Raw genomic sequence first — 57,671 nt, 5'->3', positions numbered from 1 at the left:
AATCGGTTTTAGATTTTATTAAAGAAAATGACGTTAAGTTCATTGATTTACGCTTTACTGACACCAAAGGTAAAGAGCAACATGTTTCTATTCCTCATCACCAAGTTGATGAAGACTTTTTTGAAGATGGAAAAATGTTCGACGGTTCTTCAATTGCTGGCTGGAAAGGCATTAATGAGTCTGACATGGTGTTATTACCTGATGCAGATTCAATTAAACTTGACCCTTTCACAGAAGAAACCACATTAATTGTTCGTTGTGACGTAGTTGAACCTTCTACGCTGCAAGGTTATGAACGCGATCCTCGCTCGGTTGCTAAACGCGCCGAAGAGTACATGCGCTCTACTGGCATTGCTGACACGGTTTTATTTGGCCCAGAGCCAGAATTTTTCGTCTTTGACGATGTTAAATACAAATCTGACATGTCAGGCTCTATGTATAAAATTGACTCTAAGCAAGCTGCCTGGAACTCAGATAAAGACTATGCCGATGGCAACACAGGTCACCGTCCAGGTGTTAAGGGCGGATACTTCCCAGTTGCACCCGTTGATGACTTTCAAGATTGGCGCTCAGCTACTTGTCTAGTGTTAGAGGAAATGGGTCAAGTAGTAGAAGCACACCACCATGAAGTAGCCACGGCCGGGCAAAATGAAATTGCAACGCGTTTTAATACTATGGTATTAAAAGCGGATGAAATCCAAGAAATGAAATATGTTATCCATAACATGGCTCACTTATATGGTAAAACAGCCACGTTTATGCCTAAGCCAGTTGTTGGTGATAACGGTTCGGGTATGCACTGTCACCAGTCTTTAGCGAAAGACGGTGTTAACTTATTCGCGGGCGATAAATACGGTGGTCTTTCTGAAGATGCGCTTTACTACATTGGCGGTATTATTAAGCACGCTAAAGCAATTAACGCATTTGCTAACGCATCTACTAACTCATACAAACGCCTTGTACCTGGTTTTGAAGCGCCGGTAATGCTTGCATACTCTGCTCGTAACCGTTCAGCGTCAATCCGTATTCCAGTGGTTCCATCAGCGAAAGGTCGTCGTATCGAAGTACGTTTCCCGGATCCAACAGCAAATCCGTATTTAGCATTCTCTGCTATGTTAATGGCAGGCCTTGATGGGATTAAAAATAAAATCCACCCGGGCGACGCTATGGATAAAGATTTATACGATTTACCAGCTGAAGAAGCAGCAGAAATCCCAACAGTAGCAGCGTCACTCGACGAAGCACTAGCTGCACTGGATTCAGATCGTGAGTTCTTAAATCAAGGGGGTGTATTTACCGACGACCTAATTGATGCCTATATCGCGCTTAAATCTAAAGAAGTTGAAAAACTTAACATGACAACTCACCCAGTTGAGTTTGAAATGTACTACAGCTGTTAATTTATAATCTATAAATAATGTGTGTTTTAAGCCCGCTTTGCGGGCTTTTTTTATGGTAATAATATTCGTTGTACACTAAAGTGAAATTAATTTGAAAAATGCAGGGTAGCAGTATGGTTAGTAGGGCTTTGTTACTATTAATAACCTTAATATTAAGTATTAATGGTTATGCTAGTGATAAAAAAATTTACACATGGAAAGACAAAAATGGGGTCTTAGTTTTTTCAGACACCCCAAAACCAGGCGCTACAGAAGTAAAACTCACTAGCCAATACTTAAATATGCCAGCTACAAATACCGATATTCTTGATACCTCTGCGACTAAAAAAGCAGTCAAGTTTAGTATTAATATTACTTCGCCTGAACCAAACCAAACAATTAGAGAAAATACAGGTTCTGTTTATGTTTCTACTCGTATTGCACCTCGCTTTGAAGCTGGGTTTACTATTGGCTTGTTTTTAAATGGCGTTGCTGTTGATAAACCCAGTGATGCCACTACACAGGCTTTAAGAAATGTAGAGCGCGGCCAACACACACTGCAAGTTAAACTTTATAATAAACAAAATCAGGTAATTGCAACTAGCCCTGACAGTGTGTTTTTTATGCACCGTAAAGGCCTTAACGTAGGTCAATAGCAACAATAAAGCACACCTATTTAATTTGAACCTTGCCTACTTCCCCAGGCGCACTAAAATGGTGCAACAATGATTAATAAAACACATTTTAGCCCAGAGCTACTGAATATAATTTGGCAAAACCAAACCACCGCCCTGATGTTACTTGATGAAAGCTTCAAGCTTATTTACGCTAACACCAGTGCCAGTGAATTACTTGGTTTGAGCGAGAGACGCTTACTAGGGCAAGCATTCGACGATTTATTTAACTATCACTCCATCGATTTAAAACGCATTGCACACTATTCATTAATTGATGGCGTAGACTGCCACCAGCACAGAGCCGACGTGGTGTTTATCGATTCTCGCCATGCAAAGTTAGCGGTAAGCACTCGGCGAATAAAGCATAACAACACCTATTATATTTTATTTGAATGTCGGCAAACGGATGATGAAATCAAACACGATCAAGTCTCAAATCAAATGCACCAATATCAGGCTGCACGCAATTTAATTCGTGGTTTAGCTCATGAAATTAAAAACCCGCTAGGTGGAATTCGCGGAGCGGCGCAATTATTGCAGTATGAAGGTGATCAACAAGAAAGAGATCAATGTGCAGAACTTATTATTGAGCAAGCCGATCGGTTGCGTGAATTAGTTGACCGGCTGCTTGGGCCTAATCAACTACCGCAAAAATCGTATGGCAATATACATCAAACATTGGAGTCGGTTGTTAAACTCAGCACCTTAGATAACAGCCGTGATATTCGATTAGTTAAAGACTACGACCCGAGTATTCCAGATGTTTATATTGATCAGAGCAAAGTTCAGCAAGTGGTGCTTAATATTGTGCGAAACGCACAACAAGCACTGGTAGATGGTGGCGAAATAAAAATAAAAACGCGGATTAACTACCAACATCGTCGCCCCGGAAAAGCCCCTAAAAAGGCATTACTTATTCAAATAATGGATAACGGCCCGGGTATTGATGCTAATTTACGTGATACTTTATTTTACCCTATGACCACGAATAAAGAAGGTGGCTCAGGGCTTGGATTATCCATAGCGCAAACCTTGATTGATCAACATGATGGCTATATCGAATGTGATAGTTGGCCTGGACATACTGAATTTAATATTTATCTACCGTTTGTAGATTAATACTTTGGAGTTTGCATGAAAACAGCTTGGCTTGTAGATGATGATGCCTCAATTCGCTTTGTATTAGATAAAGCGCTGACCCGCGCAGGGTTTGAAGTAGAAAGCTTTGCAGATGCACAAAGCGTACTTAATGCACTAAAATTTAGTCAACCCAGTGTATTAATTTCAGATGTGAGAATGCCGGGTATGGACGGTATGGCGTTACTTGAGCTAATCGCTGAGCAAACCCCGGGGCTACCGGTTATTATTATGACCGCACACTCTGATTTAGATTCAGCAGTGAATGCATTTCAAAAGGGGGCGTTTGAGTATTTAGCTAAACCATTTGATTTAAATGAAGCCGTTGCACTGGTTGAAAGCGCCTACCGTGCTAATTCAACCAAAAAAACCAAACGTAAAATTGCCCCACCAAAAAGCGCCCATATTATTGGCGAAGCGCCTGCGATGCAGGAAGTGTTTCGTGCCATAGGCAAACTGTCGGCATCCAGTATGAGCGTACTTATTAATGGTGAATCAGGTACCGGTAAAGAACTGGTTGCCAGCGCCTTGCATAACCACAGCCCGCGTAAAGACAACCAGTTTATAGCCCTTAATATGGCTGCTATCCCTAAAGAATTGGTTGAGTCTGAATTATTTGGTCATGAAAAAGGCGCTTTTACCGGTGCCGATAGCGTGCGTAAAGGGCGCTTTGAACAAGCTAATGGCGGCACCTTATTTTTAGATGAAATCGGTGATATGCCATTAGATGTACAAACCCGCTTATTACGGGTACTCGCCGATGGCGAATTTTATCGCGTTGGCGGTCATCAAAGTATAAAAGTGGATGTGCGCATTATTGCCGCCACTCACCAAAACTTAGAAGAGCTGGTAAAACAAGGTAAGTTTAGAGATGATTTATTTCATCGTTTAAATGTGGTTCGCTTGCGCTTACCAGCACTTCGCGAGCGACCAGAAGACATAGAACGCTTAGCGCTGCACTTTTTGCACAAAAGCGCCAAAGACCTGCAAGTAGAGAGTAAAGTCCTTAGCCCCAAAGCCATTAAACAGCTGTGTTTATTTAATTGGCCAGGGAACGTTCGCCAGCTTGAAAATACCTGTCGCTGGTTAACGGTAATGGCCCCCGGAGAGCTAATTGGCGAGCAAGACCTACCGCCAGAAATTATTGATAATACAGCCGCAACCCAAGAAGGTGATTGGCTAGATTCATTTCAACAGTGGCTTAACCAAGAATTTAAACAAGGTAAAGAAAATATTTGGCCAGATATTCAAGCCCAACTAGAAACTCGCTTAATAAAAACGGCTCTTGCGAATTGTTCAGGCCATAAGCAAGAAGCTGCGGTGAAAATTGGTTGGGGTCGCAATACATTGACCCGTAAATTAAAAGAGCGCAATATTAACTTATAACGCGCACTCAAATTTTGGTTATTGATGAAGTTAATTGAACACATTCCTTTGTTTAAACAAATGGAAATTATAAATCGCTTAGATTTTTTTAAAGAGTTTACACTCCATGAGCGTCAGATTTTGCTAGAGTCGTTTGGTTCACTCTATTTAATTAATAAAAATCAGTTTTTATTTAAAGAGTTTGATAACGACAAACGACTATTTATTGTCCTCAGTGGCTCCTTAATGGTGTTTAAGCATAATCACCTACTGGAGCTAGGTAGTATAGAGCCTGGTGAATTTATTGGTGAAGGTGCATTTATTAATAACCGAGAGCGCAGCATTAATGCATGCGCCAAAGAAAATGCCATCGTACTGGCTATTACTGCCGATGCCCTTACCCGCCTACCTAATGTCATACGCGAAAAAATTAAAGACCGTATTATTGAAGGCATGAGCCTGCGCATAGCTAAACTAAGCGAGCATATAGAAATCCACGGTTAATCAAGTCCCTTACCTGAGGTATTTACCCTTAGTAACAAAATTATTAATCACATTTGATTGTTTAACCATGCATCAACACTTTGTCGCTTATAAAGCACTTCGTTAAATAACCGATGACGTTCAAATACCAGCTCGCTTTGTTTGGTTTTAAGCCCACTGATTAACTGACTGTGAGTATCATTAAACTTGGAGATAACTGAAAAACCACGTTCAGTGTCTTCTTGTACCTGCTGAGCCAAATGCTCCCTAACATCATCAGCAGTTAACAGATCTGAATGTTCTAAGCCCATTAGCTGTTTTTTCATTGCTAACCTTATGCCCATGTTTTACTCCATTGTTTATATTCAATCTTTCATACGGCCGACATTGGCAATTAGCGCGCCAATGTGTAATTTTTTTCACATGAAGCTTAACCCTAAATTGCTTCAGTTTTTTTAAAGACTATAAAAAGAAGTGAAAATTTCATAAAACGCTTCATAAAGAGCTTCATAAAAAACGCCCCCCATTCATCGACTAAACTCACCGTGGTGCAAAATAGCCATTAAGCCTTTATACTACAGTTAATACCCCCACAGAGAAACATGATGAACGAAGAATATATAGAAATTGAATTAGAAGAAGAACCGATTGAACTGTGTAAATTATTAAAAGTATTAGATCTAGTTGAAGGTGGTGGCCAAGCAAAAAATCTAATTAGCGGTGGTTATGTGGGTGTTAACCATGAAATTTGTACAATCAAGCGGAAAAAATTATACAGCGGTGATGTGCTTTCATTTGATGGTGAGCTATTTCAATTAACGCTTAGTGAAGATGCAACCCCTGTAGAGCGCCCTGTAATTGATGAAGCAGCCAACGTGGAAAAAGCAGCACCTGTGGCAGCAACCGAGCCTGCTAAAAATAAACGTAAACGTACAAAAAAACCTAAAGTGGATGAAAAAACCGGTCGTCGCCCTATTTCATTTGGCTAACTCGCCTTTGCTTGGTTTTTGTTATTCACAGCCAGTTTGCATCACTGGCTTTTTTAGCTTTTAATGGAACATAAATAACAAAAAAATTGATGCTTACATGTCAGAAAACGCTGCAAACAACTGGGTAAAACCCGTACTGATTACTGCTCTGTTATGGAATACATTAAGTATTTTTGCATTTATCATGCAGCTGCTTTTATCTCCAGAGATGATAAGCAAACTACCACAAGAACAACAACTTGTTTATAAAAACCAACCGTTATGGGCTACTTTAGCGTTTGCTATTGCTGTATTTGGCGGCGCATTGGGGTGCCTACTGCTATTATTCAAAAAATCACTAGCCACATTAACGCTAACAATCTCTTTGGCAGCGGTGTTAATTCAGCAATACTATAATTTTGTGGTTGTTAATAGCATTTCCTTATTTGGTATTAGCGCTATTTTTATGCCCATTGCAGTGACTATTATTGCGATTGCGTTGGTGTATTTAAGTATTTATTTAAAACAACAAAGCTATTTTAAATAAATCACTTTGAAATTTAGCTTGTGGCCAAATATTGCTCAAGCTTATCCTTGAATTTAAACTTTTAACCTTCACTTCTATACTACATAGATGCTACAAAAAATTACATCGTGTGGTATTTATATCATGGTACACGCTTTGCACTTTACTAAAGAGGTCACTTTTTCAAGCATATTAATCCAATTAAAGGGGCAAATAATGAAAAATAGTTTCGACACCCAACAACAGCTCACTATCAATGGCGAGCAATATCATATTAACTCGCTTATGGGGCTTGGCGATAAAGCCAAACGCCTGCCTTTCTCGTTAAAAATATTATTAGAGAACTTACTGCGTAACGAAGATGGTGTGAATATTAAAGAGCAAGATATTCAGGCACTATTAGATTGGGATCCAAAAGCTAAGCCTTCAGCCGAAGTGGCTTTTACTCCAGCCCGTGTAGTGATGCAAGATTTTACCGGTGTCCCTGCTATTGTTGATTTAGCTGCCATGCGTGATGCAATGGAAAAGTTCGGTGGTGATCCTGCAAAAATAAACCCCCTATCTCCTGCAGAGCTGGTAATCGATCACTCGGTGCAAGTGGATGGTTACGGTAAAGATGGTTCATTCGACTTAAATTCAAAATTAGAATATGAACGCAACAAAGAGCGTTACGAATTTTTACGTTGGGGGCAAACCGCGTTTGATAATTTAAAAGTGGTGCCACCCGCCACCGGTATAGTACACCAAGTTAATTTAGAATATTTGGCCCGCGTGGTCTTTAACGATACTAAAAACGGCAAATCATTAGCCTACCCAGATACACTGGTTGGTACTGACTCTCATACAACTATGATTAATGGCTTAGGCGTACTAGGTTGGGGTGTAGGCGGAATTGAAGCCGAAGCTGCCATGCTTGGCCAACCAATTAGCTTGCTAATCCCCCAGGTCGTGGGTGTTAAATTAAATGGCCGCCTTCCAGAGGGCACTACCGCAACGGATTTGGTTTTAACAGTAACTGAAATGCTGCGTAATCATGGTGTGGTAGGCAAGTTTGTAGAGTTTTATGGTGACGGCCTGGCCGACCTACCACTTGCCGATAGAGCAACGATTGCTAATATGGCACCGGAATACGGTGCAACCTGTGGTATTTTTCCTATTGATGATGAAACCATCAATTACTTGCGCTTAACTAATCGCGATGAGAAGCAGCTTAAACTGATTGAAGATTACGCTAAACACCAAGGCTTATGGCGTAACGACGGCGATGAAGCTAATTACACCGATAAGCTCGAACTAACCTTAGACGATGTTGTACCAAGCCTTGCCGGTCCTAAACGCCCGCAAGACAGAATTACACTGGATAAAGCCGGTGATGTGATTGCTCAGCACTTAAAAGACTTTCAAGATGAGCGTATGGCTAAACGTGATAAAAGCGATGAAGATCAAGCGCGTATTGAAAGCGAAGGCCCGACGACTAACCCTGACGAACCAACCAACGAAGCACAGTTTATGGGCGCAGCAAAAGTTAATTTTAATGGCCAAGAGTTTGAATTAAACGATGGGGCTTGTGTTATTGCCGCAATCACCAGCTGTACGAACACCTCTAATCCAAGTGTTATTTTAGCCGCCGGTTTAGTGGCTCAAAAAGCACGCCAGTTAGGTATCAATGTAAAACCGTGGGTTAAAACGTCACTCGCACCGGGTTCGCAGGTGGTGACCGATTACCTTGAAAAAGCAGGGCTGATGGATGACCTTGATGCACTTGGCTTTAATTTAGTGGGTTATGGCTGTACTACCTGTATTGGTAACTCAGGCCCGCTTGCTGATGAAATTAGTGAGGCAATTCAAAAGCATAAACTAATTGTAAGTTCAATTTTATCGGGTAACCGTAACTTTGAAGGGCGTATTCATCAAGACGTTAAAATGAACTTCCTCGCGTCGCCACCGCTTGTTGTAGCTTATGCTATAGCGGGTAGAACCGATATTGATGTGTATAACGAACCACTGGCGCAAGATAAACACGGTAACGATATTTACCTTAAAAATATTTGGCCGAGCGTTAAAGAAGTCAGTGAGCTTGTAAAAAATACGGTAACTAAAGAGATGTTCGAAAAAAGCTACGCCAATGTCTATGATGGCGACAGTCGCTGGCAAAAAAGTCAAATACCTGATGGTAAGCTTTACGATTGGGATGCTGCCTCGACTTATATCAAAAAAGCGCCATTCTTTGATGGTATGAGTGTTGAACCACCGGGGATCCCAAAAATAGAAAGTGCGCGCTGTCTAGCTAAACTAGGCGATTCAGTGACTACCGATCATATTTCACCAGCAGGTGCGATAAAAGCGGAGGCACCCGCAGGACTTTATCTGCAAGAAAATGGGGTAGAAAAAGCACAGTTTAATTCTTATGGTTCTCGCCGTGGTAATCACGAAGTAATGATGCGTGGTACGTTTGCTAATGTGCGCCTTAAAAACTTACTCGCCCCTGGTACTGAGGGCGGTGTAACCCGCACTCAACCCGACGACAAGCTAGAAAGTATTTATGATGCGGCTATGGCATATCAAAAAAATGAAACGCCGTTAATTGTACTTGCAGGTAAAGAATACGGTACTGGCTCATCGCGCGATTGGGCTGCGAAAGGCTCTTTATTACTTGGTATTAAAGCTGTGATAGCACAAAGCTATGAGCGCATTCACCGCTCCAACTTAATTGGTATGGGCGTATTGCCGTTGCAATTTAAAGAGGGTGAAAGTCATGAGTCACTGGGCTTAACGGGCCAAGAGCAATTTGACATTCAAGGGTTATACGACAAAACCGACGAAGTCAGTGTTATTGCTACTAACAGTGAAGGTAAACAAATTAGTTTTAGTACCGATGTGCGTATTGATACTCCTAAAGAGTGGGATTACTACAAACATGGCGGGATTTTGCAGTACGTACTACGCAATATGCTCGACTAATCAGCTATAAAACAAGGTAACTTAAAAGCCTAGCCCTGCAATGAGCTGGGCTTTTTACGTATAGTATATAGTTATATTGATAAGCCTAGCCCTTGCGCTAAATCAATGTAGCTCTTCACAGATACCATACACTAAGGAGACACACTGCGCAGAGGCCGCTATGTCTTCAATTGTAATTATAAGACTACTTAAAATATCTATTGTGCTTGGGCTGTGCTTAATTGTGACAGGCCATGGTTTAATTATATCAAGCTATTACACCACTGAACACGGTATAAAAGGTATTATTATTGCCGCCGCCTGCATTGCCATTGGCGTAATTTTATCACTACCGACAAAAATATATTTAACCATATTACTAATGGAGTCAGAAAAGCAATCCCCAATATCGCAGAAAAACAGGCAGCCTGAAGCTAAAAGCCACTAAAACTTTCAACCTCTTTATTGCGTTGCTCTAATCTCTGTTTGGCTTTTTCAGCATCTTCAAATAATTTTTTAATGCTCTGGCTATTATATATTTCAGGCGCTCGCTGAGGAAAAGGGTCTACTGCTGATTTAGCACTACCACTCAATATAGCGGTATCTTCAGCAACCACCACATTACTATCTGCAAGGTTAAGCGTTACCGCTACGCTCTTGCCATTTTTATTTGGTACATCGGAGAAATGCCATTGCCCTTGTTCATCTTGCCACTTATAAATTTTAACTTGGGTGTCAGATGATAAAGGTGACGAAGTGAGCTGATCACCCGCTTTTTTTACTTCAAGCGTAAATTGTTCGAGTGTATTGGATGAAAGCGCTACCACTTTATCTTTAATAGAAAAAGACTCATTTTTAATCAATGTGCTGCTAAGCCAAGGCTGACCGTTAGGCTTTTTTATATAAAACAATGAGATGAGCGCAATAACCATGACTGATATTGCTAAGTAGGTAAAGTATTTCATAGCGTTCCTGCTGTATAATTAATCCTTTATTATCACTAATATAATCAAAAAATAGCAGTCAAGCAATTATTTTCACAAAATAAAAACGCAGCGTTGGCTGCGTTTATAAATTTATAGCTTTGAATAATAAGATAATTAAATTCCATCGCCATCTATATGTAAACCACACTCACGGTTCAATCCAAAAAAACGAGTGTCTTCTTCGCTCATGCCGGGTTCTAATTTGCGGGTAGTGTGTACATCCCCCATAGATACATAACCCTGCTCCCATAACGGGTGATATGGCAAATTATGTTTTGTTAGGTACTGATACACATCACGATTACTCCATTCAATAATAGGATACACTTTTACTGTACCTCGGCTTATTTCTAAAACTTGTTTTTGTGCACGGCTTGAGGATTGATCGCGGCGTAAACCACTAAACCAAGTGCCTGCATTAAGCTCTTTTAAAGCTCGCGTCATTGGCTCTACTTTATTAAGCTGATTATATTGCTTAATACCCGCTTCACCTAGCTCCCATAACTTACCAAATTTAGCCTCTTGCCATGCTGGCGTTAACTTTGCACTGTATACCTTTAAATTAAGCGATAAACGCTCACTCATTTGCTCGATAAACTGATAGGTTTCTGGAAATAAATAGCCCGTATCAGTCAGTACTACAGGGATATCTGAGCGTTGTGATGTCATTAAATGCAGCATAACCGCGGCCTGAATACCAAAACTCGATGATAAAAACGCGGTGTCAGGCAAATGTTCAAGTGCCCATGCAACGCGCTGCTCTGCACTCATGTTAGCCAGTAAACCGTTTGCATCAGCTAACATAGCCTGCTGGCTTTGCTTATCTAGCTGTAATATGTTTTTAAATTCACTCATGGTCAACTTTAAACCTCAGCAGCGCGGTGCGCTGCTTTTAAATTATGCGTAAAAATCGGTAACAGATACTTTGACTTCTGCAACAATACCTTTGCGAATGACAAAATCACCAAAACATTCGCCTTCATGGCGCTCACTAACCCATTGCCCAATCAGCTTATCAAATGCCTCTAGGTACACTTCTTCGCCCACATTTTCAAGATAAAGCTTAGGGATACGCGTACCCTGCGTATTGCCCCCTAAGTAAACGTTGTACTTACCTGGGCCTTTACCTACTAACCCAGCCTCGGCTAACATGGCACGACCACAGCCATTTGGGCAACCTACCACACGCATAATGATGCTGTCATTAGGTACTCCATGCTTGGCCAATAAGCCTTCAATTTTTTCAATTAAACTCGGTAAGTAACGCTCGGCTTCGGCCATCGCTAAAGGGCAAGTCGGCAGTGACACACACGCCATTGAGTTTTTACGTTGCTCAGAATCTTTGTCGTCAATCAAACCGTGTTCACGCGCTATGTTTTCAATGATTGCTTTTTGATCCGCAGGCACACCGGCAATAATTAAGTTTTGATTGGCGGTCATGCGAAAGTCACCTTGGTGAATTTCTGCAATTTTACGACAACCCGTTTTTAGTGGTTTGTCGGGGTAATCTAAAATACGACCACTTTGAATAAACAAAGTTAAATGATGCTTACCGTCAATACCTTCAACCCAGCCGATACGATCGCCACGATGGGTAAACTCATAAGGGCGGCTTGGTGCAAAGCTCACGCCTCCACGTTTTTCGACCTCGGCTTTAAATACATCAGACCCAACACGGTCAAGTGTGTATTTAGTTTTTGCGTTTTTACGGTTTGAACGATTCCCCCAGTCACGCTGCACAGACACCACATGTTCGGCAATTTTTAAAGTATCTTCGAGGGGAATAAAACCAAAGTCATCGGCTTTTCGTGGATACGTTGCAGTGTCACCATGGGTCATGGCAAGGCCACCCCCTACTAGCACGTTAAAACCAACGAGTTTGCCATCTTCAGCAATTGCCACAAAGTTTAAATCGTTCGCATGAACGTCCACTTCGTTGTTTGGTGGAATGGTTACGGTAGTTTTAAACTTACGTGGTAAATAGGTTGAACCTAAAATTGGCTCTTCTGTGGTTTCACTCTTTTCACCATTTAGCCAAATTTCTGCGTACGCTTTGGTTTTAGGTAATAAATGCTCAGAGATTTTTGCCGCCCATTCATAGGCCTCTTGGTGTAACTCAGACTCAACAGGGTTAGTAGTACAAAGTACATTACGGTTCACGTCACCGGCGGTGGCAATAGAGTCTATACCTACGCTATTAAGTAATTGGTGCATGCCTTTAATTTCAGGCTTTAAAACACCATGAAACTGAAATGTTTGGCGCGTAGTTAAACGAATACTGCCATAGCTGGTTTTCTCCCCAGCAAACTTATCAATTGCTAACCATTGCTCGGGTTTAATAATACCGCCAGGCATACGGGCGCGAAGCATCACATTATGCAGAGGCTCTAGCTTTTGTTTGGCGCGTTCAGGGCGAATATCGCGATCATCTTGCTGGTACATGCCATGAAAACGAATTAACTGGAAATTATCGGCAGTAAAACCACCGGTAATTTCATCTTTTAAATCTTGCGCTATCGTGCCGCGTAAAAAGTTACTTTCTCTTTTTAAACGTTCGTTATCAGAAAGCTTTACGGTTTTATCTTGTTTGCTCATTTTAAATCCTAAATTTGTTACAGTGACGGCTGTTAGCTTTTAATAAAATAAACAACGTGCACTTAGTACACGTCTTTCTGATAGCGATTTGCGCTACGTAAATCTTTTAAGTATTGATCGGCCTCTTCATTAGTTTTGCCGGTATTTTCGCTAATGATATCAATTAAGGCATTGTGTACATCTTTGGCCATGCGGTTTGCATCGCCACACACATAAAAATGAGCACCCGCTTCTAACCAGTCAAATACTTCTTTTGAGTTTTTACGTAACTTGTCTTGCACGTAGACTTTTTCTGCTTGATCACGGCTAAACGCCACATCCACTTTACTCAGTAAGCCTGATTTTAAGTAACCTTGAATTTCTACTTGGTATAAAAAGTCTTGGGTAAAGTGTGGGTTACCAAAGAATAACCAGTTTTTACCTGTTGCCTCTCGGGCATCACGTTCTTGTAAAAAGGCACGAAACGGCGCAATACCGGTACCTGGCCCTACCATGATAATGGGTGTCTCATCGTTGACTGGTAAACGGAAGTTATCGTTATGTTCGCTATATACCTTTACCTTGCAGCCTTCTTCTGCACGGCGTGCTAAATAGCCTGAACAGCCACCTAAATGCTCTGTGCCAAACGCTTCAAACTCAACCAGTGCTATAGTTAAGTGCACCTCATCTTCAACCTCGCTTTGGCTAGAAGCAATTGAATATAAACGCGCTTGCAATTTACGTAGGCAATCAACCAGTGTTTGTGCCGCTAATTTTGCTGGATTTTGTGCAACTACATCAAAAATTTGGCGAGGCTCAATGTATTCGCGCATTGCGGCTTTATCTTCCACAAGCTTAAGCAGTTCAGGCGTGCCTGTAGCCGTGGCATATTTTTCGACAAAACCAGGGTACGATTGTGTAAGCTCTAGTTTTTCAATTAAGGCGTCACGCACGCTGAGTTCTTCATCACCAAGTTTAACGCGGCTAGTTGGATCAATTTGCGTTTGCGCAAGCAGCTCATCTACACGGGCTTCATCATTTAAAAAGTAAATGCCTAATGAGTCACCCGGCGTATAGCTAATGTCAGAGCCTTCCAGTGAAATTTCAACATGGCGTGCATCTTTGGTTGAGTCACGACCGGTAATTTTTTGTACTAAGCTTAGCTCTGCCGAAAATGGGTTTTGTTTTGTGTATTGGCTGGCCGCTGTTGTGGGGGTGCCAAATGGCATTGATACAACTTGGCCGCCGGCTGTATCTTGCTGCGCTTTTAAATCTGGCTCAAATGCATTAAGCGCGCCCTCAATCCAGCGGGCTGCTTCATCATCGTAATCAACGTCTAGGTCGGCACGCTGATAAATAACCTCTGCACCGAGTTTAGTTAAACGCTGCTCAAAATCTTTTGCAGTTTGGCAGAAAAATTCATAGCTAGAATCACCTAAACCTAATACCGCCACTTTAACGCCATCAAGTTTTGGCGCTTTTTTGGTAATTAAAAATTCATACAGTGTTTCAGCATCTTCTGGTGGCTCGCCCTCGCCATACGTCGATATTACAACGGTTAAAAACTTTTCTTTTTTCAAGGCAGTTGGCTTGTAATCGGCCATGCTAACCAGCTTTGCTGCTAATCCACGCGACTCAGCTTGCTCTTTAAGCTTAGTGGCAACACCTTTTGAGTTGCCCGTTTGCGAGCCATACAAAATAGTTAGAGCTGCTGCCTCAGAGGTTGCGGATGTACCTGCAGTTGGCGCACCTAGTACGGCTGAATTAGCATTAGCAGCCAAATAGCCGCTAACCCACGCTTGCTGAATGGGATTAAGCTCAGCCACTAAACCTTGTAGCTTTTGTACTTGCTCTTGCGAAAGCGGACTTGTAAGCGCACTAAGTTGACCTAACAACATGAATTTTTCCTCATAACCCTAAACGTTAAACACAATGCTTGTTCACATTGTTTAAAATGAGTGCCACCTCATTCAGAAGGTTCTGTTGAGGTTAATTGAGTATGGAGGATAGCCGTCTCAGCATAGATAAAAAAAGAATAGAATCTGCTTTGATATTCCATTTAGTTATTAATCTAGTGAAAAACCTACGAAGTAGACCTAAAAAAGCTTTATTGTCTTTTATAAAATTCTCACTTAACAACTTTGTAACATTTATAATCTAAGGTATATTACGCAAAACTATAAAATAGGAACACCTATGTTATACGGAATATATAAAAATAAGTTACTTCTAAGCACGTTATTATTGAGCTCATTGCCTGCGATGGCTAATGTCGTCAATGGTAATTTTGAACAGTGGACAGACAACACTCCACAAGCATGGACGGTGATTGATAACGGCATTGATGTATCTGCTATTAGCACGGTTGTTAGCAAAGGTTCACAAGCAGCTGCGATTAGCGTTAATACAGGCACACAAAGTAACACTGATTTTTTACAGCAAGTCGCAGTTAAAATGGGTAAAACTTATGAGTTCTCAGTGGATGTTTATCATACCGAAGGTCATCTTAAGGCGCGTTTGTTTATAGATGGTTATCAAGGCTACTCAAATCCTGCCCTAACAAACCAGTGGCAAACCATAACTTACAGCTACACCGCTGATAGTAGTAAAACGATTGATGTCGGCTTACGCTTTTATGATACAACGGGATTTGATGGTAGCGAGTTAGTTTATGTTGATAACTTCCTACCTAATAATGACAGCAGTGGCTCTTCGAGCTGCGCAGATAACAGCCTTACTTTTAACCTAACCACAGATAACTATGGTGAAGAAACTAGCTGGCAAATAACGCACAACCAAGCTGGTATGGTTGCAAGCGGCAGTGGTTATGCCGCAAATACCCAATACATCGAACAGTTATGCTTAACCAATGGCGACTATACATTTACTATTAACGACAGCTACGGTGATGGTATTTGTTGCTCATATGGCAGTGGCAGCTACGCCTTAAATAATGAAGCAAATTTGCTTGCCAGTGGATCAAGCTTTCAAGCAAGTGAGTCTACCGCATTCTCATTAGGTGCTACTCAGCCAACACCGTCGCCAACTGGCTATTATGTGACAACCCAAGGCTTAACTGGCTACACGCTAAAAACTGAGCTTTATAACATTATTAAAAACCATAACGCTCAAGGGTATTCTACTATTTGGCGTTTTTACGACGCATCAGCACGCGATAAATATTTTGAAAATGATAATAGTATTTTAGATATGTACAGTGAAAAGCCAAATGGAGTTGATAGCTACACTTATACTGATGTAAGCGATCAGTGTGGTACCTACAATAGCGAAGCCGATTGTTATAACCGTGAACATTCATTTCCTAAAAGCTGGTTTGGCGGCACCATAGAACCAATGAACTCAGATGTTCATCATATTTACGCCACTGATGGCTTTGTAAACTCTAAACGTAGCAACTTTCCGTTCGGTGAAGTGGCAAGCGCCACGTTTACCTCAACCAACGGCAGTAAATTAGGTGCTGCAAGTAATGCGATTAATTACAACGGTACCGTGTTTGAGCCTATTGATGAATTTAAAGGTGACTTTGCTCGTGCCTACTTTTATATGGCAACCCGCTACGAAAACGTGATTGCTACTTGGCAAAATAACACCACTTATAGCAACGCGGTACTAAATGGCACATCGAACCAGGTGTTTGATAATTGGGTCGTGGCTATGTTGTTAAAATGGCATAACAACGACCCCGTTAGCCAAATAGAATTAGACCGCAACCAAGCAGCGTTTGAATTTCAGGGAAATCGTAACCCGTATATCGACCACCCTGAATTTGTAAAAATGATTTGGTAAAAGGGCTTCGGGCTTCGGGCTTCGGGCTTCGGGCTTCGGGCTTCGGGCTTCGGGCTTCGCAGAAAAGCATATGCCTTTGCACTTGCAAAGGCTTTTTTCTGCGGTATGAATTTGTTGTTGCATCATATTCGTGGTGTTTTTTCTCACGATATATATCCCACTCTTGTGTATTCGTAGCGTTCTTTTACCCTCGGGTGTCCTAGGCTCAACCTAAGCCACGGCGCGCAAACTCACTCCGAGCAGCTAACGACTGAAAGCTGACGGCTGAAAACTTATCGCTTTTTTAAACGCAAAAAAAACCCCAACAAAAGCTGGGGTTTCTTATAAAACAGACTTAATTAAAAATTAAGCTTGTTTTGGACGTTCAACAACGTCTACCAAAGTCCAAGATTTGTTCTTAGAGATTGGCGCGCATTCACGGATAGTAACAATGTCACCCGCTTTTGCTGTGTTATTTTCGTCATGTACATGTAACTTAGTCGTACGTTTAATGAATTTCCCATAGATTGGGTGCTTCACGTAACGTGCGATAGCGATAGTGAAAGATTTTTCCATCTTGTCGCTGATTACACGGCCTTGAAGAGTACGAATTTTATCGCTCATTATTGACCCGCCTTCTGGTTAATAACTGTTTTTACACGCGCGATATCGCGGCGTACTGTTCTTAGCGTGTGTGTCTGAGCTAACTGACCAGTACTTGCTTGCATGCGCAGGTTAAATTGCTCACGAAGAAGTCCTAGAAGTTCAGCATTAAGCTCTTCTACGCTTTTGTCTTTTAGTTCGCTTGCTTTCATCACATTACCGTCCGAGTTACGAAAGTTGTTTTGAATGGCAGTTTACGAGCTGCAAGGTTAAACGCTTCACGAGCAAGCTCTTCTGAAACACCTTCCATTTCGTAAAGTACTTTACCGGGCTGAATTTCAGCAACCCAATATTCAACAGAACCTTTACCTTTACCCATACGAACTTCAAGCGGCTTTTCTGTGATCGGTTTGTCAGGGAAGACACGGATCCAGATTTTACCTTGACGTTTCACGTGACGCGTCATAGCACGACGAGCTGCTTCGATTTGACGAGCAGTCATGCGGCCACGACCAGTAGCTTTCAAACCGAAAGTACCGAAGCTTACTTTGTTACCGTTTTGCGCTAGACCACGGTTGCGGCCTTTGTGCATTTTACGGAATTTTGTACGTTTTGGCTGTAACATTACTCGCTACCTCTACTTAGCACTTTTTTTGGCTTTCTTTGGTGCGCGTTTAGCTGGCTTCTCTTGCTCTTGTACTAGTGGTAAACCACCAATAACTTCGCCTTTGAAGATCCAAACTTTAACACCAATGATACCGTAAGTGGTTAAGGCTTCAGAAGTTGCGTAGTCGATATCAGCACGAAGAGTATGTAGAGGTACACGACCTTCACGATACCATTCTGAACGTGCGATTTCTGCGCCGCCAAGACGACCGCTAACTTCAACTTTAATCCCTTTAGAACCGATGCGCATTGCATTTTGTACCGAACGCTTCATAGCGCGACGGAACATAACACGACGCTCTAGTTGAGAGGCAATGCCGTCTGCTACTAGTTGTGCATCTAGTTCTGGTTTACGTACTTCAGAAATATTGATCTGAGCAGGTACACCAGCGATTTTAGTTACCGCTTGACGTAATTTTTCTACGTCTTCGCCTTTTTTACCGATAACAACACCCGGACGAGCCGTGTGAATAGTTACTCGGATAGATTTTGCTGGACGCTCGATAACGATTTTAGACACAGAGGCCGCTTTTAATTCCTTAGTAAGGAATGCGCGTACTTTGTGATCGCCAAAAAGCTGTGCAGAGAAATCTTTTGAATTCGCGTACCAGGTAGAAACCCAAGGTTTAGATATACCTAGGCGAATACCAGTAGGATGAACTTTTTGTCCCATTACTTATATCTCCTAGCTATCTGAAACCACAACAGTGATGTGGCTTGTACGCTTAAGGATGCGGTCTGCGCGTCCTTTAGCACGTGGCATAATACGTTTCATTGTTGGACCATCGTCCACAAAGATTGTTGTTACACGTAGCTCATCAATGTCAGCACCTTCGTTATGCTCTGCGTTAGCAATAGCAGACTCAAGTACTTTCTTAACTAATACAGCCGCTTTTTTCGGGCTGTACGCCAGGATTTCTAGTGCGCGATCGACAGGTAACCCGCGGATCTGATCTGCAACTAGACGTGCTTTTTGCGCCGAACCAGAGGCGAATTTATGTTTAGCTAATGCTTGCATTTATCATCCCCTCTTAGCGTTTCTTCGCTTTCTTATCCGCAGCATGGCCACGGTAAGTGCGAGTTGGTGCAAATTCACCTAGTTTGTGACCGATCATTTCGTCAGAAACGAAAACTGGTACATGCTGGCGACCATTATGGACAGCAATGGTCAATCCGATCATGTTAGGTATGATCATTGAACGACGGCTCCAAGTTTTAATTGGCTTCTTTTCACCGCTTTCCAAAGCTTTCTCTACCTTCTTCAGCAAGTGTAGGTCTATAAAAGGACCCTTCTTGAGAGAGCGTGGCATGGCTATTCCTCAATATTACTTAGTACGACGACGTACTATAAATTTATCCGTACGCTTGTTCTTACGCGTCTTAGCACCTTTAGTCGGCTTACCCCATGGAGACACAGGATGACGACCACCAGATGTACGACCTTCACCACCACCGTGTGGGTGATCTACCGGGTTCATGGCAACACCACGAACTGTCGGACGAATACCACGCCAGCGATTTGCACCTGCTTTACCAAGTGAACGAAGCATATGCTCAGCATTGCCTACTTCACCTAGCGTTGCACGACAATCAGATTCAACTTTACGAACTTCGCCTGAACGAAGACGTAATGTTACATATTGACCATCACGCGCAAGGATTTGAACGTATGCACCAGCAGAACGTGCGATTTGCGCACCTTTACCTGGTTTTAATTCTACGTTGTGAACAGTCGAACCGACAGGCATATTACGCATAGGTAATGCATTACCAGGCTTGATTGGTGCATCAACACCAGACTGGATTGCATCGCCAGCTTTTAAGCCTTTTGGTGCGATAATGTAACGACGCTCACCGTCTGCATATAATACAAGTGCGATGTTTGCGCTACGATTTGGATCATATTCTAAACGCTCAACAGTGGCTGGAATGCCATCTTTAGTACGTTTAAAATCGATTAAACGGTAATGCTGCTTATGACCACCACCGATATGACGAACCGTAATACGACCATTGTTATTACGACCACCTGATTTAGAATTTTTCTCTAATAGTGGTGCGTAAGGTTTACCCTTATGTAAATCTGGGTTAACCACTTTAACTAGGTGACGACGACCCGCAGAAGTTGGCTTACACTTTTGAAGTGCCATAATTCTAACTCCTCTTATTACTCGGCGCCGCCGACAAAGTCCAGCTCGCTACCTTCTTTAAGAGTAACGTAAGCTTTTTTCCAGTCGCTACGACGACCGAAACGTGCGCCAGTACGTTTTGTTTTACCCTTAACGTTAAGTGTGCGAACACCAGTTACTTCTACTTCAAAAAGCCTTTCAACCGCTGCTTTAACTTCAGCTTTAGTTGCATTATTTGCTACTTTAAAAACAATCGTGTTGTTTTCTTCAGCAGCAATTGTGCTTTTTTCAGAGATGTGTGGAGCAAGGATCACTTTTAAAAGACGTTCTTCACGGATCATGCTAGCGCCTCCTCAAGTTGCTTAACAGCAGCAGCTGTAATTAGTACCTTGTCGAAAGCGATTAAGCTTACAGGGTCGATACCAGCTACATCACGTGTGTCAACCTTGTACAGGTTACGTGCCGATAAGAAAAGATTTTCATCTACTTCTTCAGTCACGATAAGAACATCTTTAAGCTCAAGCTCTTTAAGCTTAGCAACTAGTTCTTTAGTTTTTGGTGCTTCAAGAGCAAAACTTTCAACAACGATTAAACGCTCTTGACGAACTAATTCAGATAAGATGCTTTTGATCGCACCGCGGTACATTTTACGGTTTACTTTTTGGCTGTGGTCTTGTGGTTTAGCTGCAAAGCTAACGCCACCTGAACGCCAAATTGGGCTACGGATTGTACCAGCACGTGCACGGCCAGTACCTTTTTGAGCCCATGGTTTTTTACCACCACCGCTTACTTCAGAACGTGTCTTCTGAGCACGAGTACCTTGACGAGCACCTGCTGCGTATGCAACAACTACTTGGTGTACTAATGCTTCGTTAAACTCACGTCCAAAAGTAGCTTCAGAAACTTCAAGAGCGCCAGAAGCGTCTTTAATTGCTAATTCCATCACTAAATCTCCAGGACTTATGCTTTAACAGCTGGTTTAACGATAACGTCACCGCCGATAGCGCCAGGTACTGCACCCTTAACTAAAAGCAAATTACGCTCAGCGTCAACGCGAACTAGTTCTAGGTTTTGAGTTGTTACTTGCTCATTACCCATTTGACCGGCCATTTTCTTACCTTTAAACACCTTACCAGGTGATTGGTTTTGACCGATTGAACCAGGAGCACGGTGAGATAGAGAGTTACCATGTGTCGCGTCTTGCATGCTGAAATTCCAGCGCTTAACACCACCTTGGAAACCTTTACCTTTAGAAGTACCGGTTACGTCAACCTTGTTGATTTCGTTGAATAATTCAACAGTAAGCTCAGTGCCTACTTCAAAATCGCCTTCACCACCATTTAGGCGGAATTCCCACAGACCGCGACCCGCTTCAACACCAGCTTTAGCGAAGTGACCCGCTGTTGCTTTGTTTACACGGCTTGCTTTTTTAGTGCCTGCGGTTACTTGAAGCGCGTTATAACCGTCTGTTGCGTCAGATTTGATCTGAGCAATGCGGTTAGGAGTCGCTTCAATAACTGTCACAGGGATAGATACACCATCTTCAGTGAAGATACGTGTCATACCCACTTTACGACCGACTAGACCTAATGCCATTTTCCTAAAACCTCTCTAATCTTCCGATTAACCCAGGCTGATTTGAACATCAACACCAGCAGCAAGGTCTAAACGCATAAGTGCGTCTACAGTCTTGTCAGTTGGTTCTACGATGTCGATCAGACGTTTATGGGTGCGGATCTCGTACTGATCACGTGCGTCTTTATTAACGTGCGGTGATGTAAGTACAGTAAAACGTTCAAAGCGTGTAGGTAGTGGAATTGGACCACGTACTTGTGCGCCAGTGCGTTTCGCAGTTTCCACGATTTCCGCCGTTGATTGGTCAATCAAACGGTGGTCAAAAGCTTTTAGGCGAATACGAATGCGTTGATTTGACATTCTTAAACCTCAATATAAAGAGCATTTAAAGAGCATAAAAAAACGACCGAAACAATCTTAACTACTAAGATGCCGGTTGTTTGATTATATCTACGTTGAGTTCCAAGTCGGAACTCCTGTTTATTAGCTTGAAATCCAAGCTTAATTTATTCTTTCACATCCCCGAGGGAATTTAGAAAGCCTGCGTATTATAATGACGATGGTGATAAATGCAACAACTATTTAGTTATACTTACTTTGTAATTGTCGCTTAAATAGCAATCCAGTTTAACAAAAGCGAACGCAATGGAAGTGATGCTGTCACTATAATGTCAAAACTTGTCGATTAATCAGCAGAAGATTTACTAGATAATATGTTATCCTATGCGCTAATTTTTGCTTTTATATACCCATTTTAACCTGGGTAATTACTCTCTTATGGTGAGTCAATGCGTATTTTAAACTATGGTTTAAACCTTATATCTGCTGGAGTTAGTCGCTTATTTGTAAAAAGCAAAGTACTACCCGAAAAGCCAGTAGAGCAATATCAGTTAAACCCTAAAAATCCAACTTTTTATATAGTGCGTCTTAATTCGCGGTTTGATTTAGCGGCACTGGCACGTGTGTGTAAACGCAATGGCTTACCTGATCCAACCCAGCAGCAAATATTAGGCAATGCAGCGCTCGACAGATTTATTGGTATCAACAATCCGCCACCACTGTTTGGAAATAAAGAAAAACCAACAACTGCACTCGCCCAAGGCAAGCAAATTATTGAGCACTTATTAAATAGTGGCCAAAAAAATGTACAAGTTATTCCGGTCACTATTTTATGGGGCAGAGCACCCGGTAAAGAAAAACCAGGATTGAGTACCCTGCTATCACATTCATTAACACCGAGCTGGTTTAGAAAAATATTTGTGGTATTTTTTTCAGGGCGAGACAACTTCATTCGTTTTAGTCAACCACTCGATTTATCATTGCTGGTTAATGAAAAAGCCGATGTGAGTGAACTTCCACATAAATTACTTCGCGTTGCAAGAGTTCACTTTAAGCGTCAAAAGCTGGCTGCCACGGGGCCTAAAATTCCATCTCGTGATCAATTATTTAGCTCTCTTTTGGCTTCGCCAACCATAATAAAAGCAATTCAAAACGAGGCAACTGAAAAAAATATTAGCCACGCTCAGGCACGACAAAATGCCTTAAAACTGCTTGATGAAATTGCCGCTAATTACAGCGATGCCACTATTCGTGTTGCCGACCGTATTTTAACTTGGCTATGGAATAAGCTTTATAATGGTATTGATATTAAATACACCGAGCAGATACATGACTTAACTAATAAAGGTCATGAAATTATTTATATGCCTTGTCATCGCAGTCATATGGATTACATGCTACTTACCTATGCTATTTATCATCAAGGACTTGTACCACCTCATATTGCTGCCGGCATTAACCTAAATTTCTTCCCCGCAGGGGGGATATTTCGTCGCAGTGGTGCATTTTTTATTCGCCGCTCGTTTGCCGGTAACAAGCTTTACTCTGCAGTGTTTAAAGAGTATCTAAGTCAGTTATTTATTAAAGGTTACTCGGTAAAATTTTATACCGAAGGTGGGCGCAGCCGAACCGGTCGTTTGCTTCCTCCTAAAACCGGTATGCTTGCTATGACCTTGCAAGCCATGTTGCGCGGAATAGATCGCCCTATTTCGATTGTCCCTGTTTATATTGGCTATGAACACGTAATGGAAATAAACACTTACCTTAAAGAGCTGGCTGGTAATGATAAAAAAGGTGAGTCGATATTAGGAATTTTTAAAACCATTAAAAATTTAAAAAACTACGGCCGTGGCTACTTAAATTTTGGCGATCCCATTTCTATTAATCAGTACCTAAATGATAATCAACCCGACTGGCGTGAATCAATTCACCCAACTGATGTACAAAAACCACAATGGCTTGGTCCGCAAGTGGCGACTTTAGCGGATAAAGTGATGGTTAATATTAATAGTGCCGCCGCGCTTAACGCCGTTAACTTACTGGCTATGATCTTACTGGTAAACGATAAACAGGCATTGAGTAAGCCTAAACTATTAGCTCAGCTTGATTTTTATCTGCATATGCAACGTAATGCTAGCTACAGCGATAAAATAACCACACCAGATGAAACCTCAGAAGCGCTATTAACGCACGCACTAAAGCTCAATAAGTTTGATGTGATAAGTGATGAATTTGGCGAAATAATTGCAATTAGCGATAAAGAAAAAACCTTGTTTAACTATTATCGTAATAACATTTTGCATATTTTTGCAGTACCTAGTTTAATCGCCCTGCATTTATTTAAACAGCATCAAAGCACCGTAGCGCAATGCCAACAACTGGTAAACTCTTTTTACCCTCTGTTTGCTAAAGAATGGTATTTGCAGGCGCTTGATGAAAGCTATGTAACGCGCATTTTAACTAACTTTAGTGATCAAGGCTTAATTAAGCTCGATGGCGAAAATATCAAAGTGACTCAAAACAACGATAGTTTTGCCAAACTCGAAATGCTCGGTCGCGCATTAAGCTTTACTCTGCAACGCTATGCCATTGTGATTGGTTTTATTCAAACAAGCCAAGGAATTGAAAAAGCAGCGCTTGAACGTGAAAGCTATGTACTTGCAAAACGCCTAGGAACGTTACACGGTATTAAAACGCCGGAATTTTTTGATAAAAAGGTGCTCAGTAGCTTTATTTCAAACCTTCGCGATCAAAAACTGATCAGTGATTCACACAGTGGTCTACAGGGCAGTCAACAATTGTGCGAGACCTACAAACAACTGCAAACATTATTACCCGCTCGTATTTGGCAATCAATAACGGATATTGTTCACGCTCAATGCCAATAAAATACGTACCCACTATGTTGAATATATTTACATAGTGGGTACTAACGCTGACGCATCACCCCTTCTTGAATCGTCGAGGCGACTAAATTGCCTTGGCGGTCAAAAAATTGCCCCCGCACCAATCCTCGTCCAGAGCTCGCGCTTGGGCTATCAATGGCATATAAAATCCAATCATCTAATCTAAACGGGCGATGAAACCACATCGCATGATCAATTGTCGCCACTTGCATATTCGGTTGCATAAACGACACACCATGAGATTGTAATGCGGTAGGTAAAAATTCAAAGTCAGACGCGTATGCTAATAAATAGTTATGAATACGTTGGTCATCGGGCATATCTCCATTGGCCTTAAACCAAATATGTTTTACAGGCTCAATAGCCTCGGGTTTAAATGGGTTATGAAACGTTACTGGTCGCATTTCAATCGGCATTTCTCTAATAAATTTATTACGAATTGCCTCTGGAATGTGCTCAGCATTTTCTTGATAAAATTCTAGTGACGAACGCAAATCTTCTGGAGCCGGCACATCGGGCATAGTGGCTTGATGCGATAATCCTTGTTCTTCACCTTGAAACGACGCTGTCATATAAAAAATCGGTTTACCATATTGAATCGCACTCACGCGCCGAGTACTAAAACTTTTACCATCACGAATAGTCTCTACATCATACACAATTGGCTTTTGTGCATCGCCTGGGCGTAAAAAGTAAGAGTGCAATGAGTGGACGATACGCCCTGCAGGTAGTGTTTCTTTTGCCGCCGAAAGCGCTTGCCCCATAACTTGACCGCCAAACACGGCACGAAAGCCTAAGTCTTGGCTTTGTCCGCGATATAAACCCTGTTCAATTTCTTCAAGCGATAACAACGATAGTAAATCATCTAATACTTGGCTCATTATTTATTCCTCAATTCCCGAATCATTAAATAATACTATACAATGGCCAAAAAACACTAACTCGCGCAATGAAGGAAAAATGATATGGCTTACTGGCTGTTTAAAACCGAACCTGACGCCTTTTCAATAGATGACTTAAAACATGCCCCTGCACAAACAACTTTGTGGGAAGGTGTGCGCAATTATCAAGCGCGTAATTTTATTCGTGATGATGTGAAGCAAGGCGATTTAGTGATGATTTATCATTCTAGCTGCAAAAAGGTTGGCGTTGCAGGCATAGGTATCGTCACTAAAGCCGCTTACCCTGATCCGACCCAATTTGATTTAAATAGCGATTATTACGATGCAAAGGCAACCGCTGAGAACCCTCGCTGGTTTGTGGTAGAAGTAACTTACCACTCTCATTTAAGCACCCTCATAAGCTTGCAAGCAATAAAAGCAAATACTGCTATAACTGATATAGCACTTAAAAAAGGCGGGCGTTTATCGGTCATGCCAGTGACTGAAAATGACTGGCATGAAATATTAAATATGGCTTAAATAGTATATTATTTCATTAAAGAGACATGCTATCAGCGTAACATGTCACCGCTCAATTTCTCTTGTGTCGCCATATTTGTTATGATCTGCGGCTTAAGTGCACTGGAGGAAAAATGAAATTACTGTATTGGTTAGATGAATGGTTAACTCTAGGTGATAATGAGAAACAAGCAAAACTGCCTACCTCTGGTGGGGGTTTACTTGGCGATGTTTTTGTTAAATATCACTTTATTGATATAAATAAGCCTTTATTGTTCACCTTTTCTCCTGCCGGCACTGATATTAAAGAGCATGACCTTAATGACGATTTTGCCCCATGGGGATACCATTTAGCGCAAAAACAAAACGTTAATGTTATTTCATTTCAGCATTTAGGAAAAAGTAATTGGTTTAGACACCGCAATTTACTGTTTTTTTTAGAGCAACTTACTCCCTTGCTAACGCCATTTACACAGCGTTTAGGCTATGGCCTAAGCCGAGGTGGTTTCGCAGTGGGCGCATTTGCCAATTTATTAAAACTAGACAAAGTACTGTTACTTCATCCCGTAAGCACCAAAAATAAAACACTTGCCCCCTGGGATGACCGCTCAAGCACAGACATAGCACAGCAATTCGATTGGGAGCAAGATTACCACGATCTCGATTTAGGTAAGGCACAAGGCTACATTATTTACGACCCAACAAACCGCATAGACCGCCTACACGCCAAACGCTATAAGCAACTTACTCATTTGCGGGTATTTGGTATGGGCCACGGAACACACGCCACCTACTTAGGGAAGTTTGGGTTTTATAAACAAGTGGCTGTTGATTTTATTGTTAATCAACAAATCGACATTGCGCAATTTAGACTGCAAACAAAAACACTGCGCCTAAAAGAGGACTATTATAAAAAGCTCAATAAAGCCAATGCTAAATCGGCTCATCGCCAAGCGTTATTAAACACCGCTCACAACATATTAATTGACGAAAAAGCCACGCACATCAAAGAGCACCAAGCACAAATTGATATTCAACCATTAATAGACGTAGCCATTAAACATCAAGAGGAAAACCCTAACGATGCTATTAAGCTATTAGAAGTAGCACAGCAACTAGTGCCAAATGATCCCTTGGTTGCGCATAAACTTAAGCAGTTAAAGTGAGCAACTTAAACCTTGTTTTTGTTACTTCTTTTTCTTGGCGTGTCCTTGTTTGGGCACAATTGAAAAATACAGTATAAGCGCCACCCACGAAAAGAAAATAGCCCCCACCAACCAACCATTTTTTTCATGGCCTTGGCTACGCTTGCTGTTTAAAATAAGCACTATAGGTAAAATGTAGGCACATAACACAATAATTAAAAACGCTATTTCAGCCATTATTTTTCCAAGCCCTGCCAATCAACTTCATCACTGAGCACACGTTCTTGCGCAATGTAATGCAAAATGTCACCCGAATTAACGGCGTAATCTAGTGGTGGGTTTAAGTCCATATTTTTTGCACTTAAATTATGAGCTACCCCTAACAATATTGCATTATGATCGTATTTAAAATGGTGAAATAGCTTACCAAACTCCATGGTTTTAATACCACTGGGTATTTGTAAACTAAATTGCGTGTCACCATGTAAAGTAGATAATAACTCTTCTTGTACACGGCTTGAGCCTGGGTCTTGCATTGAACGCACTAAAATTTCTGCTGATTTGCTACTGCTACACTCTACGTTATGGCAGTGTTCTAATAGCATTTCCACCTTTGTTTCATCAAAAAAGTGCGCACTGATATGGCATTCTTCCTTAACTAAACGACTAATGCGCAGTGCAGTTGTAAATGTTTGATCATCATCTTGACCATCAATAATGACTTTATCTGCACGCCTAATAGCAACGCGTTCTAGCTCACTTAAATCGGTAAAGCTTGATAAACGTGCAAAATCAACGCTCTCATTGGTTAAGAATGGATGCTCCATTTGTTCAGTAACGGCTAATAGAATACGGCGATCTGTACGTTTAGTATCAGCCAAAATATAGTCGATCATTTTTTTGGTACGCGTGTTATGCCATCCAAAAATAATAATGTGGTTACTACTGTGAGCAAAGTTTTTATCACCAGTCATAGCGCGCCTAATTAAGTAAGTTACTGTTTGCCCTGTTTTACCTAACAAGACACCAAATAAAGCTAAGCCAAAGGGTATTTGTATTAATGCGACAACCCAACGGCCTAAATCTGTTGTTGGGCTAAAATCCCCATACCCCACCGTTGAAGTGGTTACCGTATAATAGTAAAAAAAAGTACTGGGGGAGAGCAACGCCTGTTCATTTGCCACTAACAATAAACACCAAGTAAGTAGCATATGTAAAAACGTAGCTATTACGACCGATTGCCAACTAAGCTGATCAATATGGCTGCGCAACAGCACAACAATACGTTTTAAAATATGATGCATAATTTTTTGTTAACCGATTGATTAGTTAAATCATTAAGTAACATGATACTGTAAATGATAACATCTAAGCCATGTTTTACTGTAATCAAAATATTTACGGTTCGTTATGAAGAAAAATGAGAGTAAACTATAGTTATAAAGTCATCCGGAAAAAATGGGTCTATTATGTCAGGTGTTTTAGCATCAGTTGATCAGCGTACTCAGCTTGTAGGCGAAAACCGCTTAGAGTTATTACTTTTTTATTTACACAGTCGCCATTTATTTGCACTTAATGTATTTAAAATAAAAGAAGTGGTGAAACTGCCTCGTTTGAGCAAAATACCTCACTCTCATCCTAAAGTGACCGGGGTTGCAAATATTCGCGGTGAATCAATACCTGTTATTGACCTTCGCCAAGCAATTTCGATGTCACACAAAGAACACGATGAAGATTGCAACCTAGTGGTGACCGAATATAACAGAACGACCCAAGGATTTTTAATTGGTAAGGTCGATCAAATTATGAATATGACCTGGTCTGATATTATGCCACCACCGAGCTCTGTGGGTAAAAATCATTATATTACCGCGTTGACTAAAGTGCAGCGAGATGGCCAAGAACAATTAGTCGAAATTATAGATGTAGAAAAAGTATTAGCAGAAATTGTTGAGTACGAAGTCAATATTTCTGATGGGATACTGGATCAAACAATTGTAGATGAATTTGCGGGGCGTAAAATACTGCATGCCGATGACTCCCCCACAGCACGTAAACAAGTAAGCGACACACTTTCGCAGCTTGGTATTGAAATAATACCTGCTAGTAATGGCCTAGAAGCATGGCAAATGCTCAAAGGTTGGGCCGATGAAGGTCGCGATGTTGAAAAAGAGTTACTAATGGTGATTACCGATGCCGAAATGCCCTCAATGGATGGTTATCGCTTAACGCATGAAATACGTAACGACAACCGCTTAAAAAACTTGCATGTGGTACTAAACACCTCACTGAGTGGTAGCTTTAATCAAGCCATGGTGGAAAAAGTAGGCTGTAATGCGTTTTTATCAAAATTTCAGCCCGACTTACTCGTTCAAGAAGTGCAAAACCGTTTAAAACATGTACTAGGCAATTCTTAAGCATAAAGCCAGTAAATACTTATTTTGGTGAATATTTACTGGTTATTTAAAAAACGTCCCTCTATCAACCTCCATTAAAAAATCGACTTTGCTGAAGTTTATTCATCGCAGTATTTGCTTATCCCAACATTTCATGATTAATTAACAAATAAGTTTTCACTAACTCGTTATTAATTATGCTTAATAAAGTTGCTAGTCCGTTTACCAAGCTGGTCGAGCGCTACCTACCCGATCCATTTATATTTGTCATTCTGCTCACCATTATTACTTTAGTCATTGCAAATTTAGCGACCCCTGCAACCACACTTGAGGTAATAACATCATGGGGTAGCGGGTTTTGGAACTTACTTAGCTTTGCCATGCAAATGCTGTTGGTATTAGTAACGGGCTACATGCTCGCCAGCACCTCGTTAATAAGTAAGTTACTGACAAAATTAGCAACGCTTGCCAATACGGCCCCAAAAGCCATTATTTTAGTAACGTTTATTTCGCTTTTAGCAAGTTGGCTTAATTGGGGCTTTGGTTTAGTAATAGGCGCTTTATTTGCTAAAGCCATAGCTAAGCAGACTCGAGTAGATTATCGGCTGTTAGTGGCCAGTGCCTACTCAGGCTTTGTTGTGTGGCATGGCGGGCTCGCAGGCTCTATACCGCTAACTATTGCAACACAAGAGCATTTTTTTCAAGCGACTATGGGTATTATTAGTACCGATCAAACCTTATTTGCAGGCTTTAATATCGCTATTCTCATTGGTTTATTTATTATTATGCCGCTGGTTAACCGCTACATGCTACCAAATGAAAAAGACAGTGTTTATATTGACCCATCACTGCTTAAAAACACCTCAACCGATAAAGTGACAATAACACGCCCCGCTCAACATTTAGAACAAAGCAAACTGTTAGGTATGGGTATTGGCTTACTGGGACTTGCCTACTTAGGTTATTACTTTTTTATTACCGGTGGCGGCTTAAACCTCAATAGTGTAATTGCCCTGTTTTTGTTTATGGCTATCACCCTGCATCAAACACCCCATAATGTGCTAAATAGCCTACAACAAGCAATCCCAAGTGGCGCGGGAATTGTAATTCAGTTCCCTTTTTATGCCGGCATTATGGCGGTCATGGTCGATACAGGGCTAGCACAACAAATATCACAGGGCTTTATTGCCATCGCTGATGCCGATAGCTTGCCATTTTATAGTTTTATTAGTGCAGGGTTAGTTAATATGTTTGTGCCATCCGGTGGCGGACAATGGGCAGTACAAGCGCCTATTGTTATACCCGCAGCACAAGAGCTCGGTGCAGATATAGCGCGGGTTGCCATGGCGGTGGCATGGGGAGATGCTTGGACCAATTTAATTCAACCCTTTTGGGCGTTACCGGTATTAGCCATTGCAGGGTTAAAAGCTAAAGATATTATGGGTTTTTGCGTGGTACAGCTGATTATAACCGGCGTGTTTATATCCTTGATGCTAAGTTTTTATCCGTGAGTATTTTGGTAATAAATAGGCGCGATTTTATATCGCGCTTGCTAGCTGCAAACCAAAAGAACTAAGTAAGAAAGTAAAGTTAACTGATAGGTCATTTAATCTCACCAAATAATTTCACCTAGTGCTAATAAATTACAGATCATGTGAGCGATAATGCAATACCACAAGTTACCCGATAGATGACGAATTAATCCCATTAAGCAAGAAAACAAAAACAGAAAAATAAAAATTTCAACTTGATCATACTGCCCATGTAACAATGTAAACACGATACTTGGGATAATAATTGCGCCAATAGCTCCCAAGGCTGTTTGTTTCAGCCTGTAGAATGCTACTCCTCGAAAAACTACTTCCTCAAATATAGGCCCAATAAATACTACTGCTAAAAACAGCATAATTTTAGCTAAAAGCGAGTTTGTTTGTGCTTCAACTTCTAACATAAAACCTGGCAAGGCGACTTCCATAAAGCCAAAAAGCCATTGTTCCAGTAAAACGTAAGCCACTGTTAATAGCACTGTAATGATTAAAGGAAAAAGAGCCACCTTCTCTATTGCTAAACGCCCAATAACTTCGCTTTTATTTTGCGCATCAAGAGTAGACTTTAAAAATAGCAGCGTAAGTACAGCAGTGAGGAAGGTAGATATAAAAGCCATACTTGGGTTGGACTCTAATTGCTCTAAATGAGTAATGTCATTTAATAATAATGCCCCACCACCCGATAAAAAAATAATCAAGTATGAGGCTATTGGGAGCGCCAGTGAAAAAAAGGCCAACCAATAAAGCGTGTACAATAAAGATTCCACTGTACTTTGATTTACATGTTGTTTTATCGCATCATCCATAATTTATCAGCTCACGGCTTCTTATTATTTTTCATTCTGAAGGATAGTACCATATCAATTATCCCATTGAGAAACAAGCCAAAACTAACATCTTGCTATCGCCACACAAACTAAAATAAACACGGTTAATTTTATTCAGAGAGGTTGGGCAAGGGAAACGCCCACTTTACCGAGCGACAGCTTCCTTTCTAAACAATAAATGCACACAAACCTTAAAAAATAACGTGCAAAAAAACAGCTTGGCGAGCAAAATTTGAGCTGCCATACTGTTTTTGTAAGCTCGCCAAAATTTTCATCGGTAGGCTTAATATTGCGTTTTCAGAGTCAGCAAAGTGCATCATTACGGCAACATGCCCGGCAACCACCAGCGCATACATTACGGCTGAAAAGCCTTGGCCGTATTTATCTAATGGCAATAAGTGCGAATAGTGACGGCCGCGCCATTCAAATACAATTTCCAGCGCCCCAACAAACAAAAAGAACACTAATAACATTAAACCAAAGGTGTAACTTAGCCATAAGCCAAACAACACCCCAAGTAAACACACACTTAAGCCCACCCATGAACGCATTGAAAAACTAATACTTTTTAAAACATGTCCGCCATCAAGCGGTAAAATAGGCAGCAAATTAAATAAATTAAGTAATGCGCTGAGCACGGCAACACCGGCAAATATTTCCATTTCCGTGGCGTAATACAGCACCACCCCCAATACGGAGGTGATCAAACCAAAGGCTGGCCCCATAAGTGATATAACCACATCTTGCCAGCGAGTGGTTATTTTATCGTCACTTACTGCTAACCCACCTACAAAGGGAATTAAATAAATGCCTTTAGTTTTAATACCAAAATACTTCATTGCTCGCACATGACCATATTCGTGTATTACTAAACAGGCAATCAGCATCAACGCAAATTCAATACTAAACAGCCAGGCATAACCGGCCACCGATGCACCTGCAAGTGCCACTTTAACTACTTTGGCGCTTTTAAATAATTTAAAGCCGAGCGCAGCGAGTCCTAAAAGCCCTTTTTTAGGCTCGCCTTGCGCTGCCACGGGTAAAGCCAACTGAGTGGTAAATTGATTATTTACATAAAGCGCTAAACTTTGCTGATTTACCTCACTGCTATCAATACCAATTAATTGCTCATCAAGCATAAACTCAACATAATTTTCACGCGGGTTTTCAAATGCAATCGCTTGCTGATCATGAAATATTTTTACAATTTTCTGCCCAGCCACCATTAACGAAAACGGTTGCTCTGCCAGAGAAAGATCGACTTTTATCATTGTTATAATCATTATAAATTATGGCGGTAGTATACCTTTTCACCAAAAAAGTACGAGCCAAATGGAGGATATACTTTAGGCAACTATTTTTTAAAGTATATAAATCTCAAAAACGAAAAAGCAGCTAACATGCTTTAATCTGGTTGATTGTCATCATCACTGACTATATGCTTACTGTTGGCTAAACGCTGATGCCAGCGTTGCTTTGCTACGGCGCGCATATTGGTGGATTGGTCTCGCTCATCAACAATTTCTAAGCCCATAAGTGCTTCAATCATATCTTCCAGGGTTACAATTCCTTGCACATCGCCGTACTCGTCTATCACTAAACAAATATGTGTACGTTGGGTGAGTAATGTTTGTAATAACGACGATACGTTTTGGGTACTCGGTACTGTGTAAATAGACTTAACCAGTTTACTAATTTTGTACTCTGTGCCTAATCGGTGATACGCCAACATAATGTCGTTTTTATGTACAAAACCAATAATATCATCGGCATCTTTATCAAAAACGAGTACTCGTGAAAATGCCGATGAACCATGTTCATTTAAATACTGATTAACGGTGAGATCTTTATGTATTTTAAAAATGACCGTACGAGGAGTCATTAAATCGGTGAGTTTAGCGTGTCTAAAATGCAATAGGTTACGAATTATTTCTGATTCATCGGCATGCAGTGCTCCCGATTCACTGCCAATATCGGCCATGGCTTCTATTTCTTGGCGAATATAGTAGGCCTCATTATGTTTTTGCCCCATCATATTGGTTAACTTTTGTGCAACCCACACAAACGGCTTTAAAACTAACACTAAAATACGTAATCCATACGTCACATTGGGGGTTAAAGCACGCCAATAGTTAGCACCTAGCGTTTTTGGAATAATTTCAGATAACACCAGTACTAATAAAGTCATAATCGCAGATGCAATACCCACAGCCGCATCTGAAAATACCACTGCCGCTTGAGCACCTACCCCCGCGGCTCCAGCAGTATGGGCAACAGTGTTAAGGGTTAAAATAGCAGCTAATGGTTGATCAATATTCGTTTTTAGTTTTTCAAGCTGCTTAGCTAGCACCGGACGCTCTTTGCGTAGCGATGCAACATAGCTCGGAGAAATACTTAATAGCACCGCTTCCATAATTGAACACAAAAACGAAATGACAATTGCAACCACCATATAAATAATTAATAGTGCCACTTTTTTCCTCTACGTTGAATATATAAGCACAATACCAATACATGCTATATTTGGCCAAACTCTAAAAATAATAGGCATAACAATGAATTTAAGCACACTTTGGCATCGTTACGCAAAACGGTTTACTTACTTGGCAACGCTATTAGCAATTAGTAGCATGAGTTTAACGACCTTAGCCGCTTCACTCGATCAATCAAAAATCCAGTTTATTGGCCCATTGGCAGAAGATATGCCAGCAAAGCCATTTCAAACACCGCATGGCAAAGCGGTTATTAGCAACCTGATCACACAACTTGAAGTAAATACAGACAGCTTGGTTGTGTTTGGTAAAAAACATCAGTGGCAACCACTTAATAAAATGGACGCGCTGACTTTAGGTGGTTTACAAGTGCTTAAATTTAATATTGAAACTCATCGATTCACCCAAGGCTCTTTAAATATAAAGGGAATGGAGCAAGGCCATGTTTTTATTAATGGTGAGCAGCAAAGTAGTGAGGATCATAACTATAAGATTGCATTAAATAACGGCTCTCATACGGTTATTATTATTGCTCAACAAGTCGATAATTGGCGTGATGTCACCTTAGATTTTGTGCCAAAAACTGAAATTGACACAATTAATCTAACTACAAACAAAACAAAGCGCTTATCTGCTAAACAGTTGTTCGACGCTCCAACGATTAGCGAATTGTCTCTATCTCCTGATGCTAAGCATTATATCAGCACAACAAGGCGTTACAGCGATAAAACAGCCAATAACGCCATTACCACAACCGAACTTAAAAATACTAACAAGCAAACGCTATACAGATTTGAAGCGGCTCAGCCTAGTCAGTTCACTTGGAGTCCTGACAACCAGTTTTTAGTGTACTTGCTCAATGGCGAATTAAAGCAATTAAACCGTAATACACTGACCATAAAAACCTTAGCCTCTAATCTTGAGGGGGTTAGTAGCTTTAATTATTACAATGACCACAGTATTTTGTTTAGCTGGTCTAAGTCGCCAGAGGACAATAACAGCCTTACAAAACACCATAAAGGTCTGCAAGATCGTTGGTCATACGCCCGCACCGTTAACCAACTATATTTGTTAGATACAAAGAGTGGATTAATTAAAGCCCTTACTGAAGGCGTATTAAGCCATCGGCTTGAAGATATTAACAGCAACCGAGGAAAGCTCTTAATTAGTCGCCCTGTTATGGCGATGCAAGCCGCAACGCATCCAGAAACTGAACTAATTGAACTCACATTAAAATCAAACAGCGTTAAATCGTTAGGCAAGTTCAAAACCTTTAATCAGGCAAAATATACGACAAACGATATTTACGTTGTTGCTGGCCCCGATTTTAAAAATGGCGTTGGCCGCGCTATACCCAAAGACATGCTGGCTAATAATTACGACGGCCAACTGTATTTACTAACCGACAACGGTAAAAAAGTAACGGCCTTAAGTAAACAATTTAACCCCGCAATAAGCACATTAGGCGTACTAAGTAATGGCGATGCGTTAATAAAAGTAACAGAAAAAGACACTCAACCACTGTATTTATTCGATCGTAGTAAACAACGCTTTAAAAAATTAAACACAGGGTTTGATATTGTACAGCAGTTTAGTTACTCAAATGTTCGCAATACCCATATTATGCTCAGTGGCACTAATGCCTCCAGCGCACAGCAACTTAAGCGCTTTGATTTGAATAAAAACCAAACAGAGTTAATTTGGGATTCAAACCCGATTGCATATGCCAATACGGCTATTCCTACGCTTGAAGAATTTAACTTTACCAATAAACGTGGCGTTGAAATAGCTGGCCGTGTTTACCTGCCAAATAATCTAGATAAAACGAAAAAGTACCCTGCGCTTGTTTATTACTACGGTGGCACGTCGCCAGTGACTCGAGGGTTTACAGGACGCTATCCTTTTAATTTATGGGCGGCAAACAACTATGTGGTTTACGTTGTGCAACCAACCGGTGCAACAGGCTTTGGACAAACCTTTTCAGCGCAACATGTAAATGCATGGGGCGATTATACCGCAGACGACATTATTGAAGGCACTAACGCATTTTTAGCTAAATATGATTTTGTAGACACTAACAAAGTTGGCAACTTAGGCGCATCGTACGGTGGTTTTATGACTATGCTACTTGCTACTAAAACCGATATGTTTAGCGCATCGATTGCTCATGCAGGTATTTCAAACTTAACCTCTTACTGGGGTGAGGGGTGGTGGGGTTATTTATATTCTGCTGAAGCCTCTAAAAATAGCTTTCCGTGGAATAACCCCGAACTTTATAGTCAACATAGCCCAGTGTTTCACGCCGATAAAGTAACTACACCGTTATTGCTTATTCATGGTGACAGCGATACCAATGTCCCAGTCGGTGAAAGCTTAACTATGTACACAGCACTGAAATTACTAAATAAAGACGTTGAGTTTATTGAATATAAAGACGCAGACCATCAAATATTTGCGCGCGATAAACGCTTTAATTGGTGGAACACTATGCTGGCTTACTTTGATAAAAAATTAAAAAATGAGCCGCAGTGGTGGGATTCAATGTATAACCAATAGTAATTTATAATGCGCACTTTAAATAGTTTGCAAAAGTGCGCCCTTTAAAACAATTTTATTTAATATAAAGTTACGGAAAAACAATAATCTATATGTTATGCATGCAAAAAATAATGTTAACATGCAAAGCTGCAACTAAAAAAATAATAGACTATGGCAATAAATGTTTTATTGGTTGAGGATGACGAGCTGCTCGTAAAGCGCATCCAACATCATTTTATAAATACCGAATTCTCTATTGACGTTGACACAACAGGTGCCGATGCTTTAAGCATGGTTAAAAACCGTGTAAATCAACGCAGTGCTATTTCACTGGCAATTATTGATATTGTACTACCAAAGTGCGACGGCTTACAGCTTGCCAAAGAGTTAAATACGCTCACTGATATTGGCGTTATTTTATTATCGAGTCGCGACTCTCAAGCCGATCGCATTGCTGGCCTTGCGCAAGGTGCTGATGACTATATTTGCAAGCCTGTCGATTTACTTGAATTAGAGCTTAGAATGCGTGCTTTATATAAACGTGTAGCAAACAATAACAGCACCGATGACAGCGAAGAGTTTATTGAATATGCTGATTTTAAACTTCACCCTGATAATCGCACGCTAATTACCACAAGTGGCATTGAATCACGACTCACCGAGGCGGAGCATAAAGTGCTTATTTGTTTAATCGGTAATGCAGGCAAAGCAACATCACGTGAAAGAATATCTGAAAAAATAGGTCAACCTGACTGGAGTCCAAACGATCGTACGGTAGATGTGTTAATTGGTCGTTTGCGCAAAAAGCTAAATGATGAAAAAGATCAAAAACGCATCGTCACCGTTCGTGGTAAGGGTTATATGTTGTCTATTTAGTATTGAGTTAGCTGCGATAATAAACGCTCAAATGCTCGATAATTAAGCGCTTCTTTTAATTCATTCAGGGTAATATTTGTTTGCCCCTTTAAATCACTTATTGTTCGCGCTACTTTAATCACCCGATGGTAAGAGCGCGGCGATAACGAAAGCTTCTCACTGGCTCTAGCTAAAAACTGTAGCTCCGCAGGCGCTAGCTCACAGAACACGCCCATTTCTTTGTTATTTAGGCGTGCATTAACTTTACCTTGGCGTTTAAGCTGAACAGCATAAGCCGCTTCTACTCGCGCCCTCACCACAGCACTGGTTTCTTCTTCGGTAGTACTTTGTAGCTCCACACTACTTAACCTAGGCAGCTCAACTTGTAAATCAATCCTATCGATAAACGGCCCTGATACTCGCGATAAATAACGCATCACTTGATCAGGTGTCGCCCTTTTATCATGATGGCAACCTGTTGGGCTAGGGTTAAGTGCTGCAATAAGCTGAAATTGCGCTGGAAATTCCATTTGTCTTGCAGCGCGTGAAATAGTAACAGTACCGGTCTCCATTGGTTCTCGTAACGAGTCGAGCACTTTTCGCTCAAACTCAGGAAGCTCATCTAAAAATAACACCCCATTGTGTGCAAGCGATATTTCACCCGGCCTTGGGTTAGACGACCCCCCGACTAAGGCAACGGCTGAGCAAGTGTGGTGTGGGTTTCTAAACGGGCGCTGACGCCAATTAGTTAAATCGATAGAGTGACCAATAATCGAATACAATGCCGCGGTTGCTATTGCTTCATCATCGCTCATGGTTGGCATTATCGTGGCCATTCGCTGAGCCAACATCGACTTACCCGTTCCTGGCGGTCCTAAAAAAAGTAAGTTATGACCACCAGCGGCGGCAATTTCAAGTACGCGCTTAGCGCCGGGTTGACCTTTTACATCACTTAAATCGAGTAAAAAATCAGGCGCTTGGGTACAATCAGGGTATTCAATATTGAGTGGTAAGGGCTGTTGATTTAACAAATCGCCCCACACCTCTTGAATGGAGCTTACGGCTTTACGTTTTACACCATTGACCAAACTTGCCAAGCTATCGTTTTCAAGAGGTAAAAAGCAGCAACGGTTTTGTTCTTTAGCTGCGAGCACTGAAGGCAAAATAGCATTAACCGCACGAATTTCACCATTGAGTGCAAGCTCACCGTAAAATTCATATTTATGAATGTCAGGGCAAACGATTTGCCCTGAGGCAACTAAAATACCCACGGCTATCGCAAGGTCGAACCGCCCGCCATCTTTAGGTAAGTCTGCAGGGGCTAAATTAACAGTAATACGTTGATCGGGAAATCCAAATTGAGAGTTTTCAAGTGCGCTTCTTACTCTATCTTTCGCTTCTTTTACTGAGGTCTCAGGTAAACCCACAATATGAAATGCCGGTAAACCATTGCCTAAATGCACCTCAACCATAACCTCGGGGGCATTTATTCCCATCTGTGCGCGAGAAAATATACGAGCTAACGACATTCCTTATCCTAATTAATAGCAATATTAAACTAGTTTAGTCAGGATATTTAAAAACATGTAATACAATCTTCCACTTAATAGCCGCAAAACGCAGTAATAAGGTCATTAACATGCTCAAAACCATTGCCACTTCAACCGTTAATAAAAGATTTATACTTAACGTGTAAACTATACCACCTGCAATACACGTAATAGCATAAAGTTCGCCCTTGAGCAGCATAGGAATATCTCGCGCCAGCACATCTCGTATCAGCCCACCAAAACAAGGGGTGATCACCGCCATAATAATAATTGTTAAATCGGGCATACCAGCCAACTGCGCTTTTTGCGCCCCCATTACCGCAAAAAATGCCAAACCAAACGCGTCGGCTGTTTGCAACACATAATAAGGAATCGATTTTTGTTTATTTATCAGTCGTGTTGTAACCAGAACTGCGGCCAAAATAGCGTAAAAATAGCTTTGATCGTGTAGCCAAAACACGGGCTGATCGAGTATCACATCGCGAACGGTCCCGCCACCAATAGCCGTAACGGTTGCAAGCACAACCACACCAAAGCCATCCATTTTCTTTTCATAGGCAACCAAAGTACCCGATATAGCAAATACCGCTACACCAATTAAATCAAACCAGTGATAAAGTTCTGTCATAATTTTGATTACAAAAAGTTTTAAAGAATTTAGTGCATAGCATACTAAATATTCAGCAATAACACTTTTAAAATTTCAGTAATTGCGGGAGCTAGAGTTTATGGAGAATGAACGCCTCGCGCAGTGACAACGACCTTTGCAGGCTAATGAGGAGCCGAGCCCGACGCGCTTTTAAACGCACTAGATTTTAGGCACAAAAAAACACGCTTTAGGCGTGTTGCTTTAATATAACTTTTTATTTCAGTGGTTGCGGGAGCCTGAGTTTATGGAGAGCGAACCGACGACCTTCGGGTTATGAGTAGCCCAATCTTTGCATTCACTGAATTTTAGGCATAAAAAACACTCATATAAAGTGTCTATTCATTCTTACATTTTATTTCAGTGGTTGCAGGAGGCAGAATTTATGAAGAGTGAACGCCTCACGCCTCATGCAGTGACGACGCGCTTCTTATTCACTAAATTTCAGACATAAAAAAACACGCTTTAGGCGTGTTGCTTTAATAAAGCATGCTATTTCAGTGGTTGCGGGAGCCGGATTTGAACCAACGACCTTCGGGTTATGAGCCCGACGAGCTACCAGACTGCTCCATCCCGCGCCTGAAATTGCAGATTTATTTATAGTTGCTTACATTGCAACTTAGCTTCCAATCTTAAAAAAATTGGTTGCGGGAGCTGGATTTGAACCAACTACTTTTGCTGGCTAATGAAGAGCTGAGACCGACGAGCTTTTCCTTAACTAACATTTACAGTACCGTTTCTTAAAAAGAAATGGTTGCGGGAGCCGGATTTGAACCAACGACCTTCGGGTTATGAGCCCGACGAGCTACCAGACTGCTCCATCCCGCGCCTGTATATTTTAAGTCTATCGACTAGTTAATTTTAACTCCTAACCATGAGTTTTACAGTACCATTTATTAAAAATAATGGTTGCGGGAGCCGGATTTGAACCAACGACCTTCGGGTTATGAGCCCGACGAGCTACCAGACTGCTCCATCCCGCGCCTGTATGTTTAGAGTCCCAGAGCCAGATTTGAACCGACGACCTTCGACTTCAGGTTTAAGCAGTCCGGCGAATGATTTATCATTCTGCTCCATCCCGCGCCTGTAATTTCTTTGTAACAGCATCGTGTTATCCACAAGCCTGTTTCGAAGAGAGCGCTATAATATAGGAATAAACTGATAATGCAAGGATTTAGTAATTAAAAACGTTTAAGTGAACAAAAACCCATCAAACAGTAACTATTAAAGTGATCGCTGATGTGGATTTATCATTTTTTGCCATTCCCAATCAGCATGTCCCATAACAATAAAGTCAGGATTTTCAGTGCTTTCGCGTTGATTATAGGTTAAAGGATTAAACTCAGCGTCGGTAATACATCCCCCCGCTTCTTCAACAATAACTTGCGATGCGCCCGTATCCCATTCACCCGTTGGGCCAATCCTTAAAAAGCAGTCAGCTTTACCTTCAGCAACAATACAGGCTTTAAGTGAACACGAACCCAAGGCAACCGTTGCAAATTGCGCATTTAAATACTGGCTAACAGCCTCTATTTTTTGGCGGCGACTTACCGCAAGGGTTAAGCTTTCTGGCGGTGCTACAAATATTTGCTTATCAGTGCCGTTTTCACGCTTAAATGCACCATTGTTAGCCGTTGCAAAGTAGGTTACCCCTTTTGCTGGCCAATGAATAACGCCTAGTACAGGGTGATTATTTTCTATTAGTGCAATATTAACGGCAAAGTCACCACTTTCGAGGATAAATTCACCGGTACCATCCATTGGATCTAATAACCAATAACGCTGCCAATGCTGTCTCTCTGCCAAAGCGGGGATTGGCGTTTCTTCGGACATAATTGGAATATCGGGAGCAAGCGCTTTTAAACCAGCGACAAGTACATCATTTGCGGCTAAATCGGCTTTTGTAACTGGCGTATGGTCTGACTTTTGTTGTTGGCCAATATCGTCTTTTTTATAAATAGCCATAATTGCATTACCTGCACTCTGGGCAAGTGTTATGCATGGTTCAAGTAAGTTATTCATTAACGGCTCCTGAGGCTAAGTACTTATCTAATAATAGCAAAGCGGCAACACTACGTGCTTCAGTAAAGTCAGTTTGATCTAATAACGATTGCCATTGCGCTAGTGGCCACTTTACAAGCACTAAGGGCTCGGGCTCATCACCGGGTAATATTTCAGGGTATAAGTTTTTGGCAAACAGTATATGCATAGTGGCGTTAAAATAACTTGGCGCCATAGTGACCGTTTTAAGCGGTTTAAAATACTCAGCACCAAAGCCGATTTCTTCTTTAAGCTCTCTATTTGCAGCTTGCTCAGGCGTTTCACCAGGGTCAATTAACCCTTTAGGAAATCCTAACTGATAGTCATTAGTACCTGCACAGTATTCACGCACTAACAGTAATTCGTTTTCTGTCGTTATAGGCACAATCATCACGGCGCCACGGCCACCGCCGCGAATTCGTTCATACTGACGCTCTTCATTATTTGAAAATTTTAGCTCTAAAGACTCCACAGTAAATAAGCGACTTTTAGCGACAACATTATTACTGAGAATTTGTGGTGGTGTTGGGTGCTTTTTCTGTGTCATGGGCATCAATTTACTATCATTGCAGGTATACTAATCATATACCCAAATGAGTATAATATGCGAGTTTAGGTTTGAATTAAAAGCAATTAAATTGAGCAATTAACTCTCGGTCATTATTTATTTCGCGTTATTAAATGCATCATTAATAGGGTATCGTCGGGTTTATGCTTTTTATAACTTAATTAACAAAGTTCATTTTATTTCGCTTCATCGCAATGTCGTTAAATTTTCACAAGGATACACCATGCTCAACTGGTCAAAAATCGATACTGTATTACTTGATATGGACGGTACATTACTTGATTTACATTACGATACCGACTTTTGGCTCAATGTTGTACCAAAGCAACATGCCTTGGCTCAAAACATTAGTGTAGATGAAGCGCGCGCTGATATTTTAACGCGCTATCAAGCGGTTAGTGGCACTATTGAGTGGTACTGCTCTGATTATTGGCAAGCACAATTAAACTTACCTATTCTTGAGTTAAAGCGTCAATCTGCCCACTTAATTAAAATACGAGAAGATGTTCCGCACTTTTTAACCGAGCTTAGAAAAGCAGGTAAAGAGCTCATTTTACTTACCAATGCTCATCCAGAATGCGTGATGCTTAAATTTGAACATACCGCCATTGATAACTATTTAGATGGGGTGGTATCGACTCATGAATATGGAGTAAGTAAAGAGCAACAAAGCTTGTGGCATAAAGTGCAAAAAGATTTGGGGTTTGATAAACGCCGCACTTTATTTGTGGACGACAGCTTACCGGTATTACATGCCGCACGAGAATACGGCATTGAGCATTTACTTGCGGTTGCTAACCCTAATAGCCAGCAACCACATAACGAGATAACCGATTACTTAAGCATCACCGATTACCGTAATATTATTTAATTTATTCGCCCTGAGGGTAACGTGTTACTAAGCCTTGATAAACTTGTTTTGCAAAATCTGCATGTTCAGTATCAAGGTTTTTAACTACTTCTACTAAATGTTCGTTATCTTCTTGGCCATGCCATACTTTAATATAACTGCCGTCTTTATAACCATGATCTTGGCGGAAAAAGTTCAGCGTATTTTTACCCACATAGCCACGGTATAAATCGTCTATATCCATACCTATTTGCGCCATACAACCAGCAAACGCTGCCGCATTAAAGGCTTTATTGGCAACAGCACTCGCTGCCAATAGCTCAAGGGTTTGTTTAAAGTCATCACCTTGTTGTGGTGCATTTAGCTCTGTTTGTAGCTGGATAGCAATGTGCTCATAACTCGTTTTACCATCAATGCGTAATGATAAACCGAAATGAAAAATATCAACCAACTCTAAAATCACCTGTTCAGTATCTGGGGTTTGTTTTTTCCACCATTTCCAACCGTAATGATCCAACATTTCTGCACATTCAACCCAAATAGCTCTGTACCATTCAAAGCCCTGACTAAACCACCGCTCATGTACTTTGGTATTCATGGCATTTTGCATTTCTAGCATCACTACTAGTTTGTTTAAATTGGCAGACATATTGGTTCCACTGTTGGATTTATAATTGAGGGTAATAATACAGATAATATAACTTAACGACCAGTTGAAAACTCATGCCATGAGTTGATCAGGTCAACAAAGTCTTCAAAACCACAACCACTGCTTAAATCGTTTTCTTCAAGCATGAGCTCGTCATCTTGGTAGGCTATTAAGTCCTCGTTATCTTGGTGCAATGCATGCGCTTCAAATATCGCTTCAACCTTAGAAAGGATCAGATCAATTTCTTGGCCTTTAAGCGTTACCGGCTCAAAGCTTGAACTCACCGAGCTAATAAGTGCCTGTACCATCGCGACTTTGTCTTTGCCTATTTCTTCATTTAACCAGCGGCCAATAATTGTATGCTCGCTACTTATTTTAATTCTTAACCCACTAATAGGATCGCGAATGAATTGGTATTCCATAACGTTATTCCAGTATTGCTAATTCAGCAGATTATAACCTAGTCAGTTATGAATAACGTAAACCAGATACAAAAATAGCGCCACAAAGCGCTATTTAAGTATTATCAATTTAGCTAACCGCCAGAACGGTAACGTGCAGCATCAATAATTGCCCATAAGTGAAATACGGCTCCAATAACGGCTGGAACAACTAAAAACCATAATGCATAACCGCCAAAAACCAGAATGGCAAACACCAGCGCTGCTAAAATCCGCCCCTGCACTAACTGCCCTAAACCTGGGAAAAAAATATTACATAAAGCAGCAATTACATTACCGCCAGAACCTTGTTGAGACATACTCACCTCTGTCATTTAATTAATTTTGTATCTGTACTTATTATTTATACTTACACACTTTATGCCAATTTATTAAGGCTTACAAATCATATAGTTAAATTATTACGAATTAATCGCTTTGGTATTTTTTGCTAAAAATAGGTCAAATTAACAATTCTGAATAGATATTTTCCACTATACATTAACAGCAATACAGTAACTTAGTTGCCTATTTTATAAATAGCTGTTTATAAAAACAGTATTTTATTTAGCCTAACAAAAACACCTGTTATACTGCTGGCATTATTGATTAAAAAGGCGTAACGATGGACGTTTCAGAATTACTCGATGGCTTAAATGATAAACAACGCGATGCCGTTGCAGCGCCATTACAAAACATGCTGGTATTAGCAGGAGCAGGTTCAGGTAAAACTCGAGTATTGGTTCATCGTATTGCCTGGTTAATGCAAGTGGAGCAAGCCTCTGCCTACAGTATTTTTGCGGTAACGTTTACTAATAAAGCCGCTAAAGAAATGCGCTCGCGGGTTGAAGAAACATTAAAAGCCCCTGTCGGCGGCATGTGGATTGGTACTTTTCACGGTTTATCGCACCGAATTTTACGTGCGCATCACCGTGAAGCAAATTTACCTGAAGCCTTTCAAATTTTAGACTCTGACGATCAGCTTCGTATGATCAAGCGTTTATTAAAATCGATGAATATCGATGATAAAAAATGGCCAGCAAAACAGTTTGGTTGGTACATAAGCGCTAAAAAAGATGAAGCGTTGCGCCCTAAAGATATTCAGGCTTACGATATAAATGAGCAAATGATGCTTCGCGTTTATGCGGCCTATCAAGAAGCCTGCGATAGAGCGGGCCTAGTTGATTTCGCTGAAATATTACTACGTAGCTATGAAGTTCTTAAAAATAACTCAACGCTGCTGCGCCATTACCAGCAACGTTTTGCCCATATGCTAGTAGACGAGTTTCAAGATACCAATACCATTCAATATGCATGGCTAAAACTACTCGCTGGCGATACCAGCAGTATCATGATTGTAGGTGATGATGATCAAAGTATTTATGGCTGGCGCGGTGCAAAAATAGAAAACATTAAACGCTTTTTAACCGACTTTGATGCACAAACCATTCGCCTTGAGCAAAACTATCGCTCTACTGCCACTATTCTTAAAGCCTCAAATGCGTTAATTCAAAATAATTCCGAGCGCATGGGAAAGAACTTATGGACTGACGGTAATGACGGCGAACCAATTTCTATTTATGCCGCCTTTAACGAATTAGATGAAGCGCGCTTTGTGAGCAGCAAATTACGCAGCTGGCTTAATGCCGGAAATGCGCTACAAGATGCCGCTATTTTGTATCGCAGTAATGCGCAATCGCGGGTACTTGAAGAAGCCATGCTGCAAGAAGGACTTAAATACCGAATTTATGGCGGTATGCGATTTTTCGAACGCCAAGAAATTAAAGATGCCCTCTCATATTTACGCTTAGTGGGGAATCGTCAAGACGATGCGGCATTTGAGCGTGTAATTAATACCCCAGCCCGCGGCATTGGCGATAAAACACTCAGCCATATACGTGACTGCGCTCGCGCTGAATCTTTGCCGCTTTGGTATGCTGCTAAAGCCATTGTAGAGCAGCAGCATTTATCTGGGCGCGCATCAGGCGCGGTTGCCAAATTTGTAGAACTCATTGAGCACATTGAAGATAAAATTAGTGATTTAACCCTGCATGAGCAAGCTAAATATGCCATTCAAACCTCAGGATTAATGGCCATGTATCAGGCTGAAAAAGGCGAAAAAGGCCGAGCTCGAGTAGAAAACTTAGAAGAATTAATTAGTGCCTGCGATCAATATGAACTCCCTGAAGATGAGGAGTTTAGCTCACCGCTGCAAGGCTTTTTAGCCTATACCTCACTTGAATCGGGTGAAGGCCAAGCCGATGAGCACGAAGATGCGGTGCAAATGATGACTCTTCACTCTGCTAAAGGTTTAGAATTTCCACTGGTATTTATGGTCGGTGTTGAAGAGGGGATGTTCCCATCACAGCAAAGCAATGAAGAAACCGGCCGCTTAGAAGAAGAGCGCCGCCTTTGCTATGTTGGTATGACCCGTGCTATGGATAAGCTGTATATAAGCCACGCCGAAAGTCGCCGTTTATACGGCCAAGAAAAGTACCATAGCCCATCGCGTTTTTTACGCGAAATACCTGAAGACTGCGTAGAAGAAATTCGCATTAAAACGCAGGTTTCTCGCCCACCGGCAGCGGGTCGCTTTAGCGCATCGGTTAGCCACGTCGCATTTGAAGAAAGCGGGTTTAATTTAGGTCAACGTGTACTGCATGCAAAATTTGGTATTGGCACTGTACTTAACTACGAAGGCAGTGGTGCACAGTCTCGCGTACAAGTTAATTTTGACGACTTAGGCAGTAAGTGGTTAGTAACAGCTTATGCAAGACTACAAGCCGTTTAGCTCTGTTTTAAAGCGTGTACAACAGCAACTAGCGCATGCTAAGCATCGCCAGTTACTGCTACTTACAGGCGATAAAAATTGGTGTTATGAGCAATGCATTCAGCTGCTTGCTCATTTACAGCAACCCTCCTTGGTTCTCTCTAAAAATACTCATTTAGTTAATGCACACTGGCCAGCACATACTCACCAAATTTTAGGACAAGAATATGCGCACGCTGTTTACGATGGCTACAGTGGTTTAGAACCAGATAAACTAGCTGCGCTCAGTGGCGTTGTGCAAGCAGGTGGTTTTTTAATTGTTTTACTGCCCGAACTTGAAGCTCTTGAACACTGGTGTGATGACGCCCTGCCCTTATTTCAATCATTTGGGCAGGCGCATTCTTATAGCTTTTTTAACCAACGCTTAAAACGTATACTGAGTAACGCCAACTTATTACACTTTAGCCAGCAGCACGGCTGCAAGACTATTGCCGACGTTGACTCAGCAGCGGGTGCGATAGATTTTACAGAGCAACAACAATGTATTGAATTAATAATAAAAACAGCGAATGGGCGAGCAAATCGACCATTATTGATTAATGCAGATCGCGGAAGGGGAAAGTCAGCCGCATTAGGTATTGCTGCAAGCCAGCTTGGTGATAAAAAAATACTTATCTGCTCTATGCAATTTAGGGCACTACACAGTAGTTTTAAGCATTTAGCAAACGCGCTTAATATAAGCTATCAGGCTAGCGATAAGCACATTGCAAACATGCACTATGTTGCACCTGATCATCTACTCAATGAACAGCCTCAGTGTGACTTATTACTCGTTGATGAAGCAGCAGCAATCCCAGTACCTATACTCATAAAAATGCTAAAACTTTATCCTAGAGTGGTATTTTCAAGTACGATGGTTGGTTATGAAGGTAACGGCCGCGGTTATATTTTAAAGTTTACTCGTTACCTCAAAACGCATTTTAAGAACATGCGTAACATCAACCTTGAGCAGCCTATCCGTTTTGCAAAACGTGACCCTTTAGAGCAGCATCTGCATACATTATTAGCTTTAGATGCAGAGCACCACAGTGCCAACTTAAATAAAGCTCCTTTGCAATTTAAGTATTTACAAGCAAATCAACTTACTTCTAATGAGCCACTCCTTTATCAAGTTATTGGATTACTAACGCTTGCACATTATCAAACCAGTGTGAATGACTTACGCTACTTATTAGATGCAACTGGGCAACGTTTATTTGTTTGTCAGCAAGGTAATAATATTATTGGTGTATGTTTAGTGGCAATTGAGGGCGGATTTAATACGGCATTGAGCGATGAAATAGTGCAAGGTAAGCGCAGACCTCAAGGACATTTAATGGCACAAACACTGGCACAATTAAGCTTTAACGCTGAGTTTTTAAAACAACAGTGCGCTCGTGTGGTGCGTATTGCCATTGACCCAGATCAGCATAATAAACACCTAGGAACACAATTACTTAATTACTGTGAACAGCAGTTAGAAAATAAGTGTGACTGGTTTGGTGCCAGCTTTGGTTGCAATGCCCAATTACTTAATTTTTGGCAAAATAATGGTTTTAATTTAGTAAAGCTTGGCTTTCAAAAAGAAAAAGCCACCGCTGAACATAGCGCATTAGTAGTTAAAAGCTTAAATAAACGTGATCACTTAGTAAAACAATTATCCAGCCAGTTTGAAGCTGATTTCCCTCTGCAATTACTCGATCACTTTAATCAACTTGATTATCAACTAGTTGCAAAAATAGTGTCACATTTTAACGCTTATGCCACCGATAATGTCGATAAATTAAGACTAAGTTCAATGATAACAAGCAGATACCAGGTTTATAATATAAAACCACTGCTATGGCGGTGCTTTTGGGCCTCGCCTAATAGTTTGCCCAGCAATAACGATAATTTCCAATTTGTTTTTATTAGACTAATATTACAAAATTGGACACCTAAAAATATACAGGCTGAGCTAAAACTCGATGGTATAAGGGCATTCAATACTTTATTCAAACAGGTGGTAGAGAGTTGGTATGAATACATCGCGGGTAATAAAAAAACTTAACATCCTCCTGATTATTTTTTTGCTGTCACCTTTGTTAACACAGGCACAACAAGCAGAAAAAGCCGTAATAAAATTAGGCATGTCTACCGCATTAAATGGCCCAGCAAAAAATATTGGCCAACAGCTGTATAAAGGTAGCAGTGTATACTTTGATAAGGTTAATAATACGGGTGGTATCAATGGAGCTCGGGTGCAACTTTTAGTTGCCAACGATAATTATGAACCAAGACAAGCTGTTAATAATACCCGTGCATTTATCTATGAAGATAAGGTCGATGCGCTCTTTGGTGCTATGGGCACCCCAACTAGCCATGCCATCATTCCTTTGCTTGAGCAATCACAAACTCCATTTTTAATGCCCTTTAGCGGGGCAAGTTTTTTACATGAAAAATCGCGAGCTAACATTTTTAACCTAAGAGCCAGTTATAATGATGAAGTTGCAGAGCAAATCAAATACCTTGTGGAGGAACGTAAGCATACTAACATTGGGCTATTTATTCAGGCCGATGAGTTTGGCTTGTATGTAGAATCAGGGCTGAGAAAAGAATTAGCCAAGTATGATCTTATTCCTATTAAAGTGGCTCGTTATCAACGTAACAGCCAGGATATAAAATCTGCGCTTAATGCTTTACAAGCAAGTGGAGTTACAGCTGTCTGTTTAGTTGGCACCTATGCTCCACTGAGTGAGTTTATAAACAGCGCACATGCTAAAAACTTTACCCCTGACTATACCAGTGTCTCCTTTGCATCAAGCTACGACTTATTCAAAGCAGTATCTTCTTTGAAAAATATAATGGTTACCGAAATTGTTCCTGATCCATTAAAATGCAACACTAATTTATGCAATCAATTTTTAAGCGATCGATATGCAAGCTAACAATATTTCAATGCCAAACCGTTTGCATTTTGAGGGCTACATAAACGCGATGGCCTTTAGTAAGGCTGCTAAAAAGTGCCCAACTCCCTTACAGCAAACCTGCCTAATAAATGAATTAAACTCTTTATTAATAAACGATAGACCAATTCGTAAGTTATTTATAAATAGTGAAAATAAAAATAAACGTAATGTTTATCGCTCTTATTATCCGAATTTAGGTGTGAATAAATAAATACCTTTTAAATATTGTTCTATCCTTAATATACAAACTAAGCATGTGAGGGCATTATGGACTTAATTAACTTTAAAGTAGGTTATAAAACCATTTCACTTAAAATTCTTGATATCTTATTAACAGAGCAATTTAATAATAACCTCACGGCATTACCTAACGGCAACAAAAGCTTTTTAGGTGTTAAAGATTACATGGAAATTCCAACCCCTGTGTTCGACTTAGGGATCATCTTAAATGGAGTCTCTACAGAGCACAGTAATTTAGATTCATTAAAGCAACTAAAGTCTTGGCAAAAGCAGCTAATTGCCTGGTTTAATAAATTAGAACAAGAGTTACTAGTTTCACAAAGTTCGTTAAAGGCAAATCAGTATGAACTTACTGATTTTGAGCAATTTTATACTGAGTTTAAAACAGATAATGACGAATTGAAAAATATAATGTCACGCTTTGATAGCCCGTTTAAATCACTTCTACAAAAAGTGGCAAACACGATAGAGATACACAGGCAACATAACAATGAACAAGTGAATGCTCAACTTGAGATTATAAGACGCCATGATCTTATTCATTTAGAGCGATTATTTGAATCCGCTAAAGAACAAATAACTTTAGACTATAAGCCTATTATTGTTTTTACAACCAAAGATGGAATGACCCCACATGTTGGTCTACTCGTTGATAAAGTAGAAGATAATATTGAATACAGAAAAGAAGATATTAAGCCACTCAATAAGTTAACCGAAGTAGGATTCGATATTGATCCTCAAACAAGGAACATGATGTATGGGCTAATCAAACTCGCTGATAAACACAGTGTGCTTATTGATCCCAGCGCTATATTTAAACCCAAAGAACTTGAAACACTTAGCACCTCAGATAAGCCTGAAACAGAAGCCTATGGACTGTTCTAAGTACTAGATTTTATTTTCACTTTCCTGCAGATGCAAAAAAGCCCGACTATTTCTAGTTGGGCTTTCTCAATTTGGAGCCTGGTAATGTCGTAGTGCCCACAGCGGTAGAGTATGCATTAGGCTCTGAGGTGATCGTCGCGTTCTTTTGCCCATGGGTTTCGTGATACTCAACCCACGCTACGGTGGTCAGGTTGACGCTGTGCAACTGGTAGCTGACGGCTTAACGCTGATACTTTATTTTAGACAACAAAAAACCCGCTACATTGCTGTAACGGGTTTCTCATGTTTGGAGCCTGGTAATGTCCTACTTTCACATAGCAAATGCTACACTATCATCGGCGCTGTTTCGTTTCACTACTGAGTTCGGCATGGGGTCAGGTGGGTCCAAAACGCTATTGTCACCAAGCAAATTTGGTGTTAGTTCGTACTAATACGCACTAACTAAAATTTGGAATTCTGATAATAAAGAGTATCGTAAATCTACTTTAGTTATATTAACTTCTGCGCTTAAACTATCACATAAAACGCGTTTGGCGTTGTATGGTTAAGCCTCACGGGTAATTAGTACAAGTTAGCTTAACATGTCACCATGCTTCCACACCTTGCCTATCAACGTTGTAGTCTTCAACGGCCCTTCAGAGACTTTAAAAGTCTAGTGAGAACTCATCTCGAGGCCTGCTTCGCGCTTAGATGCTTTCAGCGCTTATCAGTTCCGAACGTAGCTACCGGGCAATGCCATTGGCATGACAACCCGAACACCAGCGGTTCGTTCACTCCGGTCCTCTCGTACTAGGAGCAACCCCTCTCAATTCTCAAACGCCCACGGCAGATAGGGACCGAACTGTCTCACGACGTTCTAAACCCAGCTCGCGTACCACTTTAAATGGCGAACAGCCATACCCTTGGGACCGACTTCAGCCCCAGGATGTGATGAGCCGACATCGAGGTGCCAAACACCGCCGTCGATATGAACTCTTGGGCGGTATCAGCCTGTTATCCCCGGAGTACCTTTTATCCGTTGAGCGATGGCCCTTCCATTTGGAACCACCGGATCACTATGACCTACTTTCGTACCTGCTCGACGTGTCTGTCTCGCAGTTAAGCTGGCTTCTACCATTACACTAACCGTACGATGTCCGACCGTACTTAGCCAACCTTCGTGCTCCTCCGTTACTCTTTGGGAGGAGACCGCCCCAGTCAAACTACCCACCAGGCACTGTCCGTAACCCCGATTCAGGGGCCAACGTTAGAACATCAAAACTACAAGGGTGGTATTTCAAGGTCGACTCCACAAAAACTAGCGTCTCTGCTTCTAAGTCTCCCACCTATCCTACACATGTAGGTTCAATGTTCAGTGCCAAGCTGTAGTAAAGGTTCACGGGGTCTTTCCGTCTAGCCGCGGGTACACAGCATCTTCACTGCGATTTCAATTTCACTGAGTCTCGGGTGGAGACAGCGTGGCCATGGTTACACCATTCGTGCAGGTCGGAACTTACCCGACAAGGAATTTCGCTACCTTAGGACCGTTATAGTTACGGCCGCCGTTTACCGGGGCTTCGATCAAGAGCTTCTCCGAAGATAACCCCATCAATTAACCTTCCGGCACCGGGCAGGTGTCACACCGTATACGTCATCTTGCGATTTTGCACAGTGCTGTGTTTTTAATAAACAGTCCCAGCCACCTGGTCACTGCGGCTCCAATTAGCTCAGGGAGCAAGTCCCGTCACCCATCGGAGCGTACCTTCTCCCGAAGTTACGGTACGATTTTGCCTAGTTCCTTCACCCGAGTTCTCTCAAGCGCCTTAGTATTCTCTACCTGACCACCTGTGTCGGTTTGGGGTACGATTCGGTATAATCTGAAGCTTAGAGGCTTTTCCTGGAAGTATGGCATCAGCAACTTCATCACCGTAGTGACTCGTCTCGTGTCTCAGGTTTAATGTTTGTCCGGATTTACCTAAACAAACGCCCTACTCACTTTCACATGGACTACCAACGCCATGCTTGCTTAGCCTGCTCCGTCCCCCCATCGCAATTATACCAAGTACGGAAATATTAATCCGTTTCCCATCGACTACGCCTTTCGGCCTCGCCTTAGGGGTCGACTTACCCTACCCTGATTAACATGGGATAGGAACCCTTGGTCTTCCGGCGTGCGGGTTTTTCACCCGCATTATCGTTACTCATGTCAGCATTCGCACTTCTGATACGTCCAGCATGCCTCCCGGCACACCTTCAACCGCTTACAGAACGCTCCCCTACCACTTGAGCATACCCCGAAACTATCTCTATCATCATCGACTCACGTTTAGGTGACGCTTGAACGCTGGGCGCTTCGCGCTGTCAACGTTAATCAAAATAGCTTGGGTGGTATGCTCAAATCCGCAGCTTCGGTGCATAGTTTAGCCCCGTTACATCTTCCGCGCAGACCGACTCGACCAGTGAGCTATTACGCTTTCTTTAAAGGATGGCTGCTTCTAAGCCAACCTCCTGGCTGTCTGGGCCTTTCCACATCGTTTCCCACTTAACTATGACTTGGGGACCTTAGCTGGCGGTCTGGGTTGTTTCCCTCTTCACGACGGACGTTAGCACCCGCCGTGTGTCTCCCGGATAGTACTTTACGGTATTCGGAGTTTGCAAAGGGTTGGTAAGTCGGGATGACCCCCTAGCCTTAACAGTGCTCTACCCCCGTAAGTATTCGTCCGAGGCTCTACCTAAATAGATTTCGGGGAGAACCAGCTATCTCCCGGTTTGATTAGCCTTTCACTCCTAACCACAGGTCATCCCCTAACTTTTCAACGTTAGTGGGTTCGGTCCTCCAATTGATGTTACTCAATCTTCAACCTGCCCATGGCTAGATCACCGGGTTTCGGGTCTATACCTTGCAACTATTCGCCCAGTTAAGACTCGGTTTCCCTACGGCTTCCCTAATCGGTTAACCTCGCTACAAAATATAAGTCGCTGACCCATTATACAAAAGGTACGCAGTCACCTAACAAGTAGGCTCCTACTGCTTGTACGTACACGGTTTCAGGTTCTATTTCACTCCCCTCACAGGGGTTCTTTTCGCCTTTCCCTCACGGTACTGGTTCACTATCGGTCAGTTGGGAGTATTTAGCCTTAGATGATGGTCCACCTATATTCAGTCAAAGTTTCACGTGCTCCGACCTACTCGATTTCACTTAAAATGCGTTTTCATGTACGGGACTATCACCCTGTATCGTGGCGCTTTCCAGCGACCTTCCATTAACACATAATTAGCTTAAGGGCTGTTCCGATTTCGCTCGCCGCTACTCTCGGAATCTCGGTTGATTTCTTTTCCTACGGGTACTTAGATGTTTCAGTTCTCCGCGTTCGCTTCGTTAACCTATGTATTCAGTTAACGATACCTGCAAGCAGGTGGGTTTCCCCATTCGGAAATCCTAGTCTCAAGTGCTTTTTACTAGCTTGACTAGGCTTATCGCAAGTTAATACGTCCTTCATCGCCTCCAACTGCCAAGGCATCCACCGTGTACGCTTAGTCACTTAACCATACAACCCAAACGGGTCTTTGTTTTGTGACAGTTTAACTTCGCCAGAAGTTAATATTGAATACTAAAGTAGATACCAATCAACAAACGTAAACGTTTATTAAATGGCACTGAATGATACTGCTATCATTGTTTTTTACTTTTGAAAACTCTGTACAAATAACAAATGTCATTCATACGAATTTTATTATCAGCTTTTCCAAATTTTTAAAGAGCAATAAAATCTGCTTCGCATCGCGCAGCGAGATTTATAAACATTCATCTGTGTGGACACGTCGAACAAATAAGTTCTAAATCGTATAAGGAGGTGATCCAGCCCCAGGTTCCCCTAGGGCTACCTTGTTACGACTTCACCCCAGTCATGAATCACTCCGTGGTAAACGTCCTCCCTAAGGTTAGACTATCTACTTCTGGAGCAACCCACTCCCATGGTGTGACGGGCGGTGTGTACAAGGCCCGGGAACGTATTCACCGCGTCATTCTGATACGCGATTACTAGCGATTCCGACTTCATGGAGTCGAGTTGCAGACTCCAATCCGGACTACGACGCACTTTAAGTGATTCGCTTACCTTCGCAGGTTCGCAGCACTCTGTATGCGCCATTGTAGCACGTGTGTAGCCCTACACGTAAGGGCCATGATGACTTGACGTCGTCCCCACCTTCCTCCGGTTTATCACCGGCAGTCTCCTTAGAGTTCTCAGCATTACCTGCTAGCAACTAAGGATAGGGGTTGCGCTCGTTGCGGGACTTAACCCAACATCTCACAACACGAGCTGACGACAGCCATGCAGCACCTGTATCTCAATTCCCGAAGGCACAGCAAAATCTCTTTCGCCTTTTGAGTATGTCAAGTGTAGGTAAGGTTCTTCGCGTTGCATCGAATTAAACCACATGCTCCACCGCTTGTGCGGGCCCCCGTCAATTCATTTGAGTTTTAACCTTGCGGCCGTACTCCCCAGGCGGTCTACTTAATGCGTTAGCTTTGAAAAACAGAACCGAGGCTCCGAACTTCTAGTAGACATCGTTTACGGCGTGGACTACCAGGGTATCTAATCCTGTTTGCTCCCCACGCTTTCGTACATGAGCGTCAGTGTTGACCCAGGTGGCTGCCTTCGCCATCGGTATTCCTTCAGATCTCTACGCATTTCACCGCTACACCTGAAATTCTACCACCCTCTATCACACTCTAGTTTGCCAGTTCGAAATGCAGTTCCCAGGTTGAGCCCGGGGCTTTCACATCTCGCTTAACAAACCGCCTGCGTACGCTTTACGCCCAGTAATTCCGATTAACGCTCGCACCCTCCGTATTACCGCGGCTGCTGGCACGGAGTTAGCCGGTGCTTCTTCTGTCAGTAACGTCACAGATGTGAGGTATTAACTCACACCCTTTCCTCCTGACTGAAAGTGCTTTACAACCCGAAGGCCTTCTTCACACACGCGGCATGGCTGCATCAGGCTTGCGCCCATTGTGCAATATTCCCCACTGCTGCCTCCCGTAGGAGTCTGGGCCGTGTCTCAGTCCCAGTGTGGCTGATCATCCTCTCAAACCAGCTAGGGATCGTCGCCTTGGTGAGCCATTACCTCACCAACTAGCTAATCCCACTTGGGCCAATCTAAAGGCGAGAGCCGAAGCCCCCTTTGGTCCGTAGACATTATGCGGTATTAGCAGTCGTTTCCAACTGTTGTCCCCCACCTCAAGGCATGTTCCCAAGCATTACTCACCCGTCCGCCGCTCGTCAGCAAAGTAGCAAGCTACTTTCTGTTACCGCTCGACTTGCATGTGTTAGGCCTGCCGCCAGCGTTCAATCTGAGCCATGATCAAACTCTTCAATTAAAAGTTTTTTCTTCCCACTCAATTAAGATATGAGACTGCTCAATGAATTCTGAATTTATTTAATATCTTTCGATATTGAATTGACTGTGCCGAAGCAACTTATAAATAAGTTACTTCTGTTGGTCACTCAGTTTCTCTTTCGAGAAAACACATTGAGACTCTAAATTTTTTGCCTTACTTAGTAAACTAAGCTTGGCTGTTAGAACTCAATCTGTACGAGTGCCCACACAGATGATTGCTTTATATTGTTAAAGAGCTATACCGGTTACCCGGTTGCGATTAAAGTTAAACTTTATCTCACTAGGGCTGCGCATATTACGCTTTCCTGTTTTTTTGTCAACACTTAAATTAAAATTTCCGAAAAATTCTAAACTCAAGTTTTACTCGACTAACTGATTAGCTTGTGCAGCTTAAGCGTTGCCTGCTCTGCCGTCTCAGTGGGGT

General features: G+C 41.6%; 51 protein-coding genes, 3 tRNA genes, 3 rRNA genes and 1 pseudogene (1 of these 58 running past the window's edge). 23 read left to right on the top strand and 35 right to left on the bottom strand.

The window, feature by feature from the left end; all coding sequences use genetic code 11:
* The 5 genes from glnA to AC6H44_RS00270 all read left to right on the top strand — a co-directional run.
* On the top strand, nt 1–1,400 hold the 3' portion of the coding sequence (gene glnA / locus AC6H44_RS00290) for a glutamate--ammonia ligase (RefSeq protein WP_500736772.1). It extends 7 nt beyond the left edge of the window; only the last 1,400 of its 1,407 coding nucleotides appear in the window; its start codon lies off the left edge, out of view; it ends in the stop codon at nt 1,398–1,400.
* A 113-nt stretch (nt 1,401–1,513) separates the two neighbouring features.
* Nucleotides 1,514–2,035, top strand: coding sequence for a DUF4124 domain-containing protein (locus AC6H44_RS00285; RefSeq protein WP_500736771.1), 522 nt, complete (start codon nt 1,514–1,516; stop codon nt 2,033–2,035).
* A 69-nt stretch (nt 2,036–2,104) separates the two neighbouring features.
* Entirely contained in the window at nt 2,105–3,175 is a 1,071-nt protein-coding gene (gene glnL, locus AC6H44_RS00280) for a nitrogen regulation protein NR(II) (protein ID WP_500736770.1), read from the top strand.
* A 15-nt stretch (nt 3,176–3,190) separates the two neighbouring features.
* Entirely contained in the window at nt 3,191–4,579 is a 1,389-nt protein-coding gene (gene ntrC / locus AC6H44_RS00275) for a nitrogen regulation protein NR(I) (RefSeq protein ID WP_500736768.1), read from the top strand.
* Between the two features lie 24 nt (nt 4,580–4,603).
* Complete coding sequence (locus AC6H44_RS00270) at nt 4,604–5,062, top strand: Crp/Fnr family transcriptional regulator (protein WP_500736766.1); 459 nt, start codon at nt 4,604–4,606, stop codon at nt 5,060–5,062.
* 47 nt (nt 5,063–5,109) lie between these two features.
* Here AC6H44_RS00270 and AC6H44_RS00265 read toward each other — a convergent pair whose 3' ends face one another.
* A complete protein-coding gene (locus AC6H44_RS00265; RefSeq protein WP_500736764.1) occupies nt 5,110–5,385 on the bottom strand; it encodes a hypothetical protein in 276 nt (91 codons plus the stop codon).
* Between the two features lie 261 nt (nt 5,386–5,646).
* On the opposite strand from AC6H44_RS00265, the gene AC6H44_RS00260 reads away from it, so the two are divergent.
* The 4 genes from AC6H44_RS00260 to AC6H44_RS00245 all read left to right on the top strand — a co-directional run bounded on the left by AC6H44_RS00260 (nt 5,647) and on the right by AC6H44_RS00245 (nt 9,923).
* Nucleotides 5,647–6,030: an RNA-binding S4 domain-containing protein gene (locus tag AC6H44_RS00260; protein WP_500738343.1), complete on the top strand. Its 384-nt coding sequence runs from the start codon at nt 5,647–5,649 to the stop codon at nt 6,028–6,030.
* A 97-nt stretch (nt 6,031–6,127) separates the two neighbouring features.
* Entirely contained in the window at nt 6,128–6,556 is a 429-nt protein-coding gene (locus tag AC6H44_RS00255; RefSeq protein WP_500736763.1) for a hypothetical protein, read from the top strand.
* Nucleotides 6,557–6,751: 195 nt separating this feature from the next.
* Complete coding sequence (acnA, locus tag AC6H44_RS00250; protein WP_500736762.1) at nt 6,752–9,496, top strand: aconitate hydratase AcnA; 2,745 nt, start codon at nt 6,752–6,754, stop codon at nt 9,494–9,496.
* A 160-nt stretch (nt 9,497–9,656) separates the two neighbouring features.
* The gene (locus tag AC6H44_RS00245) at nt 9,657–9,923 is read left to right on the top strand and encodes a hypothetical protein (RefSeq protein WP_500736761.1); all 267 of its coding nucleotides are present in this window, start codon (nt 9,657–9,659) and stop codon (nt 9,921–9,923) included.
* Here the strand turns inward: AC6H44_RS00245 and AC6H44_RS00240 are convergent.
* The 4 genes from AC6H44_RS00240 to AC6H44_RS00225 all read right to left on the bottom strand — a co-directional run bounded on the left by AC6H44_RS00240 (nt 9,910) and on the right by AC6H44_RS00225 (nt 14,933).
* Nucleotides 9,910–10,440 carry a DUF4124 domain-containing protein gene (locus tag AC6H44_RS00240; protein ID WP_500736759.1) on the bottom strand — a complete coding sequence of 177 codons (531 nt, stop codon included), beginning with the start codon at nt 10,438–10,440 and terminating at the stop codon, nt 9,910–9,912. The genes AC6H44_RS00245 and AC6H44_RS00240 overlap by 14 nt on opposite strands.
* Nucleotides 10,441–10,575: 135 nt before the next feature.
* Nucleotides 10,576–11,316 carry a phosphoadenylyl-sulfate reductase gene (locus tag AC6H44_RS00235; RefSeq protein WP_500736757.1) on the bottom strand — a complete coding sequence of 247 codons (741 nt, stop codon included), beginning with the start codon at nt 11,314–11,316 and terminating at the stop codon, nt 10,576–10,578.
* A 42-nt stretch (nt 11,317–11,358) separates the two neighbouring features.
* Entirely contained in the window at nt 11,359–13,056 is a 1,698-nt protein-coding gene (gene cysI, locus AC6H44_RS00230) for an assimilatory sulfite reductase (NADPH) hemoprotein subunit (protein WP_500736755.1), read from the bottom strand.
* Nucleotides 13,057–13,118: 62 nt separating this feature from the next.
* The gene (locus tag AC6H44_RS00225; protein WP_500736754.1) at nt 13,119–14,933 is read right to left on the bottom strand and encodes an assimilatory sulfite reductase (NADPH) flavoprotein subunit; all 1,815 of its coding nucleotides are present in this window, start codon (nt 14,931–14,933) and stop codon (nt 13,119–13,121) included.
* Nucleotides 14,934–15,231: 298 nt separating this feature from the next.
* On the opposite strand from AC6H44_RS00225, the gene AC6H44_RS00220 reads away from it, so the two are divergent.
* Nucleotides 15,232–16,842 carry an endonuclease gene (locus AC6H44_RS00220; RefSeq protein ID WP_500736752.1) on the top strand — a complete coding sequence of 537 codons (1,611 nt, stop codon included), beginning with the start codon at nt 15,232–15,234 and terminating at the stop codon, nt 16,840–16,842.
* 345 nt (nt 16,843–17,187) lie between these two features.
* On the opposite strand, the gene rpsQ is transcribed toward AC6H44_RS00220, so the two are convergent.
* The 11 genes from rpsQ to rpsJ are packed head-to-tail and all read right to left on the bottom strand — an operon-like array spanning nt 17,188 to nt 22,154.
* Nucleotides 17,188–17,445 (bottom strand): 30S ribosomal protein S17, encoded by a 258-nt coding sequence (rpsQ, locus tag AC6H44_RS00215; RefSeq protein ID WP_500736750.1) that lies wholly within the window; start codon nt 17,443–17,445, stop codon nt 17,188–17,190.
* The gene (rpmC, locus tag AC6H44_RS00210) at nt 17,445–17,636 is read right to left on the bottom strand and encodes a 50S ribosomal protein L29 (RefSeq protein ID WP_054552371.1); all 192 of its coding nucleotides are present in this window, start codon (nt 17,634–17,636) and stop codon (nt 17,445–17,447) included. The genes rpsQ and rpmC overlap by 1 nt, the downstream gene beginning before the upstream one ends.
* Nucleotides 17,636–18,049 carry a 50S ribosomal protein L16 gene (gene rplP, locus AC6H44_RS00205; protein ID WP_008108352.1) on the bottom strand — a complete coding sequence of 138 codons (414 nt, stop codon included), beginning with the start codon at nt 18,047–18,049 and terminating at the stop codon, nt 17,636–17,638. The genes rpmC and rplP overlap by 1 nt, the downstream gene beginning before the upstream one ends.
* Nucleotides 18,050–18,061: 12 nt before the next feature.
* Entirely contained in the window at nt 18,062–18,763 is a 702-nt protein-coding gene (gene rpsC / locus AC6H44_RS00200; protein ID WP_213611346.1) for a 30S ribosomal protein S3, read from the bottom strand.
* Nucleotides 18,764–18,775: 12 nt separating this feature from the next.
* Nucleotides 18,776–19,108, bottom strand: a complete 333-nt coding sequence (rplV, locus tag AC6H44_RS00195) for a 50S ribosomal protein L22 (RefSeq protein ID WP_004588690.1) — start codon at nt 19,106–19,108, stop codon at nt 18,776–18,778.
* A 13-nt stretch (nt 19,109–19,121) separates the two neighbouring features.
* Nucleotides 19,122–19,400, bottom strand: coding sequence for a 30S ribosomal protein S19 (gene rpsS / locus AC6H44_RS00190; RefSeq protein ID WP_004588689.1), 279 nt, complete (start codon nt 19,398–19,400; stop codon nt 19,122–19,124).
* A gap of 15 nt (nt 19,401–19,415) precedes the next feature.
* On the bottom strand, nt 19,416–20,240 hold the full coding sequence (rplB, locus tag AC6H44_RS00185) for a 50S ribosomal protein L2 (RefSeq protein WP_007376192.1): 825 nt from the start codon (nt 20,238–20,240) through the stop codon (nt 19,416–19,418).
* Nucleotides 20,241–20,257: 17 nt separating this feature from the next.
* Nucleotides 20,258–20,560, bottom strand: coding sequence for a 50S ribosomal protein L23 (gene rplW, locus AC6H44_RS00180; protein WP_500736748.1), 303 nt, complete (start codon nt 20,558–20,560; stop codon nt 20,258–20,260).
* Nucleotides 20,557–21,162: a 50S ribosomal protein L4 gene (rplD, locus tag AC6H44_RS00175; RefSeq protein WP_500736747.1), complete on the bottom strand. Its 606-nt coding sequence runs from the start codon at nt 21,160–21,162 to the stop codon at nt 20,557–20,559. Before rplD ends, rplW begins: the two co-directional genes overlap by 4 nt.
* 17 nt (nt 21,163–21,179) lie before the next feature.
* Nucleotides 21,180–21,815: a 50S ribosomal protein L3 gene (gene rplC / locus AC6H44_RS00170; RefSeq protein WP_500736746.1), complete on the bottom strand. Its 636-nt coding sequence runs from the start codon at nt 21,813–21,815 to the stop codon at nt 21,180–21,182.
* Nucleotides 21,816–21,842: 27 nt separating this feature from the next.
* Nucleotides 21,843–22,154 carry a 30S ribosomal protein S10 gene (gene rpsJ, locus AC6H44_RS00165; RefSeq protein ID WP_002957900.1) on the bottom strand — a complete coding sequence of 104 codons (312 nt, stop codon included), beginning with the start codon at nt 22,152–22,154 and terminating at the stop codon, nt 21,843–21,845.
* A 428-nt stretch (nt 22,155–22,582) separates the two neighbouring features.
* Between rpsJ and plsB the strand changes: the two genes are divergently transcribed.
* A complete protein-coding gene (gene plsB / locus AC6H44_RS00160; protein WP_500736745.1) occupies nt 22,583–25,021 on the top strand; it encodes a glycerol-3-phosphate 1-O-acyltransferase PlsB in 2,439 nt (812 codons plus the stop codon).
* Nucleotides 25,022–25,062: 41 nt separating this feature from the next.
* On the opposite strand, the gene tesB is transcribed toward plsB, so the two are convergent.
* On the bottom strand, nt 25,063–25,920 hold the full coding sequence (gene tesB, locus AC6H44_RS00155; protein WP_500736744.1) for an acyl-CoA thioesterase II: 858 nt from the start codon (nt 25,918–25,920) through the stop codon (nt 25,063–25,065).
* 84 nt (nt 25,921–26,004) lie between these two features.
* Between tesB and AC6H44_RS00150 the strand changes: the two genes are divergently transcribed.
* On the top strand, nt 26,005–26,460 hold the full coding sequence (locus tag AC6H44_RS00150) for an EVE domain-containing protein (RefSeq protein ID WP_500736743.1): 456 nt from the start codon (nt 26,005–26,007) through the stop codon (nt 26,458–26,460).
* A 113-nt stretch (nt 26,461–26,573) separates the two neighbouring features.
* Nucleotides 26,574–27,605 carry a cytosolic protein gene (locus AC6H44_RS00145; RefSeq protein ID WP_500736742.1) on the top strand — a complete coding sequence of 344 codons (1,032 nt, stop codon included), beginning with the start codon at nt 26,574–26,576 and terminating at the stop codon, nt 27,603–27,605.
* Between the two features lie 21 nt (nt 27,606–27,626).
* Here AC6H44_RS00145 and AC6H44_RS00140 read toward each other — a convergent pair whose 3' ends face one another.
* Nucleotides 27,627–27,821 (bottom strand): hypothetical protein, encoded by a 195-nt coding sequence (locus AC6H44_RS00140; RefSeq protein ID WP_500736741.1) that lies wholly within the window; start codon nt 27,819–27,821, stop codon nt 27,627–27,629.
* On the bottom strand, nt 27,821–28,888 hold the full coding sequence (locus AC6H44_RS00135) for a potassium channel family protein (protein ID WP_500736740.1): 1,068 nt from the start codon (nt 28,886–28,888) through the stop codon (nt 27,821–27,823). Before AC6H44_RS00135 ends, AC6H44_RS00140 begins: the two co-directional genes overlap by 1 nt.
* Before the next feature lie 165 nt (nt 28,889–29,053).
* Here AC6H44_RS00135 and AC6H44_RS00130 point away from each other — a divergent pair, with 165 nt between their 5' ends.
* Nucleotides 29,054–30,001, top strand: coding sequence for a chemotaxis protein CheV (locus tag AC6H44_RS00130; protein ID WP_500736739.1), 948 nt, complete (start codon nt 29,054–29,056; stop codon nt 29,999–30,001).
* Between the two features lie 176 nt (nt 30,002–30,177).
* Nucleotides 30,178–31,491, top strand: coding sequence for a short-chain fatty acid transporter (locus tag AC6H44_RS00125; protein WP_500736737.1), 1,314 nt, complete (start codon nt 30,178–30,180; stop codon nt 31,489–31,491).
* 101 nt (nt 31,492–31,592) lie between these two features.
* Here the strand turns inward: AC6H44_RS00125 and AC6H44_RS00120 are convergent, their stop codons facing one another.
* From AC6H44_RS00120 to AC6H44_RS00110, 3 genes and pseudogenes are all read right to left on the bottom strand, one after another.
* On the bottom strand, nt 31,593–32,333 hold the full coding sequence (locus tag AC6H44_RS00120) for a CPBP family intramembrane glutamic endopeptidase (protein ID WP_500736736.1): 741 nt from the start codon (nt 32,331–32,333) through the stop codon (nt 31,593–31,595).
* 278 nt (nt 32,334–32,611) lie between these two features.
* Nucleotides 32,612–33,625 (bottom strand): annotated as a pseudogene (locus AC6H44_RS00115) (metalloprotease); the annotation flags it as partial.
* Between the two features lie 134 nt (nt 33,626–33,759).
* A complete protein-coding gene (locus AC6H44_RS00110) occupies nt 33,760–34,827 on the bottom strand; it encodes a CNNM domain-containing protein (RefSeq protein WP_500736735.1) in 1,068 nt (355 codons plus the stop codon).
* An 82-nt stretch (nt 34,828–34,909) separates the two neighbouring features.
* Here AC6H44_RS00110 and AC6H44_RS00105 point away from each other — a divergent pair, with 82 nt between their 5' ends.
* Nucleotides 34,910–37,402 carry an alpha/beta hydrolase family protein gene (locus tag AC6H44_RS00105; RefSeq protein WP_500736734.1) on the top strand — a complete coding sequence of 831 codons (2,493 nt, stop codon included), beginning with the start codon at nt 34,910–34,912 and terminating at the stop codon, nt 37,400–37,402.
* A gap of 153 nt (nt 37,403–37,555) precedes the next feature.
* Nucleotides 37,556–38,260 (top strand): response regulator transcription factor, encoded by a 705-nt coding sequence (locus AC6H44_RS00100; RefSeq protein ID WP_500736733.1) that lies wholly within the window; start codon nt 37,556–37,558, stop codon nt 38,258–38,260.
* On the opposite strand, the gene AC6H44_RS00095 is transcribed toward AC6H44_RS00100, so the two are convergent.
* The 7 genes from AC6H44_RS00095 to nudE all read right to left on the bottom strand — a co-directional run bounded on the left by AC6H44_RS00095 (nt 38,257) and on the right by nudE (nt 43,022).
* On the bottom strand, nt 38,257–39,768 hold the full coding sequence (locus AC6H44_RS00095; RefSeq protein WP_500736732.1) for a YifB family Mg chelatase-like AAA ATPase: 1,512 nt from the start codon (nt 39,766–39,768) through the stop codon (nt 38,257–38,259). The two genes, AC6H44_RS00100 and AC6H44_RS00095, sit on opposite strands and share 4 nt — an antisense overlap.
* 34 nt (nt 39,769–39,802) lie before the next feature.
* Nucleotides 39,803–40,417: a trimeric intracellular cation channel family protein gene (locus AC6H44_RS00090; protein ID WP_500736730.1), complete on the bottom strand. Its 615-nt coding sequence runs from the start codon at nt 40,415–40,417 to the stop codon at nt 39,803–39,805.
* A 519-nt stretch (nt 40,418–40,936) separates the two neighbouring features.
* Nucleotides 40,937–41,013, bottom strand: a tRNA-Met gene (locus tag AC6H44_RS00085).
* A gap of 173 nt (nt 41,014–41,186) precedes the next feature.
* Nucleotides 41,187–41,263 (bottom strand) — tRNA-Met (locus AC6H44_RS00080).
* 78 nt (nt 41,264–41,341) lie between these two features.
* Nucleotides 41,342–41,418, bottom strand: a tRNA-Met gene (locus AC6H44_RS00075).
* Between the two features lie 241 nt (nt 41,419–41,659).
* Complete coding sequence (gene cysQ, locus AC6H44_RS00070; RefSeq protein WP_500736728.1) at nt 41,660–42,457, bottom strand: 3'(2'),5'-bisphosphate nucleotidase CysQ; 798 nt, start codon at nt 42,455–42,457, stop codon at nt 41,660–41,662.
* A complete protein-coding gene (gene nudE, locus AC6H44_RS00065) occupies nt 42,450–43,022 on the bottom strand; it encodes an ADP compounds hydrolase NudE (protein ID WP_500736727.1) in 573 nt (190 codons plus the stop codon). Before nudE ends, cysQ begins: the two co-directional genes overlap by 8 nt.
* 244 nt (nt 43,023–43,266) lie before the next feature.
* On the opposite strand from nudE, the gene yrfG reads away from it, so the two are divergent.
* Nucleotides 43,267–43,914 carry a GMP/IMP nucleotidase gene (gene yrfG, locus AC6H44_RS00060; RefSeq protein ID WP_500736726.1) on the top strand — a complete coding sequence of 216 codons (648 nt, stop codon included), beginning with the start codon at nt 43,267–43,269 and terminating at the stop codon, nt 43,912–43,914.
* A 1-nt stretch (nt 43,915) separates the two neighbouring features.
* Here the strand turns inward: yrfG and AC6H44_RS00055 are convergent, their stop codons facing one another.
* The 3 genes from AC6H44_RS00055 to AC6H44_RS00045 all read right to left on the bottom strand — a co-directional run bounded on the left by AC6H44_RS00055 (nt 43,916) and on the right by AC6H44_RS00045 (nt 45,302).
* Nucleotides 43,916–44,542 (bottom strand): dUTP diphosphatase, encoded by a 627-nt coding sequence (locus AC6H44_RS00055; protein ID WP_500736725.1) that lies wholly within the window; start codon nt 44,540–44,542, stop codon nt 43,916–43,918.
* 53 nt (nt 44,543–44,595) lie between these two features.
* Complete coding sequence (locus tag AC6H44_RS00050; RefSeq protein WP_500736723.1) at nt 44,596–44,964, bottom strand: YacL family protein; 369 nt, start codon at nt 44,962–44,964, stop codon at nt 44,596–44,598.
* Nucleotides 44,965–45,077: 113 nt separating this feature from the next.
* Nucleotides 45,078–45,302, bottom strand: a complete 225-nt coding sequence (locus AC6H44_RS00045; RefSeq protein ID WP_013463755.1) for a hypothetical protein — start codon at nt 45,300–45,302, stop codon at nt 45,078–45,080.
* A gap of 305 nt (nt 45,303–45,607) precedes the next feature.
* Here AC6H44_RS00045 and uvrD point away from each other — a divergent pair, with 305 nt between their 5' ends.
* Genes uvrD through AC6H44_RS00020 form a run of 5 tightly spaced genes read left to right on the top strand, consistent with a single transcriptional unit; the run spans nt 45,608 to nt 51,864 of the window.
* Nucleotides 45,608–47,773 (top strand): DNA helicase II, encoded by a 2,166-nt coding sequence (uvrD, locus tag AC6H44_RS00040; protein WP_500736721.1) that lies wholly within the window; start codon nt 45,608–45,610, stop codon nt 47,771–47,773.
* A complete protein-coding gene (locus AC6H44_RS00035; RefSeq protein ID WP_500736719.1) occupies nt 47,751–49,841 on the top strand; it encodes a GNAT family N-acetyltransferase in 2,091 nt (696 codons plus the stop codon). The genes uvrD and AC6H44_RS00035 overlap by 23 nt, the downstream gene beginning before the upstream one ends.
* Before the next feature lie 31 nt (nt 49,842–49,872).
* Nucleotides 49,873–50,718, top strand: a complete 846-nt coding sequence (locus tag AC6H44_RS00030) for an ABC transporter substrate-binding protein (RefSeq protein ID WP_500736717.1) — start codon at nt 49,873–49,875, stop codon at nt 50,716–50,718.
* On the top strand, nt 50,708–50,950 hold the full coding sequence (locus AC6H44_RS00025; RefSeq protein ID WP_500736715.1) for a hypothetical protein: 243 nt from the start codon (nt 50,708–50,710) through the stop codon (nt 50,948–50,950). The genes AC6H44_RS00030 and AC6H44_RS00025 overlap by 11 nt, the downstream gene beginning before the upstream one ends.
* A 56-nt stretch (nt 50,951–51,006) precedes the next feature.
* Entirely contained in the window at nt 51,007–51,864 is an 858-nt protein-coding gene (locus tag AC6H44_RS00020; RefSeq protein ID WP_500736714.1) for a chemotaxis protein, read from the top strand.
* 291 nt (nt 51,865–52,155) lie between these two features.
* Here the strand turns inward: AC6H44_RS00020 and rrf are convergent.
* The 3 genes from rrf to AC6H44_RS00005 all read right to left on the bottom strand — a co-directional run bounded on the left by rrf (nt 52,156) and on the right by AC6H44_RS00005 (nt 57,227).
* A 5S ribosomal RNA gene (gene rrf, locus AC6H44_RS00015) occupies nt 52,156–52,270 on the bottom strand.
* A gap of 134 nt (nt 52,271–52,404) precedes the next feature.
* Nucleotides 52,405–55,392: ribosomal RNA gene (locus AC6H44_RS00010) — 23S ribosomal RNA — on the bottom strand.
* 299 nt (nt 55,393–55,691) lie between these two features.
* A 16S ribosomal RNA gene (locus AC6H44_RS00005) occupies nt 55,692–57,227 on the bottom strand.
* Together the 16S, 23S and 5S rRNA genes form the textbook arrangement of a ribosomal RNA operon.
* Nucleotides 57,228–57,671 lie beyond the last annotated feature (444 nt).

It is taken from the genome of Pseudoalteromonas sp. TAP-3C (assembly GCF_059888565.1).
Note: the sequence above shows the minus strand (reverse complement) of the source record. Positions and strands in the feature narration are given on the sequence as shown.

Bases quoted from the DNA above. Each gene is read 5' to 3' on its own strand.
- cysI (WP_500736755.1), bottom strand. From the start codon at position 13,056: ATGAGCAAACAAGATAAAACCGTAAAGCTTTCTGATAACGAACGTTTA.
- AC6H44_RS00035 (WP_500736719.1), top strand. From the start codon at position 47,751: ATGCAAGACTACAAGCCGTTTAGCTCTGTTTTAAAGCGTGTACAACAG.
- AC6H44_RS00270 (WP_500736766.1), top strand. From the start codon at position 4,604: ATGAAGTTAATTGAACACATTCCTTTGTTTAAACAAATGGAAATTATA.
- cysQ (WP_500736728.1), bottom strand. From the start codon at position 42,457: ATGAATAACTTACTTGAACCATGCATAACACTTGCCCAGAGTGCAGGT.
- AC6H44_RS00120 (WP_500736736.1), bottom strand. From the start codon at position 32,333: ATGGATGATGCGATAAAACAACATGTAAATCAAAGTACAGTGGAATCT.
- rplP (WP_008108352.1), bottom strand. From the start codon at position 18,049: ATGTTACAGCCAAAACGTACAAAATTCCGTAAAATGCACAAAGGCCGC.
- AC6H44_RS00125 (WP_500736737.1), top strand. From the start codon at position 30,178: ATGCTTAATAAAGTTGCTAGTCCGTTTACCAAGCTGGTCGAGCGCTAC.
- rplV (WP_004588690.1), bottom strand. From the start codon at position 19,108: ATGCAAGCATTAGCTAAACATAAATTCGCCTCTGGTTCGGCGCAAAAA.
- glnL (WP_500736770.1), top strand. From the start codon at position 2,105: ATGATTAATAAAACACATTTTAGCCCAGAGCTACTGAATATAATTTGG.
- AC6H44_RS00100 (WP_500736733.1), top strand. From the start codon at position 37,556: ATGGCAATAAATGTTTTATTGGTTGAGGATGACGAGCTGCTCGTAAAG.
- AC6H44_RS00090 (WP_500736730.1), bottom strand. From the start codon at position 40,417: ATGACAGAACTTTATCACTGGTTTGATTTAATTGGTGTAGCGGTATTT.
- AC6H44_RS00235 (WP_500736757.1), bottom strand. From the start codon at position 11,316: ATGAGTGAATTTAAAAACATATTACAGCTAGATAAGCAAAGCCAGCAG.
- uvrD (WP_500736721.1), top strand. From the start codon at position 45,608: ATGGACGTTTCAGAATTACTCGATGGCTTAAATGATAAACAACGCGAT.
- AC6H44_RS00105 (WP_500736734.1), top strand. From the start codon at position 34,910: ATGAATTTAAGCACACTTTGGCATCGTTACGCAAAACGGTTTACTTAC.
- rpsJ (WP_002957900.1), bottom strand. From the start codon at position 22,154: ATGTCAAATCAACGCATTCGTATTCGCCTAAAAGCTTTTGACCACCGT.
- AC6H44_RS00260 (WP_500738343.1), top strand. From the start codon at position 5,647: ATGAACGAAGAATATATAGAAATTGAATTAGAAGAAGAACCGATTGAA.
- ntrC (WP_500736768.1), top strand. From the start codon at position 3,191: ATGAAAACAGCTTGGCTTGTAGATGATGATGCCTCAATTCGCTTTGTA.
- tesB (WP_500736744.1), bottom strand. From the start codon at position 25,920: ATGAGCCAAGTATTAGATGATTTACTATCGTTGTTATCGCTTGAAGAA.
- nudE (WP_500736727.1), bottom strand. From the start codon at position 43,022: ATGACACAGAAAAAGCACCCAACACCACCACAAATTCTCAGTAATAAT.
- AC6H44_RS00265 (WP_500736764.1), bottom strand. From the start codon at position 5,385: ATGGGCATAAGGTTAGCAATGAAAAAACAGCTAATGGGCTTAGAACAT.
- rpsC (WP_213611346.1), bottom strand. From the start codon at position 18,763: ATGGGACAAAAAGTTCATCCTACTGGTATTCGCCTAGGTATATCTAAA.
- AC6H44_RS00255 (WP_500736763.1), top strand. From the start codon at position 6,128: ATGTCAGAAAACGCTGCAAACAACTGGGTAAAACCCGTACTGATTACT.
- rplW (WP_500736748.1), bottom strand. From the start codon at position 20,560: ATGATCCGTGAAGAACGTCTTTTAAAAGTGATCCTTGCTCCACACATC.
- rplC (WP_500736746.1), bottom strand. From the start codon at position 21,815: ATGGCATTAGGTCTAGTCGGTCGTAAAGTGGGTATGACACGTATCTTC.
- yrfG (WP_500736726.1), top strand. From the start codon at position 43,267: ATGCTCAACTGGTCAAAAATCGATACTGTATTACTTGATATGGACGGT.
- AC6H44_RS00020 (WP_500736714.1), top strand. From the start codon at position 51,007: ATGGACTTAATTAACTTTAAAGTAGGTTATAAAACCATTTCACTTAAA.
- AC6H44_RS00055 (WP_500736725.1), bottom strand. From the start codon at position 44,542: ATGTCTGCCAATTTAAACAAACTAGTAGTGATGCTAGAAATGCAAAAT.
- rpmC (WP_054552371.1), bottom strand. From the start codon at position 17,636: ATGAAAGCAAGCGAACTAAAAGACAAAAGCGTAGAAGAGCTTAATGCT.
- AC6H44_RS00025 (WP_500736715.1), top strand. From the start codon at position 50,708: ATGCAAGCTAACAATATTTCAATGCCAAACCGTTTGCATTTTGAGGGC.
- AC6H44_RS00225 (WP_500736754.1), bottom strand. From the start codon at position 14,933: ATGTTGTTAGGTCAACTTAGTGCGCTTACAAGTCCGCTTTCGCAAGAG.
- AC6H44_RS00145 (WP_500736742.1), top strand. From the start codon at position 26,574: ATGAAATTACTGTATTGGTTAGATGAATGGTTAACTCTAGGTGATAAT.
- AC6H44_RS00240 (WP_500736759.1), bottom strand. From the start codon at position 10,440: ATGAAATACTTTACCTACTTAGCAATATCAGTCATGGTTATTGCGCTC.
- AC6H44_RS00285 (WP_500736771.1), top strand. From the start codon at position 1,514: ATGGTTAGTAGGGCTTTGTTACTATTAATAACCTTAATATTAAGTATT.
- AC6H44_RS00140 (WP_500736741.1), bottom strand. From the start codon at position 27,821: ATGGCTGAAATAGCGTTTTTAATTATTGTGTTATGTGCCTACATTTTA.
- AC6H44_RS00050 (WP_500736723.1), bottom strand. From the start codon at position 44,964: ATGGAATACCAATTCATTCGCGATCCTATTAGTGGGTTAAGAATTAAA.
- AC6H44_RS00150 (WP_500736743.1), top strand. From the start codon at position 26,005: ATGGCTTACTGGCTGTTTAAAACCGAACCTGACGCCTTTTCAATAGAT.
- rpsQ (WP_500736750.1), bottom strand. From the start codon at position 17,445: ATGAGCGATAAAATTCGTACTCTTCAAGGCCGTGTAATCAGCGACAAG.
- plsB (WP_500736745.1), top strand. From the start codon at position 22,583: ATGCGTATTTTAAACTATGGTTTAAACCTTATATCTGCTGGAGTTAGT.
- AC6H44_RS00130 (WP_500736739.1), top strand. From the start codon at position 29,054: ATGTCAGGTGTTTTAGCATCAGTTGATCAGCGTACTCAGCTTGTAGGC.
- AC6H44_RS00135 (WP_500736740.1), bottom strand. From the start codon at position 28,888: ATGCATCATATTTTAAAACGTATTGTTGTGCTGTTGCGCAGCCATATT.
- rplB (WP_007376192.1), bottom strand. From the start codon at position 20,240: ATGGCACTTCAAAAGTGTAAGCCAACTTCTGCGGGTCGTCGTCACCTA.
- acnA (WP_500736762.1), top strand. From the start codon at position 6,752: ATGAAAAATAGTTTCGACACCCAACAACAGCTCACTATCAATGGCGAG.
- rpsS (WP_004588689.1), bottom strand. From the start codon at position 19,400: ATGCCACGCTCTCTCAAGAAGGGTCCTTTTATAGACCTACACTTGCTG.
- AC6H44_RS00245 (WP_500736761.1), top strand. From the start codon at position 9,657: ATGTCTTCAATTGTAATTATAAGACTACTTAAAATATCTATTGTGCTT.
- AC6H44_RS00095 (WP_500736732.1), bottom strand. From the start codon at position 39,768: ATGTCGTTAGCTCGTATATTTTCTCGCGCACAGATGGGAATAAATGCC.
- AC6H44_RS00220 (WP_500736752.1), top strand. From the start codon at position 15,232: ATGTTATACGGAATATATAAAAATAAGTTACTTCTAAGCACGTTATTA.
- rplD (WP_500736747.1), bottom strand. From the start codon at position 21,162: ATGGAATTAGCAATTAAAGACGCTTCTGGCGCTCTTGAAGTTTCTGAA.
- AC6H44_RS00045 (WP_013463755.1), bottom strand. From the start codon at position 45,302: ATGTCTCAACAAGGTTCTGGCGGTAATGTAATTGCTGCTTTATGTAAT.